Below are 57,248 nucleotides of genomic sequence, written 5' to 3'. Positions count from 1 at the left end.
CAGGTAATAGGCGTAAGGCGCATCCTTGTTACCCGGATGGATCGACAGGAAACGCTGCGCCGAAGATACCGACTTGTTGTAATCGCTGGCGACGTAATAGCTGAATGCAGACATCAGCTGGGCACGGCGGGCCCACGGCGAATAGGGATGCTGACGTTCAACCTCGTCAAACAGCGCAGCCGCCAACTGAGGCTGGCCGCGATCGAGCCGCGAGCGCGCTTCAGCGTAAAGCGTTTCCACGTCGCGCGCGACGTAAGCTGTATCTTCCGGGCCGCCCCCGCCGCGGCTTGCACAGCCAGCAGTCAGGAGGGTCGCACCCAAAAGGGCACCGAGGGCGAGTTTGCGAGAGAAACGCGAGTTGGTCGTCATGGCGACGAGCCTATAACCACCCCCCCGCTGAACGCCAAGTGAAGTTCTCAAGGCATCCACGAGATTAACGCCGCGATGGTGTACGCGGATTAACCCGCCTTTTTTCCGGAATATAAACCGAACCGGGCCGAGGTTAGCGACTGAAAGCCACCATCACACGGGAGCGTTGCTCAATGCGCGTTATAAGAAGCATCGTGAAAGACCAGGCGGGAGCGACTGCGATCGAATACGGTCTGATCACCGCTCTGATCGCTGTGGCCGCCATTACAGCATTGCAGTCGCTGGGTCCGGAATTGTCGACTACTTTCAACACGGTAGATACCGCGATGGCGAGCGGCAACGCCGCGGTCTGAACTGTCCGGCCTTACCCTTCGCTCATCGACGAAGGGGCATCCCAAAGGACATGCCGGGTATCGAGCATTACAAGATTGTTGTGGCGTATGATTTCGCCCTTGGTGCGATAACCCAGCAATTGCTCGGCTTCGGTCTCCGGATTGTTGATCATCACGCGCAGTTCTTCAGATGTAAAATCGGAAAGTCCGCGCGCGCGCTCGACCCCGTTGCTATCGTAAATGTGCAGCACGTCGCCCCGGGTGAAGTCGCCATCGGCAGAAATGACATCAACACGGCGGATCGGCCGATTAACCTCGGCCAATTCAGTGGCCACGGTTTCCGAAACAACCAGGCTGCCAGCCATTTGCAGGCGATTGGTGATCCAGCTGTCCCAACCTGACATCGGTTCCGGATTCGGAAAGAATTTGGTCGCTCGGCCGGTGCCTTCGAGGACGCGCGAAAGCGGCCTGTCCGCCTCACCTTGCGCAATCCACGTGGTGACCCCCGCCTCCTGGGCCATATTGGCAGCCTGAAGCTTGGTTTCCATTCCGCCCGTCCCAAGAGTGCTCTTGCCCTTGGTTGCATCCATGTAATCATTCACATCATGCACCTCGGGGACAAACTTGGCCTCGGGATCATCCGGATTGCGATCATAAAGGCCGTCTACACCGGTAAGAATGATGAAGTCGCTTGCGCCGACCATCTGAGCAACCTTGGCAGCCAGACGGTCGTTATCGCCGACCCGGATTTCTTCCGTCGTGATGGTATCGTTTTCATTGACGATCGGCATGATGCCAGAACTCAGCAGCCGGTGGACAGTGTTGCGCGTGTTGAGGAAACGGCGATGATCTTCGAAATCCCCCAAAGTGAGCAACACTTGGGCGATATCGAACCCGAATTCATGTCCGACCTGCTTGTATGCATTGAGGAGCAAGGGCATTCCGCATGCAGCAGCCGCCTGCTTGTCGGATACGCCTGCGCTCTGGGGAGTTTCACCGATTATACGCAGGCCCAGTGCCACCGAGCCGGAGGAACAGACGATTACGTTCCAGTCTTGCGATCGCAGATGGGCGATGTCCTCCATAAGACGCTGGAGGAAGCCGTAGCGCGGTGTTAGCAAATCCTGATTTGCGAGCAGCGCGGACCCGATTTTAACAACAATGGTCTTTGGTTTGGTCATAGTCGAAATATTATTCAGCCTTGAAATTTTCAGAAAGACATATAGATGGTAATGGTGCACTGCACAATAGGGAATACGAAATTTATCGTATAGCTCCTAAAATATACCAACTCACGGCTATCATCCATTGCGGATGATTAACTACAACTAGTTGTTACAAGAACTGTTTACTTATTAAATGCACCGAGACGTGCGGAAATGGCAAAAGACTATTATTAATTCTGTTCTTATTGTCGGATGCGGAAAAATGGGCTCCGCTCTATTGGAACAATGGTCCAAGGGGCCGGAGGCGATCACCGTTATCGATCCGGGTCAGAACAGCGTTCCTGGCGGTGCCAGCCTCCTCGCTGATCGCGGGGCACTGGGTGAAGAGCGCTTCGATTGCATCATAGTCGCGGTGAAGCCGCAAATGATCGACGATGTCATGCCCGCTTACAAACAGCACCTGAGCGATGACGGCTATGTCATTTCGATTGCAGCTGGTTACACCTCGGCGCGATTGGCGCAGGTCCTCCATGGCGCACCGGTTATCCGCGTGATGCCGAACCTGCCCGCCGCCATCGGACGCGGTGTAAGCGGGATCTGTCCGGCGCCGGACGTAAGCAGCGCTCATCTCCAGCACGCTCAGGACTTCATGGCGCGTGCCGGGACCACAGTAACAGTGCAAACCGAAGAAGAGCTGGACCATGTGACCGCAGTGGCCGGATCCGGCCCGGGTTATGTCTTCGAGATCGCCCGTGCCTATGTCGAAGTCGCCATGGAGCATGGGTTTTCGGAAGAGCAAGCGCGGGAAATGGTGCTTGGCACGATGGGCGGTGCAATCGAGATGGCAAGCGCGCAAGGCGCACCTCCGCTTGAAGAACTGCGCAACTCCGTCACCAGCAAGGGTGGCACGACAGCGGCAGGTCTCGATGCGCTGAACGGCGACGGCGGACTGACCGAACGGCTGCGCGCGACCTTGCAAGCCTGTTTCGACCGGGCGGTCGAGCTTCGCTGATTGAACAGCGCCTCCCGCCCGCCACATTGAACTGATAAAGAGATACTATGACCGACCAGACACTCGACCCGCAGATCCATATCCACGAACTTGGCGAACGCGCCCGCAAGGCCGCACGCGGACTGGTTTCCGCCAGCACCGACGCCAAGAACACTGCCCTGCGCGAAGCAGCGAGGGCGCTTCGTGAAGCAGCCCCAGCCCTGCTTGAAGCGAATGACAGGGACGTGGCCAGCGTTGCGGGCAAGAAGCCCGAGAGCTTCATCGACCGCCTGCGCCTGACCAATGACCGCATCGAAGCCATGGCCTGCGCACTTGAAGAAATTGCCGAACTGCCCGATCCCGTGGGCCGTAATCTGGCGACTTTCGACCGTCCGAATGGCCTGAAGATCGAACGCGTTGCCGTGCCCATCGGCGTGGTCGGGATGATTTACGAAAGCAGGCCAAATGTTGGCGCCGATGCATCGGCCCTCTGCCTCAAAAGCGGGAATGCGATTATCCTGCGGGGCGGCAGCGAGAGCCGCCATTCAACCCGGGTCATCGTGGAAGCGATGCAGAGCGGCCTCGTTGCAGCAGGCCTGCCCAGGGACGCAGTTCAAACAGTGCAAACGACTGATCGTGCCGCTGTTGCAGCCTTGCTCAAGGCGGACGAGTTCGTCGACCTGGTCATCCCGCGCGGCGGACGCGGCCTGGTTGAACTGGTGCGCGATCAGGCAAGCGTGCCAACGCTGCTGCACCTCGACGGCAATTGCCACAGCTATGTCCATGAGGCTGCCGACATCGACAAGGCGGTCGAGGTCATTCACAATGCCAAGCTGCGCCGGACCGGTGTCTGCGGCGCAACCGAAAGTATTGTGATCGACCGGGCCGTTGCGGACCAGTTCGTGCCAAAAATTGCTGACGCGATGGGTGCCGATTGCGAACTGCGCGGCGATGCCGAAGCCGTGGCTCTCGATAACCGGATCAAGCTTGCCAACGAAGACGACTGGAACACTGAATATCTCGGTCCCATCGCCAGCATCAAGATTGTCGATGGTCTCGATGACGGGATCGCCTGGGTCGAGAAGCATTCCAGCCATCACACAGACGCCATCCTGACGGAAGATGATACCGCCGCTCGCAAATTCCTGCTCGCAGTCGACAGCGCGGTCGTAATGCACAATGCGTCCACCCAGTTCTCCGACGGCGGCGAGTTCGGCATGGGTGCGGAAATCGGCATCGCAACAGGCAAGATGCACGCCCGCGGTCCGGTCGGGCTGGAGCAGTTGTGCAGCTTCAAATACCTGGTTCACGGGGATGGCCAAATCCGGCCGTAGAGGCCGCTACGAGGCGTTAACCACAATGTAAATTCCCTAGCGTATCCCGCTCATTACAGCTTTGAGTGGGAGTGCGAATGTCTGATCAGGCCAGGGGAAAGAGCGCGTCAATCCACGTTGAGGAGCGGCTTGAAGTCTTCGGCTGCACCCCTGATGCGCTGCGCCTGCTCGAACAGATCTGGACCGAGGTCGAACCCCGCCTCGATTGGGTGATGGAGGTCGTCGAGCCGCGGCTGCTGAAAGCCATCGTCGCTGGACAGGTATCTGCAGGTTGCGATGTGGCAGCCACGGTTAGTGCATTTCATGAGTGCATGATCGTTCACCTTGGCAGGCCAATTGACAACAACTGGATGCGCGTTGCTGCAAGTGTCGGCAGCTGGATCACCGAAAACGATGCTCAGCCATATGTCGTAATTGCAATGATGCAGGATTGCTTCGCACGCGCAGCCGGCATTGCGAGCGAGAAAGCTGCAGACAGCGCAGAGCGCGCCAGTCGCCTCGCGATACTTGGTGCCGTCAATCACATGGCTTGTGAGCTGGCTGTCGCACGGGTCAACCGCATCTCGATGCACCGCGAAGCCGAACGGCGCGAGAAGATCGCGCAACAATTCCGCTCCACAATCGCGGAGCTCGTATCCGAAACCACGAAGCGCAGTAGCGCAATCAGCCTGATGGCCGGCCGGGCCAAGGATTCTACTCGCCAGCTGGTAGTAGATGCAGCAGAAATCGCCTCGGCAGCTGAACAATCCGCGCAGGTCATGAACAACGCCGCGAAGGAATCCGCTACGCTGGTGCACAGCATCGACACCACCCGCCAGTCGGTCAGCGAGATCAGCCGTGTCTCGACCGACGCCGCGCGCGAAGCGGACAGCGCCAGCGCAGTCATTGCCGCCCTCAGCCAGCACACCTCCGAGATTGAGACAGTTGTGAAAATGATCCGCGATCTGGCGGACCTCACCCGCATGCTCGCCCTTAACGCCACGATCGAGGCGGCTCACGCAGGCGCTGCAGGGCGCGGGTTCGCGGTTGTCGCCGAGGAGGTTAAAGCGCTCGCCCGCCAGACCGAGAAAGCTACCGACGAAATCGTGCGCCAGGTTGCCGGTATCCAGTCATCGGGCAGTCGCACCGTCGATGCCAACATCGCGATCGCGCAGAGCATCGGCCAAGTGTCATCTTCCACCGCCAATTTCGAAATCACGATGGAAGATCAGTCGGGCCAGGTGACCACTATTGCCAGCATGATCGACGAAACCGCGATGACTGCCCGCGCCATGGCAGACACCGTGTCCTCGATCCGCAGTTCGGCCGAGCAGGTCGACAGTCAGGCCAACAACGTCGAAGACGCCTTCTCGAGCGTGAACGAGCAGCTGCTGAAGCTCGATGCAGCGGTGAACGATTTCCTCAAGGACATCGCAGCCTAGGCCTCCCGCCCGGGCTCCTGCCGACCCGCCCCGGTTTCCTACTCCGCCCGTTTCTGCTCCATCCTCGCTGATGGACGACACACCCCGCACACCTTCGCCCCGCACCACCCTGCCCGCCTTTACCCCGGTTCCCCGGCTCAAGGATCGTAGCAACGGCTGGAAACCCCATGTCCAGCGCGCCTTTATCGAGGCGCTGGCGGATACCGGCAGCGTGACTTCTGCCTGCCGCATGGTCCGCCGCAGCACGCACGGCGCCTATCTCCTGCGCCGCCAGCCCGGGGCGGACAGCTTCCGCAAGGCATGGGAAGCCGCGCTCGATCTCGGCATGCAGCGGGTCGAGGACGTGGCGATGGACCGCGCGCTGAACGGGGTGGAGGTGCCCGTGTATTCCTATGGCCAGCTGGTCGGCACGCGCACCTCCTATAACGACCGCCTGCTCATGTTCATGCTGAGAAACCGCGCCTCCGATCGCTTTGCCGAAGGGCGGGCCAAGTGCATGAACGCGATCGGCAAGATGGAGGTCGAGCGGCTGAAGAAAGGCTGGCTGGAAGAAGCGCGCAAGGAATGGGAGGCCGAACGCCGCGCCACCGCCGGCGAGCGTGAGGATGCCACCTATGCCTCCATCGACGCCAAGCTGACCGCGATGCGCAAACGCCAGCTGGACCACATGAGCCCCCGCACCCGCGCCGCCTACGCCGAATACCGCCGCCTCGCCGATCTGGACAGGGAGGAGGAATACAAATGGTGGGAAGACCCGGCCCACCCGCTGAACGCCAAGTCCTCGCCCCGCGCGCAGGAGGAGGAGGACGAGTCCAGGCTCCTACCCCCGCCCGGCTGGCGCAAGGGCCCGCTGCCGAAACTGGATGAGCCGCAGGAGAACCCGAAGTGGCGGGACCTCAAGGATGAGGGGTGGGATTAGGTATAAGGTTTGAAAACGTCTTGTTATTCCTCGCACTTAATTCGATAGATCGAGCATGAGACTGGGATGGGACGAAATCGCGCGGCGCGCCAAAGCCTTCAGCGAAGAATGGGATGACGCCCACTACGAAAAGGGCGAGACTCAGAGCTTTTACAATGACTTTTTCGAAGTCTTCGGCATCAAACGACGTCAGGTTGCGGTCTACGAACAGCGCGTAAAGCTGATCGAAAACAAACAGGGCTTCATCGACCTGTTCTGGCCCCGCACACTTCTGATTGAACAGAAAAGCGCCGGACTGAGACTGGATCGAGCACAAGGCCAAGCGCTCGATTACCTGAACGGTGTCCACCCAACCGAACAACCCCGTTGGATACTGACCTGCGATTTCCAGCGTTGGAACCTCCTCGATCTGGAAAGCGGCAAGGAGCTTAGGTTCCGGCTGGCCGACCTGCATAAGCACGTTACCGCCTTCGATTTCATGCTCGGCAGGAAGGTCAGTTTTGAGCGTCAGGAAACGGTCACCATTAAGGCGGCCGAACTCATGGGCCGCATCCACGATGCGCTAGAAGACAATAATTACACCGGCCACGATCTGGAACGCTTCCTCGTGCGGCTGCTGTTCTGCATGTTCGCCGACGACACCGGCATCTTCCAGCCGAAGGACATCTTCCTCCAACTGATCGAGAACGACACGCTACCTGACGGCAGCAATGTCGGGCGCGTCATCAACGAATTGTTCGAAGTGCTCGACACTCCCGAAGACCAGCGGCAAGCTAATCTCTCGGGCGAGCTTTCGGCCTTTCCCTATGTCAATGGGCGGCTCTTCCGGGAGAACCTGCGCACCCCGATTTTCGATGCCAAGATGCGCGAGGATTTGCTCGATGCCTGCCGTCACGACTGGTCAGCGGTCAGCCCGGCCATTTTCGGCAGTCTTTTCCAGAGCGTCATGGACGCGAAGGAACGCCGGGCGAAAGGCGCGCACTACACCAGCGAAGAGAATATCCTGAAGGTCATCGGCCCGCTGTTCCTCGACGATCTTCGCGAGGAACTGGAAGCGCTGAAGGCACGCAAGACGGCCAAGGAAAAGCTGCTGCTGGAATTTCAGGCGCGGCTGTCTCGTATGCGCTTCCTCGATCCGGCTTGCGGCTGCGGCAACTTCCTCGTCATCGCCTATCGCGAGGTGCGGCGGCTGGAACTGGAATGTCTCCAGGAACTCTATGGCAATCAGCGAATAGATGCGGAGCTGATGACCCGCGTCACGGTCGACCAGTTCTTCGGCATCGAATACGAGGAATTTCCGGCGATGATCGCCGAGGTCGCCATGTGGATGGCCGACCATATCGCGAATAACGAAATCAACGAAGCTTTCCGCCTCAACTACGCCCGCATCCCGCTGTCCGGCGGCGCGACGATCTGCCATGGCGACGCGCTTGAGTTGGACTGGAACGATGTGCTTCCGGCAGAGAAATGCAGCTTCGTGATGGGGAACCCGCCTTTTGTGGGACAAAGCTATCAGTCCAAGGCGCAGCGCGCACAAATGGCGCGCATCATTGATGCGCCCAATGGGCGAGCCGGATCGCTGGACTATGTGGCGGCTTGGTTCTTGAAAGCGGGCGCGTACCTTCAAGAGAATAACCGCATCCGCATTTCTTTCGTTTCCACCAACTCTATAACGCAGGGCGAACAGGTAGCACAGCTATGGCCGGTCCTGTTCGACCGCTATGGGTTGGAAATCGCGTTCGCGCACCGGACCTTCAACTGGTTCAGCGAGGCGCGCGGTAAAGCGCATGTGCATGTGGTGATCGTTGGCCTAACGCACAGAAATTTCGAGCCAAAGGAAAAACGGCTCTTCAGTTATCCGGATATCAAGGCCGACCCTGTCGAAAGTCGGCATTCGGCGCTGACGACGTATTTGTTTGATGCGAAGGGTGCGTCGGATCGACATCTTGTAGTCAAAGATACGCGTAAGCCGCTGTCGGCCCCAAAAGCTATGAGAATGGGAAGCAAGATTGTCGATGGTGGACACCTCATTTTTAACAACAATGAGAAAGCCGATTTTCTCGCCAATGAGCCAGCAGCGGCAACATACTTAGTCCCCTTGGTCGGGTCTCGCGAATATATACATAATTCAAATCGCTGGATTTTGTCGTTGTCTTCGGCTTCCCCTGCCGAAATTCGCAGGATGTCATCCGTAGTCGAGCGGTTGCGTCGCGTCAGCGAATTTAGGGCAACGAGTAAAAAAGCAGCTACAAAAAAGTTGGCAAAATTTCCAACGGAGTTCGAAGTTTCTACGATTCCGAAGGACAAGTTTCTAGTATTTCCAGAGGTCAGCTCCGAGCGAAGGGATTACGTTCCGATTGGTTGGCTCGATGCTCCCACACTTCCTTCCAACCTCGTGCAAACTTTCGAAGACGCGACACTCTACGATTTCGCTATTCTTACCAGCCGGACCAATATGGCTTGGCTCAGTCATGTGGGAGGCCGCCTCGAAAGCCGATACCGCTACTCAATCGGCCTCGTTTACAACACCTTCCCCTGGCCCGAAGCCTCGCCTGCCCAGCGCGAAAGAATCGAAGAGCTTGCCCAAGCCGTACTCGACGCGCGCGAGGAGCATCCAACCTCCAGCCTTGCCGATCTCTACGATCCCGACACCATGCCCGCCAATCTGCGTAAGGCGCATGCCGCGCTCGATACAGCGGTCGACCGGCTCTATCGCCGCGCACCCTTCGAAAGCGACCGCGACCGGGTGGAGCACCTGTTCGGCCTCTACGAGAAATTGGTGAACCCTCTCTCCGACGCGCCAAAGCAAAACAAGCGCACTGCGCGCAAGCGCGCTAGCAGAAAGGGCTAGGTTCAGCCCTTCTTCCGCTTCTTCCGCGCAGCATACTTCGCATCGCGCGCAGCCTTGAGTTCTGCTTCGGTCGGCTCCGGAATGGCGTCGGCTTCGGCTTTCGCCTTGGCGGCGGCCAGTTTCTCTTCCTTCGCCTTGGCGATGGCTTCGCGGCGCGCGGCGCTCTTTTCGGCGGCGGCGGCTTCCTTGGCGGCCAGTGCGGCCTTGCGCTTCTCGGCCAGTTCCGGATCGACGGGTGCCTTGGCCTTGGCGGCCATTTTCTTCAGGGCTTTCTCGCGGGCCTTTTCGGCAAGTGCGGTGCGTTCCTGAAATGTGGGTTGCTTGAAAGAAGCCATGTTTACTCAATTCGTTTCTGGTTGGCCGGATCCGGTCCGGCTGGAATGGTATGGCGGGGCGGCGGGCGCCCCGAAAATAGCAAGCGGAAGCAGGCGGTTTATTCGTCGCCCATCCGCAGTGCAGCGATGAACGCTTCCTGCGGAATGCTGACGTTGCCGTACTCGCGCATTTTGGCCTTACCCTTTTTCTGCTTTTCCAGCAGCTTTTTCTTGCGGCTGATGTCGCCGCCGTAACATTTGGCGGTCACATCCTTGCGCATGGCGGCGATGGTTTCGCGGGCGATAACCTTGCCCCCGATGGCCGCTTGGATCGGCACCTTGAACAGATGGCGCGGGATCAGGTCCTTCAGCCGTTCGCACATGCCGCGTCCACGCGCCTCGGCCACATCACGGTGGACGATCATGGACAGCGCATCGACCGGTTCGTTGTTCACCAGGATGCTCATCTTCACCAGATCGCCCTGACGCAGCCCGATCTGTTCGTAGTCGAAGCTGGCATAGCCGCGGCTGATGGATTTGAGGCGGTCGTAGAAATCGAACACCACTTCGTTCAGCGGCAGCTCGTAAGTCACCTGTGCGCGGCCGCCGACATAGGTCAGGTCCACCTGGATACCGCGCCGGTCCTGGCACAGTTTCAGGATGGAGCCGAGGTATTCGTCGGGCGTGTAGATGACTGCCTTGATCCACGGTTCGTCGATCTGTTCGATCCGGCTGGGATCGGGATAATCGGCGGGGTTGTGCAGCATCATTTCCTGCGCCGGATCGGTCCGCGATTTGTTGAGCTGGATGCGGTAGACCACCGACGGTGCGGTGGTGATCAGGTCCAGATCATATTCGCGGGTCAGGCGTTCCTGGATGATCTCGAGGTGCAGCAGGCCGAGGAAGCCTGCGCGAAAGCCGAAGCCGAGCGCGGCGCTGCTTTCCGTTTCGAAGGTAAAGCTGGCGTCATTTAGGCGCAGCTTGCCGATGCTGTCGCGCAGTTTTTCGAAGTCTGCCGCGTCGACCGGGAACAGGCCGCAGAAGACCACCGGCTGGACTTCCTTGTAGCCCGGCAGCGCCTTTTCCGCCCCGCCCTTGAGCGTGGTGATTGTGTCGCCGACCTTGGCCTGTTCGACTTCCTTGATCTGCGCGGTGATGAAGCCGATCTCGCCCGGGCCGAGTTCCGGCAGCTCGACACGCTTCGGCGTGAAACAGCCCACGCGGTCGATCAAATGCTGGGTGCCGCCCTGCATGAATTTGACGTTGAGGCCCTTCTTGATGACCCCGTCGATCACCCGGACGAGGATGACCACGCCGAGGTAGGGATCGTACCAGCTGTCGACCAGCATGGCTTTCAGCGGCGCGTCGCGCTCACCCTTGGGCGGTGGGATGCGTTTGACCAGCGCTTCGAGCGTGTCTTCAATGCCGATGCCGGATTTGGCGGAGGTGAGGACGGCGTCCGACGCATCGAGGCCGATGATATCCTCGATCTCCTTGCGGACCATGTCGGGTTCTGCGGCGGGAAGGTCGATCTTGTTGATGACAGGGACGATTTCGTGATCGTGCTCGATCGACTGGTAGACATTGGCGAGGGTCTGCGCCTCTACGCCCTGGGCAGCGTCAACGACCAGCAGCGCGCCTTCGCACGCGGCGAGGCTGCGGCTGACTTCGTAGGCGAAGTCGACATGGCCAGGCGTGTCCATGAGGTTAAGCTCATAGGTTTCGCCGTCCTTGGCGGTGTAATTGAGGCGCACGGTCTGCGCCTTGATGGTGATGCCGCGCTCTTTCTCGATGTCCATGTTATCAAGGACTTGCTCGGACATCTCACGCTCGGTCAGCCCGCCGCATTGCTGGATCAGCCGGTCAGCAAGCGTGGACTTGCCGTGGTCAATATGCGCGATAATGGAAAAGTTGCGGATCTTGGAAAGGTCAGTCATTGCAAAGCGCCTTTAGCGCCGCAAAACTGCCGTGTCAGCCGTAATCGCGTCTCCGCCGAAACGCGGGATTAGTTCTGCCCCGGCGCGTTCTTGGAAAGCTTGAACTTGGCGTAGCTTGCAGGCGCTCCGGACTGTGCATTTGCCATCGCATGTTTGCCCGCCGGCAAGGCTTCCAGCGGCGCACCGGCAGCTGCGAGTTCGTAGGGGCTGACGCGGTGGCGGGTGCAAAGGCCCCCTGCCCCATCGTCCACAAGCTCCTGTTCGAATTCAAGGCCTTGGGTGTCGCCCATCGTGCGGCGAACCGTGCAAACCGCCAATTGTCCGCCGCCAAAATCGAGGACGAACATTGTTCCGACCGGCACGTCCTCGATGCCCTCGATCATCGCCCCCGAACGGGACAGGTTGCGAAGCGTGACATCGTAGTAGTGATCTTCGTGGATCAATCCGATGCGGCGGAATACCGTGCGGCGGTTGGCGCGCTGATTGCCCTGATCGGTAGGCTCGAGGATCCAGTCACCATTGGCGATTTCCTCCAGGACCCTTTCCTGCGGCATCGCATCCGAGAAAACGAAGCCCTGTACCTGGTTCACCTTGAGATGACGCAGCTCTTCCATCAGCGGCATGGCGTGCACGCCAGAAGCCGCTGTTTCCATGCCAAGAGCATGGGCGAGCGCGACTACCGCGCGGACCAGTTCCATGTCGCCGAGGTCGTTGCCCATGACCGGCTCAAAGAAATTCGCGCCAATTTTGAGGGTGTTGAACGGCGCTCGGCGCAAATACGCGAGCGAAGATTTTCCTGTTCCGAATTGATCCAGAGTCAGTCGGACGCCCAGCTTGAACAGGTGGCTCAGCGTTACATCCACCTTGGACGCGTCGCCCAAGAGAACGGATTCATTGAGTTCTATCTCGAGCCGGGATGGGTCCAGACCGGTCTCTCCGAGAATTTTCTCCACCATCTCGGAAAACCCGTTGGCTTCGAATTGGACCGGAGAAATGTTGAGCGAAAGCCGCAGCGAATCGTGCCATTGAACCGCGTCTTCACATGCTTTGCGCAAAGCCCATTCGCCGATGGGAATGATCAAGCGGCTGCCTTCAGCAATGGGCAGGAAGGTATCGGGCGACACGCGGCCACGATCTTCATCTTGCCAGGAATACTTTGCTTCCAGGCCAACCACCTTGTTGCTGCCAAGTTCTACGATTGGCTGGTATTCAAGAGCGAAGTCGCCCGCCTCGATGGCAGCGGCGAGATCTTCTTCCATCCGCTTGCGCAGGTTCGCTTCGTGTTCGAGATCAGCGCCGTAGAAACGAAACTGGCCGCGGCCACCATTCTTCGATGCATAAAGCGCAAGGTCGGCGGCACGGGTCAGTTCGTCACGCTGCACGCCATCATAAGGTGCGATTGCAATGCCGACAGAACAACCGATCGTGCAGCGACCTTCTTCAACCGAGTAGGGCTGCGACAACATCTGGATGATCTTCTTGGCAATCTCGCCGAGTTCGCCGCGATCGTCGAGGTCGGGAATGAGGACCTGGAATTCGTCGCCGCCTAGCCGGCCGATTTCACCGCGTCCCGCGACCGCGCTACCAAGACGGTCCGCAACCTGCTGCAGCAGCTGGTCACCGGCGGCGTGGCCCAAGGTATCGTTCACCTGCTTGAAGCGGTCGAGGTCGAGCATCATCAATGCAGCAGAGCGCTTTGCAGCGCAGAACGTATGGAGCGTGGAATCGATGCGCTGTTCCATGCGGTGGCGATTGGCGAGGCCTGTCAAGGAATCGAACTTGGCGAGCCGGTTTGCTTCTTCCTCTGCGCGGAAGTCGTCGGTGATATCGACAACACTGCCACGAAAGCCAGTGAACTCGGTCTGCTCGTCATAGAGCGCCCTGCCCGACAGGCTGAGCACGGCATCGTTACGCGGGTCTTTTGCCTGAACCGACAGATTCGAAAAAGATTTGCGAGTGTTCAGCTTCAGGCCGAGCGAGCGCCCGTCTGCTTCGCCCTCTATCGGGATCAGTATTTTTTGAAAAGCGGTGCCTATTACCTCGTCCATCGCAATGCCCAACCGAAGTGCGATCGGAGGCGACAGGTAAGCGATATTGCCCTGTTTATCGGTCGCCCAGAAACCCAGCGCTCCGCTCTGCTCGATCTCGTCGACGATGCGCAGCTTGTCTTCAGCGCCGAAATTGGTCAGTCCCGAGAGACCGCCAGCGTCCTTGCGCGATGAAAACAGGTTCGAAAAGGGCATGGCCCCCATGGCGGGTAGACCTCAACAAGATTGAATTGGTAGGCTGATATCTAGGATAAAATGGTTATTTTTAGCCTAACGCCATCAGGGTGCTGCGCCTTATCCAGCTTTTCTGCGATGCGAATTTTTGCTGATATCGACTTCCATGAACTGCTTCCGCGTGCCGTTGGCCGCGTTTTCTGCCATCAGGATTGCGTACGGATCTTCGGGAAGGCTCGCGAGAGGCGCGTTAGACGCTGACGCAATTTCGTACGGGGACACGCGGTGCCTGGTGCACAGGCCATCGGAGCCGTCACTTATCAGCGGCATTTCGAATTCGAGCCCCTGGGTGAACTCGTCGGAACGCCTCACAGTCGCAACAGCGAGCTGACCGCCACCGAGATCTAATACCACGTTGGTTCCGATCGGCACATTGAGGAGGCCTTCCACCCGTGCGCCCGTCTTGGAAAGGTCGCGCATCACTACATGGTAGCGATGATCTTCATGGATCATACCCACCCGGCGATAAACGCTCTTGCGTTCGGCACGGAAGCGCTCGGGTCCGCGAGCTTCATAAGTCAACTGCTTGGTCTCAAGCCGTTCGAGCAGCTCATCGTGAGGAATTGCCGGCGAGAATATGAACCCCTGGATGTGGCTCGCGCCCCGCTCCTTCACCAGGTTCAATTCGTCTTTCGTTTCGACACCTTCAGCGACCGTTTCCATCTTCAGCGATTCCGCGAGGCTGACGATTGCCGACATAATCGCAGGGTTGTTGTTGCCCTTTTCAGTCGCGCCCTGGACGAATGCACGGTCGATCTTGATCTTGTCGAACGGCGCTTTCTGGAGGTAGCTCAGCGAAGAGTATCCGGTACCGAAATCGTCCAGTGCCAGCCGGACGCCAATCCGTTTGAGTTCTTCGAATATCTGCTGGGTTCGCGCTGCATCGCCGACGAAAACGCTTTCGGTAATCTCGAGCTCGAGCCGGGCCGCTGGCATGCCAGTATCCTGCAGCGCTTCCTTGACCCTCCGCGGAAAGTCGTCGTGCGCGAACTGGATGGCCGAAACGTTGACAGCCACGCGGAGTTCAAAGGGCCAGGTCGATGCTTCGCGGCAAACCTCGCGCAGCGCCCAATCACCTAGTTCGATAATCATGCCGATCTCTTCGGCGACCGGTATGAACTGCGACGGGGGAATGAAGCCTCGCTCCGGGTGTTCCCACCGGATCAATGCCTCGAGGCATTTGAGATTATGATCCTTGGCGCTGACTATCGGCTGATAGTACATGCGCAATTCGCCCTCTTCCATCGCCCTGCGCAGATCCGTCTCGATCTGATTGCGGGTTTGTGCCCCGTCACGCATGTCCACGTTGTAGAAGCGGTAGCAGCCCTTGCCCTTGTTCTTCGCCCCATACAGCGCAAGGTCAGCAGCCTTGATCAGTTCTTCAGGTTCGACCCCGTCAAAGGGCGAGACCGCAATACCTACCGACGTTCCGATGGTTACCCGGGCATCGTTCACCTGATATGGCTGCGAAATCATCTTGATAAGGCGATCAGCGAGTTCGCCCAGTTCGGCGCGGTCGTCGATATCCTGCAGCATGATCTGGAATTCATCGCCGCCCAAGCGGCCGATTTCGCCCTTGTTGCCGACAATGCGTTCGATCCGGTTTGCAACCTGCTTCAGCAAGTCGTCGCCGGCAGGGTGACCGTGCGTGTCGTTCACCTGCTTGAAGCGATCCAGATCCAGCATGAACAACGCACAGCTTCTCTGCGATGCGTGAAAGGCTTTGAGCGTAGATGCCAGCCGCTTGGACATCCGGTGACGGTTTGCCAACCCGGTCAGCGAATCGTACTGGGCCATCCGTTCCGCATCTAGCTGGGATGCGCGCGTGGACGTTATGTCCTTCGCGCTGCCGCGATAACCTGTGAAATTTCTCTCTTCATCATACTGCGGAATGCCCGTCAGTTCCCAGTAGAACTGCGGATCATTGCCGCCATTGGCGATACTCACGGGATGATGGGTGATCGAGTTGCGCGCACTCAGGACAAATTTGAGCGGACGCCCCTCGCGAATATGCTCTTCGTCTTGCAGGAAAAAATCCGCGAGCTGCTGTCCGAAGACTTCGGCTTCGGTGAGACCCAGCTTTTCCAAAGCAGCAGGAGACAGGTAGATAATACGGTTTGCTTCGTCGCTCGCCCAAAACCAACCCAGACCGGCGTTCTCGAAGCTGTCGAGCAATTCAAGGCGCGAAACAGACCGCGGCGTAGCGACATCATTCGCCGATTTCGGCGGTGAGCCCCTCTTCCGGGCTCCAGATTTGCCTTTTGACCGCTTGGTGAAGAATCCACTCATGCCTGTTTCCGAATAATTGTCAGTCATATTCGCCAAATCAGCGAGCACGCGTCTCTAGCCGGAAATCGTTACTCAATGCATAACCATAGCAAGCCGCACAGGCGCGCCGGTAGCGGGAGCTTGCCTCGCGGCGAGAGGGGAGGCATGGTCATCCCTCGGAGAGGCGGGGGAGAATACCGCATATGCGTCATATCGCGATTATCGGGTCTGGACCTGCAGGCTATTACACTGCCGAAGCGGCCGGAAAACAATGGGGCGAGGATGCCCGTGTTGACGTGTTCGACAAGCTTCCCGTTCCATATGGCCTGATCAGAACAGGTGTCGCACCGGATCATCAGTCTATCAAAGGTGTCGCCCGACGATATGAGAAGACTGCGCTTAGCGACAACGTTCGGTTTGTCGGCAATGTCGATGTTGGCAAAGACGTGACAGTCGCGGAATTGCAGGAGCTCTACGACGCTGTCATTTTCGCCACCGGTGCCCCGGAGGACCGGACGCTGGGTATCGAGGGTGAGAACCTGCCCAATGTTCTGGGCAGCGCCGCATTCGTGGGTTGGTACAATGGCCACCCCGAGTTCGCGAATATCGATCCCGACCTCCAGGGACGCAACGCGGTTGTTATCGGAATGGGCAATGTTGCACTCGATGTCGCCCGCATTCTTTCGAAAACAGAGGATGAGCTCGCCGGGTCCGACATCGTCGAACACGCATTGTCTGCCTTGCGAGGCTCCAAGCTCGACACGATCACGATCGTGGGCCGGCGTGGACCGCACCAGATCATGATGACGCCCAAGGAACTGGGCGAGCTCATGCATCTGGAACGGGCAAGCCCCCGGGTAGACAAATCCGATCTGCCGCCGGTCGATGATGATGCGATCCTCGAGCCCGGCCAGCGAAAATCGGTCGGTCTCCTGCGTGACTTTGCTGCCATTCCCGAGAATATCCACGGCGAGAAAGCCATCGGGATCGAGATCGATTTTTTCGCCAACCCCACGCGGTTCATCGAGGAAGATGGAAAATTGCGCGCCGTCGAAGTCGAACGAACCAAAATCGAAAAAGGCCGCGCCATCGGCACTGGCGAGACCTACGAGATTCCAGCGACCCTCGTGGTCACCTGCATCGGATACCGCTCCTCACCGGTCGAAGGCGTCCCTTTTGACGAACGCCAAGGCCGCTTCGCCAATGACGATGGACGCATTCTCCCCGGACTGTACTGTGTCGGCTGGGCCAAGCGTGGCCCGACTGGCACCATTGGCACCAATCGCCCCGATGGATACGGCGTTATCGAAAAGGTCGCGCAAGACATTGGACAAGGGTCACGCAAGAAAGGCCGCGACGGCTTTGATGAGCTTGCCGCGAAACGCCATCTCGACATCGTGACTTTCCGCGACTGGCAAAAGATTGATGAAGCCGAGGCGGCAGCGGCAAGAGAGGGCGCACCGCGAGAAAAATTCGTCGATATTGCAAGCATGATTGCGGCCCGACAATAGACGGAACACTGGCGCCCTTCCCTGCGTTGAAATACTGAAAAAAGTTAAGAACCAAGAGGATCCGAACAATATGGCACAGCTCGAAGACGAAGCCGCACAATCCACCAGCGCACTCGGCCCGCTCATTGGTCTCACGCGCGAGGATATTTTCGGTGCGGTTGCCGTCATGCTGCGCGAGACGGCATCAGACCCCAAGCGACTGATGCAGCATAGCCAAGCAGTGGGTCAGGACATGATCAAGATCATGACCGGCAAGAGCGATATCACTCCCGATCCCAAGGACAAACGGTTCAAGGATCCGGCATGGCAGTACAATCCGTTCATGCGCGCCGGGATGCAGTACTATCTTGCGGTCCAGAAAGGCGCTTCGCGCTGGCTGGAAGACCTGGAGCTGGACGAGCTTGAGAAGGATCGCGCGCGGTTCATCTCCAACATCATCATCGATGGTTTGGCGCCAACAAATACGCTGATTGGCAATCCCACCGCGCAGAAGATGGCAATCGATTCCGGCGGCCTGAGCCTGATCAAGGGCCTCAAGAACGCCTATGAAGACATGGTCCATAACAAGGGCATGGTGAGTCAGGTCGACAAGAAGCCATTCAAACTCGGCGAGAATATCGCCACGTCGAAGGGCTCGGTCGTTTTGCGGACCGAAATGATGGAATTGGTGCAATACGCCCCGACGACTGACGAAGTGTACGAGATCCCGCAGCTCACCATCCCCCCGCAGATCAACAAGATGTATATCAATGACCTCACGCCTGAAAAATCGGTGGTGAAGTACCAGCTGGATAACGGAATCCAGACTTTCGTGATCAGCTGGAAGAACCCGACCAAGGAACAGGGCCACTGGGATATGGCCGACTATGTGCATTCCTGCCGCGAGGCCATGGAGGCGGTCAGCAAGATCACCGGTTCCAAAAAGGTCAATGTATCGGCCGGTTGCTCGGGCGGGCAGACCGCATCCATGCTCGCCAGCAAAATGGCGTCGGACAAGGACGATCTGCTCGGCGCGTTGACCTTGATGGTTTGTGTGCTGCACCCGAAGCAGAATGATATCGAAGCCGGTTCGCTGGTGAGCGAAAACGGACTTTCGCTCGCCAAGCGCAGGGCTGCGAAAAAAGGTGTCATCAAGGGCGATGACCTGGCGCGCGGCTTCGCCTGGCTGCGTCCGAATGATCTGATCTGGAACTACGTCATCAATAACTACCTGCTTGGTCAGGATCCGCCCGCTTTTGACGTCCTGTTCTGGAATGCCGATGCGACCAACCTGTCAGCTTCGCTGATGGGCGATTTCCTGACCGTTTTCGAAACGCTTGCCTTCACCAAGAAGGGTGAGGTCGAGATGGTCGACCACAAGATCGACCTTTCAAAGGTCACCAGCGACCTGTTTATCCTTGGCGGCGTCACCGATCACATCACTCCATGGAAGGCGACATATCGCTCTACCCGCCTGTTTGGCTCCAAGAATGTGACCTACGTTTTGTCACATTCGGGCCACATGCAGGCCATTTTGAACCCCCCGGGCAACCCAAAAGCCCGGTATTACATCCAGAAAGATGACAAAAAGAAGCTGCCGGAAACCGCTGACGAGTGGCTCAAGGGAACTGAAGAAGTTTCAGGCTCTTGGTGGCCATATTGGATGGAATGGGTGCAGGCGCGCGGCGGCAAGAAGAAGAAAGCTCCCGCAAAACTGGGGAACAAAGACTATAAACCGCTGGACCCCGCCCCCGGTCTCTACGTTATGGAGGAGTGCTGACACACTTGTCAGCAAGCAGCAGGATAATCGTGTGACCGCATCGAAGAACGAACCAATGACCGCCACGGTCGAATTGATCGAGGCTGGCGGTCGCACGCTGCGTGTTGCACACTGGCGGCTGGGTGAGAAAAGCGATTACCCGCCGATCCTGTTTTTCAACGGGATCGGAGCGAACATAGAAGCCGTCGCACCGCTGGCAGAAATGCTGACGGAGCGGGCGTTCGTGATGTTCGATATGCCGGGCACAGGTGAAAGCCCGGATCCGGTGATGCCGTACAATCCGTTCACGATGTGCTGGACTGCTACGCAAATTCTCGACCAGCTGGGCGTCGGCACTGTCGACGTCATGGGAGTGAGCTGGGGCGGCGCGATGGCGCAGCATTTCGCCTTGCAGCATCCAAGGCGTACCCGCCGCGTGGTGCTCGCCGCGACCACTGCAGGCATGTTGATGGTCCCAGGAAATCCGGCTGCCCTTTCGAAAATGGCTGACCCGCGCCGCTATATCGATGCGAAATTCATGAACGAGCATTTCGCCACGCTCTATGGCGGCGTCGATCAGGATGGTTCAGCACACCAAAAAGACAGCCATATCGGCCGCCTCAAACCCCCTTCCCCTCGCGGTTATGTCTACCAGCTCCTCGCGATGCTCGGTTGGACCAGCCTGCCTGCGTTGCCATTCCTGAATAAGGAAGTGCTGATCATGATGGGAGACGATGACCAGATCGTACCGCTCATCAACGGCCGTATCCTGGCTTCGGTCATTCGCAACGCGCGTCTCGAAGTCATGAAAGGCGGAGGCCATCTGTTTCTCCTCACCCATGCCGACGAGAGCGTAGACGCCCTCCGCACGTTCTTGGATGGACCAGACACAGAAAGCGAAACGCGACGGGCCGCCTGACGCGTTGTCTGCGGGCCATCGGACAGGAGATAACGACCGATGGAAACCGCTCAAGCCGACCCGAATTTCCGCCCTCTCGCCGCCCGACCCCACTCGGGTGAAGGCGGTGCGTTGGGCAAAACCGGCTTTGCATGGGCTGTCTTCGAGTGGGCTCGTAATCCCTATTACCTGTTGATCGTCATCTACATTTTCGCGCCCTATTTCGCGCGCGACATCATCGGGGCGGATCTCATTGCAAGCGGTGAACTTGGCCATCTTGGTCAGGACGAAGCGCGCAACGCCGCAAACGCCCAAGGGCAGGCGACAATCGCATCGGTCACGAAGTGGGCCGGGATTATCGCGGCACTGACCGCACCCTTTCTCGGGGCCGCACTCGACCGGGGCGGACGGCTTAAACCGCTACTGGCTATTTTCCTGGTGTCGATCACTACTTGCTCGGCGCTTCTTTGGTTTGCCCAGCCCGGGGGCCAAGGCTTGCCGGCGAGCGCCGTCATGGCGCTGCTGGTGATTGCCTATGTCAGTTTTACCTATTCCGAGGTCACACATAACTCGATGTTGAGCGTGGCCGGCACCAAAGACCGCCTCTCCATGATTTCAGGCCTCGGGCTGGGCCTTGGCAATCTGGCTGCCACGCTGATCTTCCTCGCGCTGGTGTTGTTGTTCGTTTTGCCTGAGATGATCGGTTGGCCATTTGCCGAACCTCAATTTGGCATCGACACCTCCGAGTTTGAGCATGTCAGGATAGCTGGTCCGATCTGCGCGGTATGGCTGGCGGCATTCTCCATTCCGTTTTTCCTGCACGCCAACGATCCTGGCATACCAGGCGCCAGTTGGAGACGGGCTGTAGTTGACGGTGCGCGAAGTGTCGTAAAGACCCTGCGCGAGGCGGCTCAATACCGCGAACTCATGAAATATCTGCTCGCCCGAATGTTCTATGCCGACGGGATGGCAGCCCTACTCGCACTGGGCGCAGTCTATGTCGCGCTGTTCCTCGAGTGGGGTTTCCTAGAAATGCTCTGCTACGCGATATTTGCCAGCGCATGGGCGTTTCTGGGCGGTATTTTCGGCGGCTGGCTCGATCACAAGGTCGGCGTGAAAAACGCCCTGATCATTGAAATTGTCGGCATGGTAGCCGCCATGCTCGTGCAATGGAGCCTGACACAGGAAAGCCTGTTCTTCGGCATGATAGATAACTTTCAAGTGTGGGACGGACTGGTGTTCCAGACCTTGTCGGACCTGACTTACCTTGGCCTGATCAGCGTCGTGGCCGTCACTGTGACGGCAAGCATATCCTCCAGCAGAACCATGCTGGTCACCCTCGCACCGCCGGGGCGCAGCGGCGAGTTCTTTGGTCTGTTTGCCATTGCCGGAACGATCACGGTCTGGATGGGGCCGCTACTGGTCCAGTATTTCACCCTGTGGTTCAATGACCAGCGGATCGGGATGGCTTCGATCACAATCCTGTTCGCGATCGGATTCGGCTTCCTCTTATCCGTCCGAATGCCTGCCGAGGCACGATAACGCAAAAAATTGGACTCATCGGTTGCAATGTGGAACCTTCTTTAACGGAAGAGAGGAATCCACAGACATGCCCGCATTCGACCTGATCATTCGCAACGGAACCATCGTAGATGGAACCGGCGCTGAGCGCTTCATTGGAGACATCGCAGTCAAGGACGGCCTGATCGCCCAAGTGGGTAAGGTGACCGGTGACAGCGCAGAAGAAATTGATGCAGCGGGAATGCTGGTGGCACCGGGCTTTGTGGACATTCATACCCACTATGACGGACAGGCCACCTGGGATCAGGAAATGGCCCCATCGAGCTGGCACGGCGTGACCACGGTCGTAATGGGCAATTGCGGCGTAGGTTTTGCCCCGGCTCGGCCAGACAAGCACGAATGGCTGATCGGCCTCATGGAAGGTGTCGAAGATATTCCAGGCACTGCGTTGGCCGAAGGCATGAGCTGGGATTGGGAAACCTTCCCAGAATATCTCGATGCTTTGGAGAAAATGCCGCGGGCCGTGGATGTTGGCACGCACGTGCCCCACGGGTCCGTCCGTGCCTATGTCCTCGGTGATCGTGAGCGGCCGGGCGCAGTTCCGACCGCTGACGATATCGCGAAGATGTCCGCAATTGTCGAAGAAGGTGTCCGTGCGGGAGCCCTGGGTTTCTCCACCTCGCGCACCGTCCTCCACCGCGATGTCGAGGGCGAAGTCGTGCCAGGGACAACAGCAACTGCAGAGGAACTTGTCGAAATCGGCCGCGCAATGGGCCGCGCGGGTCACGGCGTGTTCGAAATGGCCAGTGACATGATGCGCGAGTGGGACGAGTTTGGCTGGATGGGCAAACTCAGCCGCGAGACGGGTCTGCCCGTGACCTTCGCGGCACTTCAGTCAATCGCAAAGGAAATGCCGCTCGACGAACAGATCGCAAGCATGCGAGCCGAGAACGACAACGGCGCCAACATCGTCGCCCAGATCGCCCTACGCGGTAACGGCATCGTCATGGCATGGCAGGGCACGGTTCATCCGTTCAGATTGAAACCGAGCTGGAAAGAGATCGAAGACCTTCCTTGGGAAGAGCAGAAAGCGAAGCTGCTCGATCCTGATTTCAAGGCACGCATTTTGACCGAGCAGCATGATTTTTCAGACGTCAATCCTGACATAATGGGTTTGATAAGGGTCGTTTGCGGCGGCTGGAACATGCAATTCGAAATGGACCCGGAGTTCAATTACGAGCCCACCGCTGAAGAGAGCATTCTCGAGCGTGCAAAGGCGGGCGGCGTGACGGGCGATGAATACGTATATGACCTGCTGTGCAGCGATGATTGCAAGGGGTTCATCTACCTGCCCATCCTGAATTACGCAGATGGCAATCTGGATTTCCTGCGCGATCTGCAGCACTCTGACGACACCGTGAATTCGCTCTCTGACGGCGGCGCGCATTGCGGCACCATCTGCGACGCGGCCTCACCGACCTTCATGCTCCAGCACTGGGTCCGTGATCGTCAGCGGGGAACGATCGGATTGGAAAACGCCATCAAGCGGCAGTGCGCCGATACAGCGCGTCTCTATGGGCTTGAGGATCGCGGTGTGCTGGCACCCGGGTTTCTTGCCGACATCAACATTATCGACATGGACCGGCTGAAACTTGGCAAGCCTTGGTTGGCATTCGATCTGCCTGCGGGCGGGAAGCGATTGCTTCAGAAAGCAGACGGCTATGTCGCGACAATCAAGAACGGCACAATCACCTTTCGCGACGGCGAGTGGACCGGCGCTGCGCCCGGCGGTCTGATCAGGGGGCCTCAGCGCGCCGAATTGGCGGAAGCTGCAGAATGAAGGCTATCCGCACAGGCTCTGCGCCCTCCACCCTCGACGCACTCGAACTGGTAGACATCGATGACGCATCCGCTCCCGCGGCAGGCGAGATCACTGTCGATCTCAAGGCGAGTTCACTCAACTATCACGACTATGCTGTCGTCAAAGGCATGATCCCTAGCGCGCAGGGGCGTATTCCCATGTCCGACGGCGCAGGCGTGGTGACATCGGTCGCAAGCGATGTGACCGAGTTCGCTGTTGGCGACCATGTCGTGAGTACATTTTTTCCCGACTGGCTCGATGGCGAGCCACCACAAGCCGCTTTCACCCGCGTTCCGGGTGATGGCATCGATGGGTATGCGCGCGAACGGATCACCGCCCCGTCGCATTGGTTCACGCGCGCACCAGCCGGGTTCAGTCATGCGGAGGCGGCCACGCTAACCTGCGCCGGCCTCACAGCCTGGCGGGCACTATTCGTCGACTACAAACTGAAGCCGGGGGACACGGTGCTTGTGCAGGGTACGGGCGGAGTTTCCATCTTCGCGCTCCAGTTCGCCAAAGCCGCGGGCGCCAAGGTCATCGCCACCAGCTCATCGAACGAAAAGCTGGAACGGGTGAAAGCGATGGGCGCAGACCACTTGATCAACTACAAAGAGGTCGAAGCATGGGGCCCCAAGGCGCTTGAGCTCACCTGGGGACGAGGAGTTGATTGCGTCGTGGAAATTGGCGGCGCTGGAACTCTCGACCAGTCGATGTTGGCAACCCGTGTCGGAGGCCATGTGTCGCTAATTGGCGTCTTGGCCGGATTTGCGGGACCAGTGCAGACGGCCTTGCTTTTCAGCAAGAACCTGACCGTCCAGGGCCTGACCGTGGGCAGCCGCAAGATGCAGCAGGACATGATTGCCGCGATCGAAGCCAATGCGATCAAGCCAATCATCAGCGATACCTTCGCGTTGGCAGAACTGGCCGACGCATTCCGGCATCAGGAAAGCGGCGGCCACTTCGGCAAGATTGCGGTCGACATTTAGCGCAACGGTTACGGCTCGATCACGATACCTTTTGCAGGATCGACCTTGCCGCCGATCATCTCGAGGAAAACTTCGCGGGCCTTGCCAAGACCCTGGAAACGCTCGATCTCGATGTTCCCGCCAGCATCGGCGAGGAAGTTACGCCAACTTGACGCCATCTGCTTGCCAGCTTCTTCCGGTCCGACCGATTTGAACAGCGCAACCGCATGGTCGGGCGCAAAGAACATCGTCGGATTTGGACCCGGTATGCCAGCCGTGCCGCCGCCGCGTTCATCGACATGGGTTACCCCGACCAGGCACGAATACTTAAGGGCATCACCCATCTTTTCGTGAATGGATCGCAGCAGGTCGGAATTGCCGGCGAAGTCGACTGTGACGCTGTCTGTAATCGGCAATTGGTCGACATCATCATAGGAGAGCACTTGGTCATAAAGACCGCTGTCCTCCACGAACTTCACATTGCCAGCCGACGTCAGCCCGATTCGGCGAACCTGGGGCGAGCGGTGCTTGCAAACGCTGGCGAGCCCCAGCGCGGTCTTGGAGGATGCGCTGGTCAGGATGACCTGGGCTGCGCCAAACCAATTTTCCGAACGCATGAAATATTCGATGAGGAAGCCTGTCTTGAACAGAGGACCAAAGATCATCCGCTCCCCTTCCCGGTCCGGATCGTGTTCCGGGTCGTTCGCCAAGCGGCTGTATTGGTTGTAGATCGGGCTCATCGGTTGGCGATGTTCGGCTATATCCATGAAGCCAGAGGGCGAAACCTTGCCCGGGACGACATCGAGATGGCTGGCCATCGGGAGATAGCCATAGACGCGTTCGCCCACGGCGAAGTCGGGATTGTTGCTTTCGGCTACCCGCGCGTGACCCCACATCGGGACGATGCCTTCGCCTTCGGGCGCAGGAAAGAAGTTCCAGTATCCGAACCCATCGCCAACCACCGCATAGGTTACGTTGTTGGCTGTGACCGAGAAACTCTCGATGGCCAGGCGCACCGCGCCATCGGCAAGCGGCCCAGCCTCACGCTCGACCAATTTCGCATTGGTGAGTTCGGATTTCTGGACTTGAACCTGCTGCATGATTTGTCTCCTTCTCAGAAGAGACGCTAGCGGCAGGACGTGCGCTTGGCGAGCGGTTACACCCGCATCGGCATCAGGACATAGAGCGCCGCGCTATCGTCGTTCAACCGGATCAATGTTGGCGCACCTGCATCGGCGAGATGGATATCCACGCTGTCACTGTCGATCTGGCCGAGGATGTCCTTGAGATATCCGGCGTTGAAACCGATCTCGAATTCTTCCGAATTATACTCAGCGGGAAGCTCTTCGGTTGCCGTGCCATTGTCGGGCGAAGTGACCGTCAGCGTCACCTTGTCCTTTTCGAGCCCCATCTTGACCGCACGGGTCTTTTCGGTGGCAATCGTCGCGACGCGGTCGACGCCTTCGTGGAACGTGCGCGGATCAATCCTGAGCAGCTTGTCGTTCCCTGTCGGAATGACGCGGGAATAATCCGGGAAGGTACCGTCGATGAGCTTGCTGGTCAGTACGACCCCGCCGTCACCGCCAAGAGCGAAGCGGATCTTGCTGGCTGAAAGGTCGATCTGGACATTGCTGTCCATTTTCTCGTCCAGCAGTTTGCGAAGCTCTGCCACGGCTTTGCGCGGCACGATCACGTCCGGCATTCCTTCGGCGCCCTCAGGGCGGGGAAGCGTGAAACGAGCGAGCCGGTGGCCGTCGGTTGCAGCCGCCCTCAATACCGGTTGGTCTTCATCCGAAACATGGAAGAAGATGCCGTTGAGATAATAGCGGGTTTCCTCAGTCGAGATTGCAAAGCGCGTCCGGTCGATAATCTCTGCCAATGTCTTGGCAGGAAGTTCGAAGCTGGTCGGAAGATCGCCTTCGACGATTACCGGGAAATCATCCCGCGGAAGGGTCGGGAGCGAAAAGCGGCTGCGGCCTGCCTTGATTGCCATGCGGTTTTCCGCCGCTTCGAGGCTGACCTGGCTGCCTTCTGGCAATTTGCGCGCAATATCGAACAGCAGGTGAGCCGACACCGTGATGGAACCAGGCGATTCGACGCTGGCGGCATCCATATGCTCGACCACTTGAAGGTCGAGGTCGGTCGCCATGACCTTGAGACCGTCACCCTCGGCCTCGATCAGCACATTCGAAAGGATGGGGATCGTGTTGCGGCGCTCAACGACCGATTGCACGTGGGAGAGACAGCGCAGCAGCGTAGCGCGTTCGATGGTGGCCTTCATGGGTCCTACTTTCGTCCCTGTTAGGCGGTGCAAGGGTCGGAATCGCCCCGACGCGCCGGAATACGGATAACGACCTTAGCGAGGCGATATATGGGAGCAAGGCTCCAGCAGGCTGCTACCCCGCTCCCACGCCGATTCCTTGGGGATAACAGGGGGATTTACCCCATCATCGCCATGCCGCCGTTCACGTGCAGCGTTTGCCCGGTGACATACGTTGCCTCGTCGGAAGCGAGATATGCCACGGCGGCGCCGATTTCGTCGCCCTCGCCCATCCGACCCATCGGGATGCGGCTGTTGATCGCGGCTTTCTGGTCATCATTCAGCGCATCGGTCATCGCAGTGCGGATGAAGCCGGGAGCCACGCAGTTCACGGTGATATTCCGGCTGGCCAGTTCCTGCGCGAGGCTCTTGCTCATGCCAGTCAGGCCTGCCTTGGCAGCGACGTAGTTCATCTGGCCCGGATTGCCGGTGTGGCCGACCACGCTGGTGATCGAGATAATCCGGCCGCCCTTCGCCTTCATCATTGGACGCGCGCTGGCGCGCATGAGGCGGAAACTCGCTTCGAGGTTAATGCGGATCACCTCGTCCCATTCCTCGTCCTTCATGCGCATGGCGAGATTATCGCGAGTAATACCGGCGTTGTTGACCAGGATATTCATGCTGCCAAGCGTGTCGACGGTCGCGGGGATCAATTCTTCGACCTGCGTGGTGTCCGACAGATTGCACGTGATCTCGACGTGATCTCCGCCGACTTCCTCGATCAGCTGTTCCCGGAATGCGCGCAGCTTGTCGCCATTCGAACCCGATAGGGCGAGGCGCGCACCTTGCCTTGCAAGAGCATAGGCGATGGACGAACCGATGCCGCCGCTGGCGCCGGTAACAAGTGCGGTCTTACCTTCTAGGCTGAACATCATGCGTTCTCCTTGGCGAAATTTTCGAGATCTTCCATGGTGATGAGGCTGACCGTGGCCGCCTCCTTGTCGATGCGTCCAACCATCGGGCCGAGCACTTTTCCGCCAAGCTCCACAAACCGTTCGACACCCGCTTCGCGCATCGCGAGAACGCTTTCGCGCCATCTCACACGGCCGGTTACCTGCTCGATCAGGAGCGTTTGTTCTTCTGCCGGGTCGGTGACACGCGACGCCGTTACGTTGGCGAAGATCGGCACCGCGAACGCAGAAGGCGATGTTTCTTCCAGCGCCTTTTTCATGCGCTGGGCCGCGGGTTCCATTAGCGAACAATGGAATGGCGCTGACACGGGGAGCTTGATGCCCCGCTTGATACCGTGTTCCTTGGCCAGTTCGATGGCACGGTCGATCGCTTCGACATGACCTGAAATCACGACCTGCGTGGGATCGTTGTCATTGGCGACATCGCAAACCTGACCTTGTGCTGCTGCCTTTGCCAGAGCAGTCGCCTTTTCGATGTCAGCCCCCAGAAGGGCAGCCATGGATCCGACACCCACTGGCACGGCGTCCTGCATGGCAGAACCGCGGAGGCGCAAGAGCCTGGCGGTTTCAGCAAGGCCGAACGCACCGGCAGCACAAAGCGCGCTATATTCACCCAGCGAATGGCCAGCAACACAGTCAGCTGTGTCCGCGAGCACTATGCCGAATTCTTTCTCCAGAACGCGCAGCGTGGCGATGGAGTTTGCCATGATGGCAGGTTGTGCATTGGAGGTGAGCGTGAGCTCGCTTTCCGGTCCGTCCCTCATGATCGAGAACAGCTTCTGGTTCAGGGCATCGTCCACTTCCTGGAACACCTCGCGCGCATGGGCGCTGGCTTCGGATAATTCCGCGCCCATACCTACCTTCTGGCTTCCCTGACCGGGAAAGATGAATGCCGTCATGTTTCTCTCCTGTTGGGGCGGCGCTTAGGCGCGCAAGCCCCTAGCCTCAAGGCCGAAAGGTACGATCCTGTTGGCAGATGAATGACCAACCTGGGCACGGCCGAGGTAAGGGATGCCGCTACGGCTGCACCAATCCTGCGCAATCTCCTCGGCATTGGAGCCGAACGGACGGTCATTAACGGGAATGGCGGTGATTTCGCCAAGCCTCAGGCCCGCAATATCGCCAAGCTGCGACGTGACGTGGAATAGCAAGCGGTCGATAGCGTACTCGTATTCACCGACTTCTTCGATCATCACTTCATGGCCGGATAGGTCTGGCATGAGCGGCGTGCCGACCAACATCGCGAGGGTATAAAGGTTGAACGCGACTGCGGGCTTCTTCCCCAGGGAAGGTTCCAGGCCGCTTTCATCGCCGGCGAAATACGACAGAGTGCGGCGGACGGCGTCCTTTCCCCTTTCGCGCTTGATATCGACCGGCATTGGCGCATGCACACTCTGGCCGATGCCGGCGCGATACAGGGCACCAAGCAGCGTCCCGCAGTCGGAATAGCCGAAGTAGGATTTCTCCCGCGCGGCATCCGAAACGTGATCGATGAATGCCTGGGCAATTCGATTCGACCCATATCCGCCCTTGGCGAACCACACGGCATCGATGGAGGGATCGTTTGCGCAATTCAGCAGGGCGGCAAGACGTATCTCGTCTGGGCCAGCAAAGTGACCTTCTTCAACGAAACACTGTTCGTGGAAGTGAAGATCAATCTCGGGATATTCCGCTTTTGCCAAGGCTGCGACAGCCTCGGCATATTTGCGCTTGAGGGGCGTTGCGGGGGCGCAAATGGCGACTTTTCGGATCGGACGGTGCACACTTGCGGTCATGCCCGCTTGTCTTGACGGCTGCAACTGCATAGCGAAGCAGTAATGAGTGACTTCCCCAGCCCTGATGAGCTTTTCGCGCGCCCCTTTTTCTTCGTCGGCATCGGCGGATCAGGAATGCTCCCTCTTGCCCAGATCCTGAAGGGGCGTGGTTGCACCGTGGCAGGCTCCGACCGCAGTTTCGATCAGGGCCGCACGCCGGAAAAGTTCGCGGCGCTTGAGAGCCAGGGATTTGAACTTCACCCCCAGGACGGGAGCGGGATCGTCTCAGGCGACCAGATCGTGGTCGCCTCTGCAGCGATTGAAGATAGCGTGCCCGAGATCCAGCAGGCGAATGACTTGGGTTGCCTGCGCGTCACGCGTGCCGAGCTGAACTCGATCCTGTTCAACACCAGCGGTGCCGGACTGGCAGTCGCGGGGACAAGCGGCAAATCTACCGTGACCGGCATGCTCGGCTGGATCCTCGAGGCAACCGGACGCGCGCCCACCATCATGAACGGTGCGGTGATGAAGAACTTCGTATCACCGCAGCGCCCTTTCGCGAGCGCCGTAGTGGGATCGCAAAGTCTCTACGTCAGTGAGGTCGACGAAAGTGACGGATCAATTGCGCTGTATGGTCCGGCGGTGGGTATCCTCCTGAACGTATCGCTCGACCACAAGAGCATGGCCGAGCTGAGGCAGCTGTTCGGCGACTATCTCTCTCGCAGCCGGATTTCCGTGATCAATGCCGATGATGAAGAGGCGCTGGCCCTTCTTCCGCGGGCAAAGGAAGTTATCACATTCGGGATCGATCAGGAGAAGGCGCAGATAGGCATTGTGCCCGGCAGCATTGCCGAGGGCCCCGTCAGGCAGGCCGCCATGGTGGTGGATCGCCACGATGGCGGTCAGTATGCTCTGCGTCTAAACATGCCCGGCAGGCATAACCTCTCAAACGCACTCGCCGCTATTGCAGGCGCCGCCGCAGCAGGCGTTCCGATTGCAGAAGCGGTCGATGCGCTCGCCGGTTTCGAAGGCTTGGCGCGGCGTTTCGACATTGTCGGCGTCACCCATGCGGCCATCACGGTGATTGATGATTTTGGCCATAACCCCGAAAAATGCGCTGCGACACTGCGAACGCTGCGCGCCCACCCGGGCCGGGTCATCGCATTCTTCCAGCCCCACGGTTACGGCCCGTTACGCCAGATGGGAGCCGAGCTGGCGCAGACTTTCGCCGACGTACTCGACGCCGAAGACCGGGTGATCCTTTCAGATCCCGTCTACTACGGCGGAACCGTCGACCGCAGCGAAGGCAGCGAACGTATCGTCAGGTTGATCACCGAAGCAGGCGGCCAGGCAGATCACATCCCATCCCGCAAGGATATCGAAGATCAGCTCGTCAGCGCAGCGCGCCCCGGCGACAGGATAGTCATCATGGGCGCGCGCGACGACACGCTAAGCGAGTTTGCCAGGCGCGTTTTCAAAAGGTTGTCCTGATAAATCAGTGCGCTTCCGCACCTTCGCCTATGCCATGCCCCATCTTGACTACCTTGTGCAGGACGAAGACGACGACGAAGCCTAAAACCAAGCCTGCGAGCGCCGAGATCGCTGCGTAAGTCGCCCATCCCAGAAGTCCTGACAGGCCGCCAGTTACAGCCTCGACTGCATGCTGCACTCCGTGCGCCCAGTCCGAGGGTCCGTGAATGCCAAGTTCGTGGAGGCCGTGCAGGATAATGCCGCCGCCAACCCACAACATGGCAATCGTTCCGATAAACGACAGTGCCTTGAGCAGGTAGGGGACCGATTGCACAAGGAAGCGGCCGAATGTCTGTGCTGTTTGTGAGCTTCGCTCGGCCAGGTGGAGGCCAATATCATCCATTTTCACGATGATCGCTACAGCGCCGTATACGAACAATGTCACGGCGATACCAACGATGGCAAGAACCCCAGCGCGAACGATGAAATCTTCCGACGCGACTTCGTTCAGCGTGATGGCCATGATCTCGGCTGACAAGATTAAATCCGTGCGAATGGCACCGGCAACGCGCTGTTTTTCAAACGCGACGGGATCGACGATCTCGTCTTCCAGGGTCTTGCCGTGCTTTTCGCCGCCCAGCTTTTCCATGACCTTCTCGGCGCCTTCGTATGACAGGTATGCGCCGCCTGCCATCAGGATGAATATGATCGCCGAGGGAAGCAGCCAGCTTAACAGCAGGGCACCCGGAAGCAGGATCAGGAGCTTGTTCTTGAGGCTGCCCTTGGTGATCTGCCAGATGATCGGCAGCTCGCGTGCTGGGCTCAGGCCGGTCACATAGCTCGGAGTGACCGCAGCATCGTCGATCACGACGCCTGCAGTCTTGGTGCCCGCCCTGCTTGCCGCAACCGTGATGTCGTCGACAGAAGCCGCCGCGGTCCGGGCAATGATCGAAACGTCGTCTAAAAGTGCTACAAGTCCGCCGGGCACGCATTATCTCCTGTTTGACATTGCCAACGGCCCCCTGCCTCGCACGTTCCGACGCTGCAAGAGGAGAGATTGGCTTGCATTCACACCGAATCCGGCTATGTGCGCGCATCCCTTACATCCGTGCAGAGCTCGGCAGGGATAAGAAGAAAGCCGGAGGGGCCCCGCAATCCCGCGGATCAGCCAGCGATCGGCCGACAGTGAAAGGACAAGAGCATGGCTCATTACGAGCATGTTTTCTTGGCGCGACAGGACCTGAGCCAGGCTCAGGTTGATCAGCTCGCCGCCAACGCGACAGAAATCGTCGAAAATAACGAAGGCAAGGTCACCAAGACCGAAACCTGGGGTCTCAAGAACCTCGCTTACAAGATTGACCGCAACCGCAAGGCGCATTTCGTAATGCTCAACATCGAGGGCCCCGGCTCCGTTGTTGCAGAACTCGAACGCCAGACACGCATCAACGAAGACGTCATCCGCTACATGACCATCAAGGTCGACGAGCACGAAGAAGGTCCTTCGGTTATGATGCGCAAGAACGAGCGCGATACCAAGAAGCGCCGTGAACGCGAGGAGCGTAACTGATGGCCCGTCCGTTTTTCCGCCGCCGCAAGTCCTGCCCGTTCGCCGCAAAGAACGCGCCGCAGATCGACTACAAGGACGTTCGTCTCCTGCAGGGCTTCATGTCCGAGCGAGGCAAGATCGTTCCCAGCCGCATCACCGCAGTCAGTGCCAAGAAGCAGCGCGAACTCGCCAAGGCGATCAAGCGCGCGCGTCACATCGGCCTGCTGCCGTACATCGTGAAGTAAGGAGAAGACATCATGGATATTATTCTCCTTCAGCGCATCGAAAAGCTCGGCACGATCGGTGACGTTGTCACCGTAAAAGACGGCTATGCGCGTAACTTCCTTCTTCCGCAGAAGAAGGCCCTTCGTGCCAACTCGGCAAACAAGAAGGTCTTCGAAGCCAACCGCGAGCGTCTTGAAAAAGAAAACGCAGAACGTCGCGGCGAAGCTGAAAAGGCTGGCGAAAAGGTCGATGGTGCCGAGGTCGTATTGATCCGTGCCGCATCTAACGCCGGTCAGCTCTACGGTTCGGTCAACGTTCGCGATATCGTGAACGGCCTTGCCGAAAAGGGTCACGAGATCGACAAGAAGCAGGTCATCATGGGTAACCCGATCAAGACGATCGGCATGCATGACGTGCGCATCGACCTTCACCCCGAGGTTTCCGTCACCGTGAAGGCAAACGTTGCCCGTTCGGACGACGAAGCTGAACTGCAGAGCCAGGGCGTCGACGTTCTTGCGCAGATGTTCGAAGACGAACAGCGCGAGATCGAAGAGCAGTCCGAAGCCAACCGCATCGACACGGGCCTCGAGCCGGGTGAAATCCCCGCCGACATGCTCGAAGATGGCGTCCGCACCGAAGAAGGCGCCAGCGAAAGCGAATCCCTCATCGAAGCGACGAAGCCGGAAGGCGACGAAGGCTAAGCCTTTTCGAAACCAAGCATTCAGGGCGCGGCGACTTCGGTCCCCGCGCCCTTTTTGTAACAACTGCATTCGTGTGGCAGAAGGTGTCACGAAAACAACAAAGAGCCAGGAGATAATCCAGCCATGGAAACGATCGACCAGATCCTCGACAAGCTCGAATCCGTCTACGATGCGGCGATCAACCGCCTTCGCGAAGACGTGATCGCTTTCGGCAAGACGCGCGAATTGCCTGCGCCCGAACGCCGCAATGATGGCAGCTATGCCTATCCGGAATTGCGTTTGCTGTTTCGCGGCGGCGTAATGCCGGAAGGCTCCAGCCGTGCATTTGGTCGGCTCAACATGCCGGGAATGTATTCCACGACTGTCACGCGGCCGAACCTGTTTCGCAGCTATTTGCGCGAACAGCTCGAACTGATCGGTTCGAATTATGAAATCGAGATCGAAGTGGGCTCTTCACGGCAGGAAATTCCTTTCCCTTACGTGCTCGATGGCGAAGCTGGCGCAGTACTTGCCGGGATCGATCCGAACGAAATCGCGCGCCACTTCCCTTCGACCGATCTCGCCGATATCGGCGACGAGCTGGCTGACGGGATCGAACTCGACAATCCCGAAGATCCCATCCCACTGTCACTGTTTGACGGCCTTCGCACGGACTTCAGCCTTGCCCGCCTCGCCCATTATACAGGGACCGATCCGCAACATTTTCAGCGGTTCATCCTGTTCACGAACTATCACCGTTATGTCGACGAATTCGTAGACTGGGCTGGATCGCAGCTGGGCAAGAACGGTTACAAAGCTCTCGCTGGTGCTGGCGGAATGTTGCTAACCGAAGCGACCGAAAACGCGCGCGACCAGCTTTCAGACACCGCTTGGCGGCGCCACCAGATGCCGGCTTATCACCTAGTTGGCGAGAACGGCGGAGGCATCACGCTGGTCAACATTGGTGTTGGACCGTCCAACGCGAAGACCATCTGTGATCACCTTGCAGTGCTGCGTCCCGAAGCCTGGCTGATGATCGGCCACTGCGGCGGCCTGCGCCCTAGCCAGAAGATTGGCGACTACGTCCTCGCCCATGCGTATCTGCGCGACGATCATGTGCTTGATCCGGTCCTGCCGCCAGAGATCCCCCTTCCCGCTATTGCAGAGGTCCAGCAGGCGTTGGCAGCAGCAGCAGAAGAAGTGTCGGGCGAACATGGCAGCGATCTGAAAAAGCGGATGCGCACCGGCACCGTCGTCACCACCGACGACCGCAATTGGGAGCTGCGCTACACCAGTTCGGCCCGCCGTCTCAGTCTGAGCCGTGCAGTCGGGATCGACATGGAAAGCGCAACGATTTCGGCGCAGGGTTACCGCTTCCGCGTTCCTTACGGCACTCTGCTTTGCGTGTCTGACAAGCCGCTTCATGGTGAAATCAAGCTGCCCGGTCAGGCGAACAAGTTTTACGAAGAAGCCATCGCGGCCCACCTCCAGATCGGCGTGACCGCGTGCCGCTTGCTTCGCGAAGAGGGTCCAAGGCTCCACAGCCGCAAGCTGCGCGCCTTTAATGAACCGCCGTTTAGATAAGCCTCAAACCTGAGGGCGCTGAAAGCTAACCCTTACCCTTGGTCTTGGTTTTGCCAGGCTTCGCGTTTGCTTCGATGAACTCAATGATCTGACCCGCAATATCCTTGCCGGTTGCATTCTCGATGCCTTCGAGACCGGGGGAGCTGTTCACTTCCATGATCACCGGGCCGTGATTGCTGCGGAGCAAGTCCACGCCGCAAACATTGAGGCCCATGGCTTTTGCTGCACGAACTGCGGTCGAACGTTCTTCAGGCGTAATTTTGATCAGCTGCGCACTGCCGCCGCGGTGGAGATTGCTGCGGAATTCGCCTTCTGCGCCCTGACGCTTCATCGCTGCGACGACCTTGCCGCCCACTACTAGGCAGCGGATATCCGATCCGCCCGCTTCCTTGATAAATTCCTGCACCATGATGTTGACGTTCGCACCGCGAAACGCCTCGATGATTGATGCTCCGCCCTTCAGCGTTTCGGCGAGTACCACGCCGATCCCTTGTGTCCCTTCGAGCAGCTTGATGACCACTGGCGGCCCATTGACGGCCTTAATGATGGCTTCGGCCTGCTTGGGATCATTCGCATAGGCTGTGAGAGGCAGTCCCAGCCCGTATTTCGCCATGATCTGGGTGGAGCGCAGCTTGTCCCGGCTACGTCCGATCGCCACGCTTTCGTTGAGGGGCCATGTGCCGCTCATTTCAAACTGGCGCAGGACCGCGAGGCCATAATTCGTGATCGAGGCGCCAATACGCGGGATGACTGCATCGAATTGGCCAAGAGTTTCACCGTTGTACATCACCGTGGGGCGGTGGCTTGCAATATTGACCGTGCACCGTGTGGTGTTGAGGATCACGAGTTCGTGCCCACGCTCTTCCGCCGCCGCTTTCAGCCGCTTGTGAGAATAGAGGTTCGGATTGCGAGCAAGCATTGCGATTTTCATGGCTTGTGACCTTTCTTGGTCTTTGTTTCGGGCTTTTGAAGCCAGGAATGTCCGGAATCGACGACAAATCGGCGGCGCAGTGAGGAGCGTCCAATAAGCATCGGAAACTTCATGTCGGAGCGGTCCGCAAGGCTGATTTCGGCGCGGAATTCGACATCGCCGATCCGTAGCGGCGTCTTGATGACATAGCGGTCCTGTTTTTCGCCGTTTGAACTTGTGATGCCCCTCACGTCAACATGCACCGCCTCGCAGACTTGCCGAACGTGAGGCTCCTCGAAATCGACGGCGAAACGCACGAACTTTTCGCCGTCGCGTTCGAATTCGTCGAGAACAACAGCATGCAAGGATGATGTGCGCGCCCCTGTATCGATCTTGGCAGGAATACTGTGCAGCCCGAGGTCGGGTAGCTGGACCAGCTCGCGCCAGCCCACGATCGGCAAAACTTTCTTCGTCTTCATTCGATTATCGCCAGCCCGTCACCGCCTCCCGCTCCTGGCAGGCGGCGTAGAACCTTGCCGCTAGCGAAATCAACCTCTGCGATGGTGTTCGCGCGCGTTTCTGCCGCATAAATCCGTTCTCCGTCGGGCGACCAGAGGATCGTGACTTGTGTCCGGTCCTCGGCCTCATCCCGGCTGGATACTGGGATGGTGCGGATTGCTTCGGCAGATTTGAGATCAATCACAGTCAAACCGGCATCTGCCAGGTCGCTGGTGACCGCGAAATCGCCTTGCGGGCGAATGGCGATGCGAAGCGGGAAATCGCCGGTTGCGACTTCATGTCTGATCGCGAGGGTCATAGGGTCGAGCGCAAATGCCTTGTCTGACCCGCGCGCCGAAACCCAAAGTGTCTCGCCATCGGGGCTGAGCGCGATGCCTTCCGGCTCCTCGCCCACCTCGACAGACTGCGGCGCGCGGCGCGTCTTGAGATCCACCAAGGTCACAGTTTTGGAGCCCAGGTCGGTGGTCCAGGCATGCCGACCATCGGGCGAGACAGCCAGCATGTGGCTGCCCTGCTTTCCGGTCCCATATTCGAACGTGTTGGCATCACCGAGCGGGTTGGCGATCCAGAAGATCGACTGACGCCCTTCTGCTGTGGCGTATAAATCGCCATTGGCGTGCCAGACGATCCCGTGCGGACGGGCATTCGCACCCAAATCGATACTGGCTACTTTTGACAGATCCGAAGTCAGGAAGATGTCCACACTCGTCCCGCCATAGCAAGCGAGTGCCACATGTTTGTCGTCTGGCGACGTAGCCAATTCATGAGGATTGGCGCAGCTTGCCACAGACGCAACCTGCTCCCCGGTCGCAAGATCGACCTTGGCCAGCGTGTTGCCGAATTTTCCGGCCACGAAGAGCGCGCCTGCAGCATCTGCCGGGGCAGACGCAATCGGAGCCTCCTCGGTTACCGGCGAGCAGGCAGCGATCGACAGGCCAAGGAGGACCGAAATGCGCATGATTACCACCCCTGCGGTTTACCTTCGTTCTGCTCTTCAAGCCACGCCATCAGCGGTGCGAAATATTCGATCATCGCTGTCCCGCTCATCTGGCGCTCGCCGGTGAACGCTTCGAGTGCGTCGGGCCAAGGCTTGCTTGCACCCATTTTAAGCATCGCATCGAGGTTCTGACCGACTTCCTCGTTGCCGTAGAACGAACAGCGATGCAACGGCCCTTCCCAGCCCGCCTGATCACAGGCAGCCTTGTAGAACTGGAACTGCAGGATCCGCGCAAGGAAGTAGCGGGTGTAAGGCACATTGCCAGGGATGTGATATTTCGCTCCGGCATCAAACTTGCTCTCATCGCGGGCGACTGGCGGAGTGATACCCTGATATTGCAATCGCAGGTCATTCCATCCCGCATTCAGCCCATCGGCCGGGATCGATCCGTCGAACAGGCCCCAGCGATACCGGTCCACCATCAGTCCGAAGGGAAGGAACGCGACCTTGTCCATCGCTTGGCGAAGCAGGAGGCCGATGTCCTTGTCCGCGCTCGGCACATCGGACTTGTCGAGCATGTCGATCTGCACGAGATACTCGGGCGTTATCGAGAGAGCGATCATGTCGCCGATCGCTTCGTGGAAGCCATCGTTTGCGCCGTTGAGGTGCAGATAATCCTGCTGGTTGTATGCGCGCTGGTAATAGTTGTGACCCAGCTCGTGATGGATGGTGATGAAGTCATCCGCATTCTGCTTGATGCACATCTTGATGCGCAGGTCGTCCACGTTGTCGACGTCCCATGCGCTTGCATGGCACACCACTTCGCGGTCCGCCGGCTTCACGAACTGGCTGCGTTCCCAGAAGGTGTCGGGCAGCTTCTCGAAGCCGAGAGAAGAGAAGAAGTCTTCGCCCACACGGACCATCTGGACTTCATCAAAGCCCTTCTGCTCGATCAGTTCGGTAAGGTCGTAACCGATGTCACCAGCACCTTCGGGTGCGACGAGCGGATAGATATTGCCCCATTCCTGGGCCCACATATTGCCAAGCAGATCGGCGCGGATCGGGCCCGTCGGGGCTTGAACGGCATCGCCGTATTTCTCGTTGAGCTGGCTGCGGACATAGGTGTGCAGCGCCATGTAGAGCGGCTTCACTTCCTGCCACATCCGCTCCGTCTCGGCGGCGAACTGGTCTGGGTCCATATCGTAGTTCGAACGCCACATGGCGCCGAGATCGTTGAAACCGAGGTCCTTGGAACCTTCGTTGGCAATCGCGATCATGCGCTGGTAATCACCGCGCATCGGGGCACCGACATTGTCGTGCCAGCTTACCCACATCTCTGCGAGTTCCTCAGGCGTCCGCTCGAGGTTGCCCATTTCGGCTTCGATGTCGGAACCGGATATTTCCTTGCCGTTCAAGGTTCCTTTGCCCTTGCCGTAGGCCGAGCCGAGGCGGGTCGAGATATCAGACAATTCGGTCGCCGCGCCGTCACGAACCGGCGCCGGCATCACGATGGAGTTGCGCAGCATATCCAGCTTGCGCTCAACCTCCGGATCGAGCCCGGCAACTCGGGCATATTCAGCAGCCTTGTTGGCGTATGCGACTGATTTCTGTGTCGCCTCGGCGCCGTATTTGGCCGCAAGCATATCGCTGTCATGGACGATATAGGTTGAATTCAGCCACAGCACGCGGCCATATTCGACCGAGAAATCGAACATGTCTTTCTCGACCATATCCACCCAGTCGGCAGCACCTTTCGGCGTCATGGGATAAGGATCGGCTTCTGCGATTGGCGCGAGCGGAGCGCTTTCGACCGGCTGAGCATTGGCAGTGGTGCAGGCAGCCAGCGAGATGGCAAGCGCAGACAATGCGACGGGGGCAAATTTCATGATGTCCTCTCCAAAGGTACTCTGACTTTTTCTGTTTCCGGATTGCACTTGCACAACCGCTTTATCAAGCGGTTCGGCGCGCCTTTCGACGAATGACAAGGCAGGCAATGACCCCGCAAAACGTGAACAGCCAACTTGCGATCTTCACGGGCCGAACCGAAGCAGCCAGCGAGGCGAGGCTGTCATCGCCCTGAAAGCGGGTCAGCTGAATGAACTGGCCGATCGTCTCTGCGTAATCGGTGATTAGGAAGGCCGCGGCTGCGATAGCTATCAAAACGCCCAAAATACTGACAGGCCGCATCGTGCTCCGGCGGAAATGGAGGCCGCCCAGCAGGCTACCCGCACCATAAATCCCGATGAATATCAGGTCGCCGATCATCGCAATAGCGGCCTGATTCCAAAGTCCGGCAGAGCGCCAGACATACTGGATACGGTCGACTTCCGCGGCGCTACCTGCAGCCTGATGGTCGAGGATGCCGCCCGGGACTTCGGACACGCCCAGTGGCAAGCCAAGCATAATCACAATCGCAAAAAGTATCAGGCCGCCAATCCAGAGCCCCAGGAATGCGCGGTACAGGCTCACTGCGCATCACCTAGCCAATCGGCCATTGCCTGGCCCAGATCAGGTTTGGTGACGCTGCCCATGTGAGTGCCAGGCACCTCCGCGAAGTCAGCGCCTGGAATACACTTTGCCAATGCTTCGGCCGAGCCATTGTCCCGGTCTTCGTCTCCGCACACCACCAGCGTGGGAATGGTGATATCGGCGAGCAAACCAAGTTCCAGATCGGGCATCGTGTCCAGAAGCAAGCGCGCTGCCACACGGTTCACACCTTGCGACTTGAGGAATTGCATCGAGAAATAGGCCGGATCACCGCGCGGGATCGCGTCAAATTCGTCGATCACTCGCTTGAAATACGCGGCGCGCTTCGCCCACTCGCCCAAACCGGCAGTGCCCATTCCTCCGACGATCAATCGCGACGGATGGACAACGCCATGCGCAACGGCGTGCAATGATGTCCTTGCGCCCAGCGAAAACCCGCCAAGGTCGTAATCCTCAAACCCGAGATGATCGACCAGCGCCGCCACATCGCGAACCAGCACATTCAGCGGATATTTCGCCGGATCTTCGGGGGCTTCGCTGTCTCCGTGGACGCGGAAGTCTAGCATGATGACCTCGTAACCCCGGGCCGCAATCGTCTCCGCATGACCGAACTTGATCCAGTTCATCTGCGCGCTCGAGAAGAGGCCGTGGAGCAGGACCAAGGGTCTCCCCTTCCCCATGCGGTGAATTGCGAGCCGGGTGCCATCAAAGCTGTCGAAAAATTCTGTCACAGTGTCCATCTCTAGGCGCCGGTTCCAATCATCGCTTGTGCTGATATCCGGCCTAAAGCTGGATGAGCCACTCTTACCGTCGCTGACCATATTCACCTGGCTTCCAAACCCTGCAATTCCATGCGCCACCGCGCCATTTCGATCCGATCCTGCCCGAAGAAAGGTTCGTTTTCGAATACCAGCGTCGGGACACCCCAATGGCCAGCGGCTTCGAGAGCGTCCTGATTGGCGGCAATCTCTGCGTCGAGCGCCTCTGCATCGCTATCAACTTCCGCCAGGATTTCTTCCACGCCAAGGCCCGCCGCTTCCAGAGCGCGGTCAAGATGGCCGCCTTCGTGCCAGTTTTCCTGACCGCCCCAGATCATCCGGCCGGCCTCGGCAGCGAAGATCAGGCCTGCTCCGCGCCGCGATGCTGCCTGGCCCATGCGCGTTACCCGTCGAATATTGGGTTGGTCCTCCGCAATCTTTCGCGTCGCCATGTCCTGAATGATGGGATCCGGCTTCGGCGGACCGAAGGGGATGTGATGAAAAGCCGCCACCCGCAGCATGTCGCGCATGGTATAGCCAAGCCAGTTCGGATGGTTGCGCTCGAAGAAATCGGGCTGGCGTATAGCAAGCGGATAGACCGGCCTCAGCGCAATGCTAAGGTCGTATTCCTCGGTCAACTGGCGGTAACGTCCGATTGCCAGATAACTATAAGGCGAACGGAAGCTGAAATAGAGTTCTGCTTGATGCGTCATTCCTGCCTTATACAGGTGAGACGCCTCAGCGGAAGAAGCAGCTCAAACCCGCTTGCAAGCCGGTAATCTTATCGTCCTCGGAAAACCCGCGGATCGTGCCGAAGTCTGCGGTGGTATATTCGAACTCTCCCGGCAGGGTGCTGTCGATTTCACGCACCTGACGTTCTGACTTGAGGCCTTCCATCGTCGATACGCCGGGCCTGATACCATCGCTAGTCACGACTTGGCCGCCTTCACGCAGGAACCAGCCGGCAAACTTGCCATCCTGATATGCGATACTGAGCGGTCCGAACTCGCTGAACTCCATCTCGCCTGCGCCGCATTCCTCGTTGCGGGAAGTGATGCCTGCCGACCCGAAAGCCGCCTCGACAGCGTCGTCTACCTCGCTGCGCGGCGAACCAAAGCGCAGCGGGGCTTGCTGATGCACTCCCAAGCCATCCGCGTTGACGACGATTACGACATCGTCGAACCGCTCGATCAGCGGATTGGTGTTTGGTGCCTCGCCGCCTTCGAGGTCGACCGTCGTCACGTCCTCGGTCGGCTCGCTGGAGCAAGCGAGGAGGAGAAACGGCAGGGCGATAAGCGAGGCTGTGCGGATCATCCCTTCTTAAGACACTCGCGGCCCAGGAGTTCCGCGATCTGCACCGCATTCAAGGCGGCACCCTTGCGAAGGTTGTCCGAAACGCACCACAGGGTCAGCCCGTTCTCAACCGTCGGGTCTTCCCGAACGCGGCTGATGTAGGTGGCACTGTCTCCAGCCGCTTCGACCGGGGTGATGTAGCCTTCGTCCTCGCGCTTATCGATGAGCATGATGCCCGGTGCTTCGCGCAGGATTTCCTGCGCCTGTTCGGCGGTCAATTCGTTCTCGAATTCGATATTCACGCTTTCGGAATGGCCCACGAACACGGGCACGCGCACACAGGTGGCGGTCAGCTTGATCTTCGGGTCGAGGATCTTCTTGGTCTCGACCACCATCTTCCACTCTTCCTTGGTCGATCCGTCGTCGAGGAAGACATCGATATGCGGGATGACGTTGAAAGCGATCTGCTTGGTGAACTTGGATGGTACGGCAGGGTCACCGACGAAGATGTTGCGGCTCTGTTCAAACAGTTCGTCCATGCCCGCCTTGCCCGCGCCCGAAACCGACTGGTAAGTCGAAACGACCACGCGCTTGATCGTCGCTGCATCGTGCAGCGGTTTAAGGGCGACAACGAGCTGTGCGGTCGAGCAGTTGGGATTGGCGATGATTTTGCGCTTGGAATAGCCGTGGATCGCCTCGGGGTTAACTTCCGGCACGATCAGCGGCACATCCGGATCCATGCGGTAGAGCGAGCTGTTGTCGATCACAACGCAGCCGGCAGCGGCTGCCTTCGGCGCATACTCCTTGGCCGGACCGCTACCTGCGGCGAACAAGGCAATATCCCAGCCAGTCCAATCGAAATGCTCGATATTCTTGCACTTGAGCATTTTGCCGGTGTCGCCAAACTCCACCTCCGACCCGTGCGAACGGCTGGAAGCGACAGCAGCGATTTCGTCGATGGGAAACTCGCGTTCCGCCAACACCATCATCATTTCACGTCCGACACTTCCGGTCGCGCCGACTACGGCAACACGATAACCCAAATCACATCTCCAAATTTGTGTGTGGGGTGCAAATGGGCCTAGGACAGGCCCGGCGCAAGCAATTTGGAGTTGAGGCGCCGCAAGGGGGAATACAATGGATCTGGCAGACTGGCGCGCCAAGGCCGAACGTTTTGAATTTCAGGGACTTTCGATTGCCTTCTGGCGCGGCGGGACGGGTCGTCCGCTCTTGCTGGTTCACGGTTTCCCAACCAGCGCGTGGGACTGGCAGCCGATATGGGAAACGCTGGGCCAAACGCACAGTCTCGTTGCCTGCGACATGATCGGCTTCGGCCTGTCGGACAAGCCGCCCGGCGGTTACTCGATCCACCGGCAGACAGACCTCCAAGAGGCGCTGCTGGCCCACCTTGGCATCGCGGAATATGACGCCCTCGTGCACGATTACGGAGTGTCCGTGGGACAGGAAATGCTTGCACGCCAGGCCGAGGGCAGCGGTGCAGCAGGATTGCAGCAGATGGTTTTCCTCAACGGGGGTATCTTTCCCAACCAGCACCGTCCTCGGCCTCTCCAGAAGCTGGGCGTATCGCCGCTCGGCTTTCTCGTCGGGTGGCTGATGAACAGGAAGCGTTTCGGCGCAGGCTTTGCGGAGGTTTTCGGACCTGATACTCAGCCCTCCGAAGCTGAGCTCGACGATTTCTGGAGCCTTATTTCAGAGCAGGACGGGCACCGAAAATTCCACAAGCTGCTCCATTACATGACCGACCGCCAGAAACATGAAGCGCGGTGGGTCGGTGCGCTTGCTCATGCCGAAAGCCGGATTGGCCTTATCAACGGCGCTCTCGATCCGGTGTCAGGCAAACACGCATTCGACGAATGGCGACGAGTATTACCGAACGCTCGCTCGCACCTTTTGCCTGGCGTTGGCCACTATCCGCAGGTCGAAGCACCTGCAGAAGTTGCAGCCAAGACGCTGGAGTGGCTCGGCTGAATGCTACTCCGGAGGCGTCACGCCGTGATGCTCTAGAAAGCGAAACACGGTGTTGTAGCGGTGCGGAGAAATCTGCTCGCCCGAGACACGGTGAGTGTAGCCGGGGTACAGCATCATCTCGAACGGCACATTGGCTTCCTGCATGGCCGAGATGACCTCGGTTGCGTTCTCGAACACCACATTGTCGTCTGCCATCCCATGGATCAGCAGCAGTGGATCGGTAATCTTCGTGGCCTCGGGGATTGCTGAAGCAGTCTCATAAGCCTGCGCGTCGGCCTGAGGCGTGCCCATATACCGCTCGGTATAGTGAGTGTCATAAAGCTCCCAGCGCGTGACCGGCGCGCCTGAAATGCCAGCCGCATACAGACCAGGATCGGCCTGGAGCTGCTTCAGCGTCATGTACCCTCCATAGGACCAGCCATCGATGGCGATCTTGTCAGCATCGATGAAATCGAACTGGGTGAGGAATTCCGCACCCGTCTTCTGGTCGCGCACCTCGACGCCGCCCATCGCACGGTAGATCGGCTGTTCGAACTTGACGCCGCGATTGGCCGACCCGCGGTTGTCGATGGCGAACCAGATGTAACCCTTGTCGACGATCGCCTGGCGCAGGGCACCGTTCCAGCCCTTGGTCACGATCTGCGGTCCCGGCCCGCTATAGTGGTAGTAATAGACGGGATACTTCTTGCCCGGCTCCAGCGGGGGTGTGAGCATTTCCCAATAGAGCAACGTGCCGTCTTCCGCGGGAAGGACACCATATTGCGTTTGCCGGTGGCTGGCCACGTAAGGGGCGTAAGGGTGTTCATCGTTCAGCTCGTTGCGTTCAATCCACGCAAGCCGGTTGCCCTGCGCGTCGGCAAGATAACTCTGCGGCGGGGTGTCATCGTTCGAACGCGAAATCAGGAGCGTTTGCGCCTTGCTGTCCATTGTGCCGGAATTCACATAGTCTAGATCGGTCAGGCGTTCGATCGAAGACGGTGATGCAAGGTCCAGCGCATAGATTTGCTGGGCAAGCACGTCGTCCTTGGTCGCCTGGAAGAACACTTTCCCAGCCGCCTGATCTACGCCAAGCAACTTGGTGACGACCCAGTCACCGCTAGTGAGCTGGATCCACTCGCCGTTCGCGAAACGATAGAGATGGCCAAAACCGTCGCGTTCGGACCACCAGATCAGGCTGCCATCGTCGAGCCACTTGTAGTCGTCCGAAAGGTTGATCCAGTAATCCTCGGCGGCTGCGCGTTCGGTGAAAACGACTTCGCTTGCGCCTGTGGCCGGGTCGACCTTGAGGAGATCGAGGACCGTCTGCTCGCGGTTCTGGCGCTGGACGTACAGCGCATTGCCTCCCGGTGCCCAGTCCACCCGGGCGAGATAGATGTCGGGATCACTGCCAAGATCGACCTTCACGCGGTTCTGACCGTCAGGGTCCATGACGAACAGCTCGACAACCGCGTTTGGGCTGCCCGCAACCGGATAACGTTGGTCATAAACCTTCGTGCCGGTCGCCCCGATGGCAGCGCGCGTGACAATACCGACGCCGCTTTCATCGAAACGCTGCACCGCCATGCGGTTTTCGTCCGGCGACCACCAATAACCTGTCAGGCGGCCCATTTCTTCTTGAGCCACGAACTCCGCCTCGCCCCAACGCACGGCCTCGCCTTCCTTGGGTGTTATCGGCGCATGGTCGCCAGTGACCGGGCCGACCCACAGCTGCCGATCCCGCACGAATGAGATGTAGTTGCCATGCGGACTAAGTGACTGATTGAGCTCACTTTCCTCTGTATCGGTAACGCGCACGACTTCGCCGCCAAGACTGGCTAGATAGAGATCGCCGTCAAGCGGTACGAGCAAGCCCTTGCCGTTGGAGGTCCATTCGTAACTGATGATGCCCTTCAGGCTCCCGACACGCGCGCGCTCGCGCTGCATCTTTTCATCTTCGGACAACTCGCGGCCCGAACCCAGCGCCTCGCTGTCCACCAGCATCGACCACTCGTCTTCCTCGCGGTCATAGGCCCACAGGTCGTAGCGCTCGCGGTCGTCTTCGCGGTTTCGTAGCAGCGTGAGATAGCGGCCGTCAGGCGACAACTTGGCCTGCCTCGGTGCGGGTCCATCCAGCGACGGAGAGGCAAAAACGCGTTCGAATGTGAGATCCATGGGCGCAGTCTCCTCGGAATTGCTGTGATTGTCCGCCAGTGCGGGCGCTGCCAGGCATGTGCCGAGCGCCAGTGCGGCGGCAAAAGTCAGATTGCGCAAGTGTCTCTCCCTCGTTGCGACGCCACGCTCTCGCAAGACCCGGTCTGGAAAGCAAGGTCTGCGGCATCGCCTGAAAGTTATGCCTAATTTGGAGTTAAGTGCGCTTCCTTAAATCCCCTTAACGCCTCTGCGCCAGAAGGGTCCTCGTCATCGGGAGCCGCTATCCGGCTCACTGGCTCCCGGAGGCATCTGAACGGGCCTTATGGCTCATCATGATCCCCACGTGACAAGGGCGGTGCTTTCAGGAGCGCCGCCCTTTCTTTTTACCTATTCCTATGCGGATACGCGGACGCAGAATCAAAAAGGGCGGCCCCGCGAGGCCGCCCTTCGAAATTCGCTTTGCTGCGAGACTTACGCCTTGGGGGCGTTGTCGCGGCGCTCGGCAATACGAGCGCGCTTACCGGTACGGCCACGCAGATAGTAGAGCTTCGCACGACGCACGATACCGCGGCGAACCACGGTAATGCTGTCCACGATCGGGCTGTAAAGCGGGAAAACACGTTCCACACCTTCGCCGAACGAAAGCTTACGGACGGTGAAGTTGCTGCCCATGCCGCGGTTGGAGCGGGCGATGACAACGCCTTCGAAATTCTGGATACGCTCGCGCTGGCCTTCCACAACCTTCACGCCGACACGAACGGTGTCGCCAGCCTGGAACTTGGGAATATCCTTGCCGAGGTTCTCGATAGCTTCCGCTTCGAGCTGCTGAATCAGGTTCATTGAACCATTTCCTTCAATCTTTTCGCCGCGCATCAGAGGCAGGCTGGTCCCGACCATCAGTATGACGATCCCAAAGGTCCGGCCTGCGTAACCGTGTGTCTTCCTCGCTCCTTGCCTTGCGCCAAGCAGCGATTTTCGCATGATCCCCCGATCGCAGCACTTCAGGGATCGTGCGCCCTTCCCATTCCTGAGGTCGGGTATATTGCGGATACTCGAGCAAGCCGTCCTCGAACGACTCTTCGGTCCCGCTAGAAGCCGCGCCCATTACTCCGGGAAGCAGGCGAATGCAAGCATCGAGAATCGCCAGCGCAGCCGGTTCTCCGCCCGACAGGACGATATCGGCCAGGCTGACCTCCTCTACCTGCGGATAGGCATCGAAGATCCGCTCGTCGAAGCCTTCAAAGCGGCCGCACAAGATAGTGACACCGGGGCCGCCGGAAATCTCCCGGATACGCTCCTGCGTGATCGGCTTGCCGCGCGGTGTCATGACAAGGATCGGAGCCTTGGGCTGCATGCGGATCGCATGGTCGAGAGCCGGACCAAGTACATCGGCTTTCAGCACCATCCCTGCCCCGCCGCCTGCGGGTGTATCGTCGACGGTACGGTGCTTGTCGGTCGCAAAGTCACGGATCTGGATCGTGTCGATCGACCACTTCTGCTCCTCCAGAGCGCGGCCGGCCAGTGACAGGCGCAGCGGTCCGGGAAACATCTCGGGATAGAGGGTGAGGATGGTAGCAGCGAAGGTCATGTTTCCGCGAACACCTCTGCATTAAGTGTTTTCAGTCGGCGCCGGTGATCCAACATTCCTAACGCAGCAATCACTATGCTGCTCGACACAAGCAAGAGAGCCATCGTTCGTTCAAGAACCAACCGCGGAAGCTCGAGCAACAGCGTCAGAAACGAACGATCAGGAGACCAAAGCAAATAAAGAACCACGAGCCAGAAGATCAGCGGAAAAACAATCGCGAAAACGAGCCTTACAAGAAGATGTAGTCTCGACGCGTAGATGTTCAAAAGCACGACCACCATCAATTCAGGCAGCACATAAGCCAATACAGGCAACAGCCAATCGATAGGGTTCGATGACAGAGATGCAGGATCCTCATGCGCGAGAGCTAGAGTTTCGAATCCCAGTACAAGGAGGACAAATACGAATGGCAGTCTCATGCCCAATTCACCCCATCCTTTGACCGCGTATCAACCCTAAGTTCGAAAACATCAGGGCGCGAGTAATGACCGTCAGTATCGAGGCTCGCCAACCCCTGACCGATCTCGCTGAGGTCTAGCTCCGCAAACAGCGTTTCCTCGCCCTCACCCGCCTGTGCGACAATCCTTGCATCGGGTGCAATGATCATTGAGCCGCCACGGTTGAGTGCATCGCCCTCGATCGTCTCGAACAGCTCCTTCGCCGCCGCAGCGTCGCCAGCACGCTCCAGCCCGTCGAACAGGTCGTCCTTCGCCTGCACCAGACCGGCCGCCAGCACGAAGCAGCGGCCCTCCATCGCATAGTGCCGCGAGGCGAGCGCGTATTCCTCGCGCACGGTCGGCCAGGCCGCGACATGCACGCTCTCGCCAAGGTTATGCATCGCCGCGCGCGCCAAGGGCATCCAGTGCTCCCAGCAGATCAGCGAGCCGACGCTGCCCCACTCGGCCTGGTGGACACCGAGCGTCGAACCATCACCGCGCATCCAAACCAGCCGTTCGCCATGTGTCGGAACCAGCTTGCGGTGGTCGAGGACCGGCAGGCCGGGCCGGAATGTCATCTGGTTGTTGTAGAGGCTCTGTCGCATACGCTCATGCGCGCCAATGGAGATAACAGCGCCGCTTTCGTCGCACAATTCCTGCAGGGGCAGCAGCCGCTCGTCGTTCGCCACAACGGCTTGTTCCAGCAGGATGCGATGCAGCGCCTTGGTGCCGGGATGATCCCACAAGGCCGCGCCCGGAGCCTCGTCCAGCCAGAGCGGATAGCCGCCCAAAAACGTTTCGCCGAATGCAACCAGCTTCGCCCCGCCCTCAACCGCCTCGCGCGCAAGGCGGACGGCTTTCTCGATCCCGTCGCCAATGGCGAGCGGGATGGGAGATGCCTGGACGATGGCGACCGAAAGCGTGCTCATGGAAAAAGCGGTTAGCGCGGCGGGCACCGCTTGGCCATCCCGTGCGTTCACACACCCATGACAGAAACACCTGACGATTGCATCATAGTGGGCGCTGGCCCCGCCGGCCTGACTGCCGCGATCTATCTTGCGCGCTATCACCTGAAAATCCGCCTGTTCGATTGCGGGACGAGCCGTGCAAGCTGGATCCCGACAAGCCACAATCACGCAGGCTTCCCCGACGGTATCAATGGTGAGGAACTGCTCGAACGCATGCGCGAGCAAGCCGCCAAATACGGCGCAATGCGCGAACCCAAGCGGGTGAGCGACCTGCGCAAGGACGGCGACTGTTTCACCGTGACCACGGACGATGCCGCCTTCCGCGCGCGAACGGTCCTGCTCGCCACAGGTGTGGTCAACAACCGGCCCGAAGGAATGAGCGACCAGTTCCACGACGAAGCGCTTTCACGCGGTTTGCTGAGATATTGTCCCGTGTGCGACGGCTATGAAGTCACCGACAAGCGAGTTGCCGTCATCGGATCAGGCGATCACGGCACCGCCGAAGCGCAGTTCATCCGCGGCTTCACCAGCGATGTGACATTGATTTCTCCGGAGGGTGACCACGACCTGTCGGACGGATGTTCAGCGCAGCTGGACGAGGCGGGAATAGTACGCGTGGCCGGTCCTTGCGGAGACTACAGCATCGATGGCGACAAAATTACCTTCGATACCGCTGAAGGCCGCATGAGCTTCGACAGCGCCTATCCCGCGCTGGGTTCGGTCATCCGCTCGGGCCTCGCCGAGAAATGCGGCGCCGAGCTTGGCGATGACGGGTGCATCGAAGTGAGCGACCACTACGAAACGAGCGTGCCTGAACTGTTCGCCGCAGGAGATGTGGTGGTTGGATTGGACCAGATCAGCGCCGCAATGGGCCAGGCAGGAATTGCTTCGACCACCATACGTAATCGGCTTGCCGAGAAGTCGCCGCTGAGACGCTAGGTAACGAAGTCGGAATTGATGGTCAGCTTTTCGCTATCCCATTCCGGCACCGCCTGCTTGGTCAGCGGAGCCATGAACTTCTTGCCGTCCGGCTTTTCAATTTCGATGATCTCGGTCGCGCCGAAATTTTCGACCGCGCAAATGCTGCCGATCGCTTCACCGGTTTCGGTGACCACTGGAAGCCCGAGCAAGTCAGAATAGTAGAACTCTCCCTCCTCCAGCGCCGGTAGCGCTTGCTGAGGGACAGTCAGAACCGTGCCGCGAAGGGCCTCGGCTTCGTTGCGGTTCGTGACTTCGGCGAAACGCGCAACCGCGCCGCCCTTGTTGTCGCTACGGATCTTGGAGAGCGTCAGGGCGCCCTCGTTGAAGCTTTTGTGCGGCTTCAGGGTTTCGACCCCCTCACCGAACAGCTTCAGACGGACTTCGCCCGTCACGCCGTGCGCACCGGTGACGGCTGCCAACGTGACGGGCTTGTCCTGCATGGAGACGATTACTCGCTCTTCGCTTCTTCAGCCGGTGCTTCTTCAGCTGCAGCTTCTTCAGCGGGAGCTTCTTCAGCAGTTGCTTCTTCAGTCGGAGCTTCAGCAGCGGTCTTGGCTTCTTCTTCAGCGGCCTTGGCAGCTTCTGCTGCTTCAGCTTCCTTGGTGGCCTTTTCTTCAGCGCGTTCCTTGGCGGCTTCGCCCGGCTCACCCTTCTTGGGGTTGTTGCGCGGTGCACGCTCAAGGATGCCGGCGGCATCGAAGAAACGCAGAACGCGGTCGCTCGGCTTGGCGCCAACGCTCAGCCAGTGACGTGCACGGTCTTCGTCGAGCTTCACGCGCTCGCCCGAATCCTTGGCCAGCATCGGGTTATAGGTGCCGATCTGCTCAAGGTACTTGCCGTCACGCGGGCTACGCGAATCCGACACAACAATGCGGTAATAAGGACGCTTTTTCGCACCACCGCGCGACAAACGAATTGCAACTGCCATTTTACTTCACCTTTCGAGTGTAAATATCTGAAATATTATTTTTTGTTCAACATATCGCGCAGGTCGGCCGGAAGCGTATCCGGATCGACTGTCGGCCCCTTGCCGCCGCCGGAGCCTAGCCCCGGAAGCCCGCCCATCGGTCCGGGTCCGCCCGGTCCGCCAAGACCCGGCATCGCAGCGCCCAAGCCGCCTTTGCCGAACAAGGCACCGAGGCCCTTGAGGCCGCCCATCTTCTTGATCTGCTTCATGGCCTTCGCCATTTCCTGGTGCATCTTGAGCACCTTGTTCACTTCCTGGACCTGAGTGCCCGAACCTGCCGCCACGCGCTTCTTGCGCTTGGCGTTGAGCAGCTTGGGCATCTTGCGCTCTTTCGGAGTCATCGAACCGATGATCGCGTCCATGTGGATCAGCACCTTGTCGTCCATGCCCGACTGCTGCATCGCCGCCTTGGCTTTCTTCATACCCGGCATCATACCGGCCAGAGCACCGAGGCCGCCCATGTTCTGCATCTGCTTCAGCTGCATGCGCAAATCGTCGAGGTCGAACTCGCCCTTCGCCATTTTCTTGGCGAGCGCTTCGGCCTCTTCTTCCTTGATCGCAGTCGCGGCCTTTTCGACCAGCGAGACAACGTCGCCCATGCCGAGAATGCGGCCGGCCACGCGGTTCGGATCGAATGCCTCGATGGCGTCGAGCTTTTCGCCAGTGCCGGCAAACTTGATCGGCTTGCCGGTGACATAACGCATCGACAGCGCTGCACCGCCGCGCGCATCGCCGTCCATCCGGGTCAGCACGACGCCAGTCAGCGGCACTTCGCCAGTGAAGCTCTGTGCGACGTTGACCGCGTCCTGTCCGGTCAGGCTATCGACGACCAGCAGAACTTCGGTGGGCGTCGAAACCGAGTTGATGGCCTTCATTTCCGCCATCAGAGCTTCGTCGACATGGAGCCGGCCCGCGGTATCGAGCAGCAGCACATCTGCCGCCTGAAGCTTGGCGCTTTCCATGGCGCGGCGGGCGATGTCGAGCGGTTGCTGGCCGGGCACGATTGGCAGGGTTGCCACATCGACCTGCTCGCCCAGGATTTTCAGCTGTTCCTGTGCGGCCGGACGGTTGACGTCCAGCGAGGCCATCATCGCCTTCTTACCATGCTTTTCGCGGAGCAATTTGCCCAGCTTTGCCGTCGTCGTCGTCTTACCCGAACCCTGCAGGCCGACCATCATAATGACGACCGGCGGCTTGGCGTTGAGATTCAGCCCTTCGACTTTTTCACCGCCGAGCATATCGACCAGCTCGTCATTGACGATCTTGACGACTTGCTGGCCCGGTGTGACCGATTTGAGGACTTCCGAGCCGATCGCCTTTTCGGTAACAGCATCAACGAAGCGGCGCACGACCGGCAGAGCGACATCGGCTTCGAGCAAGGCAATCCGCACTTCGCGCATGGCTTCGCGGACGTCGCCTTCATTGAGCGAGCCGCGACCCTTGAGGCGGTCGAATACATTGCCGAGCCGGTCGGACAGATTGTCAAACATGCCTGCTCCTTCCCCGCACATGCGGGATAAACGCGAAAAACGCCGGCGGACGAAAACTCGTCGGCCAGCGTGGGGTCAGACCCCTATGAAACCCAAACGTGTGCCCAGGTGTGGTGGAAGCAAGCCGCAGCCGTCGCCACGGCCTGCTACCATCAAATCCGGTAAATGGTGGAGCCTAGCGGGATCGAACCGCTGACCTCAACACTGCCAGTGTTGCGCTCTCCCAGCTGAGCTAAGGCCCCGAACCATTTTCAAACAACGCGCCTTTAACAACGCGTCGCCCTTGCGGGAGGCGCCCAATATAAGGGCCCTCACCGCAATGCAACAGATAAATCAGCTTTCGTCGGCGTTGTCGTCGTCGCCCTTGGACTTTGTTTCGACGCCGAGATCGTCGTCACCGCCAAGGTCGACTTCGTTATCGGGCGAATCGTCGTCCTCGTCGATATCTTCCAGCTCGTCATCGGCCAGATCGCTATCGGCTTCTGCCTTGTCGTCCTTCTTCTCTTCCTCGGCGAGGATGGGCTGCTTGGACTTGAGAACCGGTTCCGGCGACCACTCTTCACCGCATTCGATGCAGGTGACGGGTTCGTCCTTGGTAAGATCGTAGAAGCGAGTGCCGCAATTCGGGCAAGTGCGCTTGGTGCCCCATTCAGGTTTGACCATTTGTAATCCTTGGGTTTGCCGCCCCCGGCTTCGCGCCGGGTGGCCGTGAATTCGTAATTGTATTGATGGGATCCTGCAGGGCAGGAATCAACTGCGCGCGCGCCTTGCCAGAAGGTATGTGCGCTGTCAAAGCGCGCATCGCAAAGACTGCCTCTGGAATTGGAATTTCTGTGACCGCGCACCGCTTCATGCCATCAGGCCCGTTGACCGGACGTATCCGGGTGCCCGGCGACAAGTCAATCAGCCACCGATCGCTGATGTTCGGTGCGCTCGCGGTTGGCAAGACTACCATTCGGGGATTGCTCGAAGGTGAAGACGTGCTCGCCACGGGCCGCGCGCTCGCCCAGATGGGGGCGAAGATCAGCAAGGAAGCCGATGGGAGCTATAGCGTGAACGGCGTGGGCGTCGGCACCTTGCTTCAGCCGCAAGGCGCGTTGGATATGGGCAATTCCGGCACTTCGACAAGGTTGCTGATGGGCCTTTTGGCCAGCCACGCGATTACTGCTGCCTTCACCGGTGACGCCAGTCTCTCGAAGCGGCCGATGAGCCGGGTGATCGACCCGCTCTCCCTGATGGGCGCAGCATTCACACCCTCGCCCGGCGGCACACTTCCGCTCGTCATGGAAGGCATCCAGCCCGGTGTACCAATCACCTATCGGCTGCCAGTCGCAAGCGCACAGGTGAAGAGCGCGATCCTGCTGGCGGCGCTCAATACGCCGGGCACTACTACAGTAATCGAACCGGTGCCCACGCGGGACCACACCGAACGTATGCTGCACGGCTTTGGAGTCGATGTGCAGGTTGATGTCATCGACGGTGAACGGCACATTTCGATCACCGGACCTGCCGATCTCACGCCATGCGATATCGAAGTGCCGGGCGATCCATCGTCTGCCGCATTCTTCGCTGTTGCGGCGAGCATCGTGCCCGATAGCGACCTCGTGATCGAAAACGTCGGACTCAATCCCACCCGCGACGGCATCTTCAGGGTGCTGAAACAGATGGGCGCGAGCATCCAATATCTCGAAGAACGCGAAGTTGGAGGCGAGCCGGTTGCCGATCTCAGGGTACGCCACGCACCCCTCCAGGGTATTGAGGTCGATCCGGAAATCGCCCCAAGCATGATTGATGAATTTCCCGTGCTTTTTGTTGCAGCGTCCATGGCGACTGGCGCCACCGTGACCTCTGGTCTCGAAGAACTCCGCGTGAAGGAAAGCGACCGCTTGTCCGCAATGGCTTCGGCTTTGACGCAGGCCGGCGCGAAGATCAACGAGCGCGCTGACGGATTGCTGATCCACGGCTCCGGCGGAAAGCCTTTGGCGGGGGGAGGTCCAGTCACAACCCACCTCGATCACCGCATCGCCATGAGCATGGCGGTCGCAGGCCTGGCCAGCAAAGCAGGCGTCGAAGTGGATAGCACCGAGCCTATCGCGACCAGCTTTCCTAATTTCAGCGACCTGCTCGATGAGGCCGCGTCATGATGGATCTTGATTGGGCATCAATGGTCGGCTTTGTCGGCACCGCCTGTATTATCGGTGCATATGCCTATCTGACCTACGAGGATAATCCCAACCCCTTCATCCTCCACGGCACCAATTTGACCGGAGCGGCGCTGCTGACCGTTTCACTGGTCGTGCACACCAATTGGCCGAGCCTCGTTCTTGAAGGTTTCTGGGCAGCAATTGCCATCTGGGGGTTGGCCAAGGCCCTGCGCGGGCGCAGGAAGAACGGATGATTATCGCTGTCGACGGACCGACTGCCTCGGGCAAGGGCACCATTGCGAAAGCGTTGGCCGAGCATTTTGGCCTGCCGCATCTCGATACCGGACTGCTGTATCGCGCAGTCGGACGACAAGTTTTCCTCAATGGCGGAAATCCCGATGACAGCCGCGATGCACTTGCTGCGGTGAGCTTTCCTGACGAACTGCTCGACGATCCGCATTTGCGTGACGAAGAGACGGGCGGCCTGGCAAGCCGGGTTTCGGTCCACCCATCAGTGCGCGAGGCATTATTCGAACGCCAGCGTGCATTTGCCACGCAGCCGGGCGGCGCAGTTCTTGATGGCCGGGACATTGGCACGGTCATCGCGCCCGAGGCCGAGGCCAAACTGTTCGTTACCGCCAGCGTAGAAGCCCGCGCACGCCGCCGGTTTCTCGAAATGCGCGAACGCGGCGCAGGCGTAACCTTGCTGGAAATTCAGGACGATCTGCGCCGACGTGACGATCGTGATCGCAGCCGCTCGGTTGCCCCGCTGGTTCCCGCAGGAGATGCCTTCGTGATCGACACAAGCCATCTGGACCGGGACGAAGCAATCACCGCGGCGATCGAAGCCGTGAATACTGCGACCCCAGCCTAGGGCGCTACGCCGCATTTCCCTTGCTTTTAGGCGGCCATTCGCCTAGTCGCGCGCCCGTTCTCGCAATCTGTTGGATTGGAAGGACCTTCGCAGCCGCATCCGGCGCTGCGGAGACGACGGCCCTCTTGCCCCGTTGGCCCGGACAATAGTGTTCGGAGACGGGATAGACCCCGGGAAAACCGGTGGCCGGTAGCAAAACGTAAGTTAGGACTACTCACACATGGCAACCTCAGCCAACCCCACCCGCGACGATTTCGCGGCAATGCTCAACGAGCAGCTCGGTGGCGCCGACGACGGCGGCTTCGAAGGCCGCGTAGTTAAGGGCACCGTCACAGCCATCGAAAACGGCATGGCGCACATCGATGTCGGCCTGAAGAGCGAAGGCCGCGTCGACCTCAAAGAATTCATGCGCAACGAAGACGATCACGGCCTCAAAGTAGGTTCGGAAGTCGAAGTTTTCGTCGACCGCATCGAAAACGCTGATGGCGAAGCAATGCTCAGCCGCGACCGCGCACGCCGCGAAGCCGCCTGGGACAAGCTCGAAAGCGAATTCGGTGAAGGCAAGCGCGTCGACGGCCGTATCTTCGGCCGCGTCAAGGGCGGTTTCACTGTCGATCTCGACGGCGCCGTTGCATTCCTCCCCGGCAGCCAGGTCGACATCCGCCCCGTGCGCGATGTCACGCCGCTGATGGACATGCCGCAGCCGTTCCAGATCCTGAAGATGGATCGCCGCCGTGGTAACATCGTTGTTTCGCGTCGTGCGGTTCTCGAAGAGACCCGCGCGGAACAGCGCAGCGAACTGATCAACGACCTGGCCGAAAACCAGGTTATCGACGGCGTCGTGAAGAACATCACCGATTACGGTGCGTTCGTCGACCTCGGCGGTATCGACGGCCTGCTCCATGTCACCGACATGAGCTACAAGCGCGTCAACCACCCCAGCGAGATGATCGAAATCGGCCAGACCGTGACCGTTCAGATCATCCGCATCAACGAAGATACCCAGCGCATCAGCCTCGGCATGAAGCAGCTGGAATCGGATCCGTGGGATGGTGTCGCAGCCAAGTACCCCGTCGGCATGAAGATGACGGGCACCGTCACCAACATCACCGAATATGGCGCATTCGTCGAAATCGAGCCGGGCATCGAAGGCCTGGTCCACGTTTCGGAAATGAGCTGGACCAAGAAGAACGTTCACCCGGGCAAGATCGTCTCGACTTCGCAGGAAGTCGAAGTCATGGTCCTCGAAGTGGACAGCGAAAAGCGCCGCATTTCGCTTGGCCTCAAGCAGGCCCAGCGCAATCCGTGGGAAGAATTCGCAGATGCGAACCCCGTCGGTGCCAAGGTCCAGGGCGAAGTCAAGAACGCGACCGAATTCGGTCTGTTCATCGGCCTTCCGGGCGACGTCGACGGCATGGTCCACATGTCCGACATCGCATGGGGCATCTCGGGTGAAGACGCTCTCGCCCTTCACCGTAAGGGTGAAGAAGTCGAAGCAGTCGTTCTCGACGTCGACGTCGAGAAGGAACGCATCAGCCTCGGCATGAAGCAGCTCGAAAAGGGTGCTCCGACCGAAGCTGGCGCAGGCAGCTCGCTCCGCAAGAACCA

53 protein-coding genes and 1 tRNA gene (2 of these 54 cut by a window edge) are annotated in these 57,248 nt (G+C 59.1%); 23 read left to right on the top strand and 31 right to left on the bottom strand.

Going from position 1 to position 57,248, the window contains the following annotated elements; genetic code table 11:
* On the bottom strand, positions 1–369 hold the 5' portion of the coding sequence (locus K3166_RS05310) for an outer membrane protein assembly factor BamD (protein WP_221423627.1). The gene continues 435 nt to the left of window position 1, outside the view; 369 of the gene's 804 nt are visible here — the first part of the coding sequence; its start codon is at positions 367–369; its stop codon lies beyond the left edge, outside the window.
* 173 nt (positions 370–542) lie between these two features.
* Here K3166_RS05310 and K3166_RS05305 point away from each other — a divergent pair, with 173 nt between their 5' ends.
* On the top strand, positions 543–722 hold the full coding sequence (locus K3166_RS05305; protein WP_221423626.1) for a Flp family type IVb pilin: 180 nt from the start codon (positions 543–545) through the stop codon (positions 720–722).
* 11 nt (positions 723–733) lie between these two features.
* On the opposite strand, the gene proB is transcribed toward K3166_RS05305, so the two are convergent.
* Positions 734–1,882, bottom strand: coding sequence for a glutamate 5-kinase (proB, locus tag K3166_RS05300; RefSeq protein ID WP_221423625.1), 1,149 nt, complete (start codon positions 1,880–1,882; stop codon positions 734–736).
* A 178-nt stretch (positions 1,883–2,060) separates the two neighbouring features.
* On the opposite strand from proB, the gene K3166_RS05295 reads away from it, so the two are divergent.
* The 5 genes from K3166_RS05295 to K3166_RS05275 all read left to right on the top strand — a co-directional run bounded on the left by K3166_RS05295 (position 2,061) and on the right by K3166_RS05275 (position 9,383).
* Entirely contained in the window at positions 2,061–2,879 is an 819-nt protein-coding gene (locus tag K3166_RS05295; protein ID WP_221423624.1) for a pyrroline-5-carboxylate reductase family protein, read from the top strand.
* 47 nt (positions 2,880–2,926) lie between these two features.
* A complete protein-coding gene (locus tag K3166_RS05290) occupies positions 2,927–4,192 on the top strand; it encodes a glutamate-5-semialdehyde dehydrogenase (protein ID WP_221423623.1) in 1,266 nt (421 codons plus the stop codon).
* A gap of 77 nt (positions 4,193–4,269) precedes the next feature.
* Positions 4,270–5,613: a methyl-accepting chemotaxis protein gene (locus K3166_RS05285; protein ID WP_221423622.1), complete on the top strand. Its 1,344-nt coding sequence runs from the start codon at positions 4,270–4,272 to the stop codon at positions 5,611–5,613.
* Positions 5,614–5,683: 70 nt separating this feature from the next.
* Positions 5,684–6,532: a hypothetical protein gene (locus K3166_RS05280; protein WP_221423621.1), complete on the top strand. Its 849-nt coding sequence runs from the start codon at positions 5,684–5,686 to the stop codon at positions 6,530–6,532.
* Between the two features lie 55 nt (positions 6,533–6,587).
* Complete coding sequence (locus tag K3166_RS05275) at positions 6,588–9,383, top strand: class I SAM-dependent DNA methyltransferase (RefSeq protein WP_221423620.1); 2,796 nt, start codon at positions 6,588–6,590, stop codon at positions 9,381–9,383.
* A gap of 2 nt (positions 9,384–9,385) precedes the next feature.
* Here the strand turns inward: K3166_RS05275 and K3166_RS05270 are convergent, their stop codons facing one another.
* The 4 genes from K3166_RS05270 to K3166_RS05255 all read right to left on the bottom strand — a co-directional run bounded on the left by K3166_RS05270 (position 9,386) and on the right by K3166_RS05255 (position 16,205).
* Positions 9,386–9,718, bottom strand: a complete 333-nt coding sequence (locus K3166_RS05270; RefSeq protein WP_221423619.1) for a DUF6481 family protein — start codon at positions 9,716–9,718, stop codon at positions 9,386–9,388.
* Between the two features lie 98 nt (positions 9,719–9,816).
* Positions 9,817–11,634, bottom strand: a complete 1,818-nt coding sequence (gene lepA / locus K3166_RS05265; protein WP_221423618.1) for a translation elongation factor 4 — start codon at positions 11,632–11,634, stop codon at positions 9,817–9,819.
* 68 nt (positions 11,635–11,702) lie between these two features.
* A complete protein-coding gene (locus K3166_RS05260; protein ID WP_221423617.1) occupies positions 11,703–13,886 on the bottom strand; it encodes an EAL domain-containing protein in 2,184 nt (727 codons plus the stop codon).
* 90 nt (positions 13,887–13,976) lie between these two features.
* Positions 13,977–16,205: an EAL domain-containing protein gene (locus K3166_RS05255; protein ID WP_221423616.1), complete on the bottom strand. Its 2,229-nt coding sequence runs from the start codon at positions 16,203–16,205 to the stop codon at positions 13,977–13,979.
* 182 nt (positions 16,206–16,387) lie between these two features.
* Between K3166_RS05255 and K3166_RS05250 the strand changes: the two genes are divergently transcribed.
* From K3166_RS05250 to K3166_RS05225, 6 genes are all read left to right on the top strand, one after another.
* Positions 16,388–17,695, top strand: a complete 1,308-nt coding sequence (locus K3166_RS05250; RefSeq protein ID WP_221423615.1) for an FAD-dependent oxidoreductase — start codon at positions 16,388–16,390, stop codon at positions 17,693–17,695.
* Between the two features lie 70 nt (positions 17,696–17,765).
* A complete protein-coding gene (locus K3166_RS05245) occupies positions 17,766–19,454 on the top strand; it encodes a PHA/PHB synthase family protein (RefSeq protein WP_221423614.1) in 1,689 nt (562 codons plus the stop codon).
* Between the two features lie 31 nt (positions 19,455–19,485).
* Complete coding sequence (locus K3166_RS05240; protein ID WP_247714745.1) at positions 19,486–20,352, top strand: alpha/beta fold hydrolase; 867 nt, start codon at positions 19,486–19,488, stop codon at positions 20,350–20,352.
* A gap of 39 nt (positions 20,353–20,391) precedes the next feature.
* Complete coding sequence (locus K3166_RS05235) at positions 20,392–21,873, top strand: MFS transporter (protein WP_221423613.1); 1,482 nt, start codon at positions 20,392–20,394, stop codon at positions 21,871–21,873.
* Positions 21,874–21,940: 67 nt separating this feature from the next.
* The gene (locus K3166_RS05230) at positions 21,941–23,692 is read left to right on the top strand and encodes an N-acyl-D-amino-acid deacylase family protein (RefSeq protein ID WP_221423612.1); all 1,752 of its coding nucleotides are present in this window, start codon (positions 21,941–21,943) and stop codon (positions 23,690–23,692) included.
* Positions 23,689–24,699 carry a zinc-dependent alcohol dehydrogenase family protein gene (locus K3166_RS05225; RefSeq protein ID WP_221423611.1) on the top strand — a complete coding sequence of 337 codons (1,011 nt, stop codon included), beginning with the start codon at positions 23,689–23,691 and terminating at the stop codon, positions 24,697–24,699. The genes K3166_RS05230 and K3166_RS05225 overlap by 4 nt, the downstream gene beginning before the upstream one ends.
* Positions 24,700–24,707: 8 nt before the next feature.
* Here K3166_RS05225 and K3166_RS05220 read toward each other — a convergent pair whose 3' ends face one another.
* The 5 genes from K3166_RS05220 to K3166_RS05200 form a co-directional block, all read right to left on the bottom strand.
* Positions 24,708–25,778: a DUF2855 family protein gene (locus K3166_RS05220; protein WP_221423610.1), complete on the bottom strand. Its 1,071-nt coding sequence runs from the start codon at positions 25,776–25,778 to the stop codon at positions 24,708–24,710.
* 56 nt (positions 25,779–25,834) lie between these two features.
* On the bottom strand, positions 25,835–26,959 hold the full coding sequence (gene dnaN / locus K3166_RS05215; RefSeq protein ID WP_221423609.1) for a DNA polymerase III subunit beta: 1,125 nt from the start codon (positions 26,957–26,959) through the stop codon (positions 25,835–25,837).
* Between the two features lie 158 nt (positions 26,960–27,117).
* A complete protein-coding gene (gene fabG / locus K3166_RS05210; RefSeq protein ID WP_221423976.1) occupies positions 27,118–27,870 on the bottom strand; it encodes a 3-oxoacyl-[acyl-carrier-protein] reductase in 753 nt (250 codons plus the stop codon).
* Positions 27,870–28,808 (bottom strand): ACP S-malonyltransferase, encoded by a 939-nt coding sequence (gene fabD / locus K3166_RS05205; RefSeq protein WP_221423608.1) that lies wholly within the window; start codon positions 28,806–28,808, stop codon positions 27,870–27,872. Before fabD ends, fabG begins: the two co-directional genes overlap by 1 nt.
* A 24-nt stretch (positions 28,809–28,832) precedes the next feature.
* Positions 28,833–29,684, bottom strand: a complete 852-nt coding sequence (locus K3166_RS05200; RefSeq protein WP_247714744.1) for an LD-carboxypeptidase — start codon at positions 29,682–29,684, stop codon at positions 28,833–28,835.
* Positions 29,685–29,726: 42 nt separating this feature from the next.
* Between K3166_RS05200 and K3166_RS05195 the strand changes: the two genes are divergently transcribed.
* Positions 29,727–31,154 carry a glutamate ligase domain-containing protein gene (locus K3166_RS05195; protein ID WP_221423607.1) on the top strand — a complete coding sequence of 476 codons (1,428 nt, stop codon included), beginning with the start codon at positions 29,727–29,729 and terminating at the stop codon, positions 31,152–31,154.
* Between the two features lie 4 nt (positions 31,155–31,158).
* On the opposite strand, the gene K3166_RS05190 is transcribed toward K3166_RS05195, so the two are convergent.
* Positions 31,159–32,121, bottom strand: coding sequence for a DUF808 domain-containing protein (locus tag K3166_RS05190; RefSeq protein ID WP_221423606.1), 963 nt, complete (start codon positions 32,119–32,121; stop codon positions 31,159–31,161).
* A 213-nt stretch (positions 32,122–32,334) separates the two neighbouring features.
* Here K3166_RS05190 and rpsF point away from each other — a divergent pair, with 213 nt between their 5' ends.
* The 4 genes from rpsF to K3166_RS05170 all read left to right on the top strand — a co-directional run bounded on the left by rpsF (position 32,335) and on the right by K3166_RS05170 (position 35,168).
* Positions 32,335–32,700: a 30S ribosomal protein S6 gene (gene rpsF / locus K3166_RS05185; RefSeq protein ID WP_221423605.1), complete on the top strand. Its 366-nt coding sequence runs from the start codon at positions 32,335–32,337 to the stop codon at positions 32,698–32,700.
* A complete protein-coding gene (gene rpsR / locus K3166_RS05180; protein WP_221423604.1) occupies positions 32,700–32,924 on the top strand; it encodes a 30S ribosomal protein S18 in 225 nt (74 codons plus the stop codon). Before rpsF ends, rpsR begins: the two co-directional genes overlap by 1 nt.
* A 12-nt stretch (positions 32,925–32,936) precedes the next feature.
* Positions 32,937–33,605, top strand: a complete 669-nt coding sequence (gene rplI / locus K3166_RS05175; RefSeq protein WP_221423603.1) for a 50S ribosomal protein L9 — start codon at positions 32,937–32,939, stop codon at positions 33,603–33,605.
* Between the two features lie 123 nt (positions 33,606–33,728).
* Positions 33,729–35,168: an AMP nucleosidase gene (locus K3166_RS05170; RefSeq protein ID WP_221423602.1), complete on the top strand. Its 1,440-nt coding sequence runs from the start codon at positions 33,729–33,731 to the stop codon at positions 35,166–35,168.
* A gap of 25 nt (positions 35,169–35,193) precedes the next feature.
* Here K3166_RS05170 and rimK read toward each other — a convergent pair whose 3' ends face one another.
* The 9 genes from rimK to K3166_RS05125 form a co-directional block, all read right to left on the bottom strand.
* Positions 35,194–36,099 carry a 30S ribosomal protein S6--L-glutamate ligase gene (gene rimK, locus K3166_RS05165; RefSeq protein ID WP_221423601.1) on the bottom strand — a complete coding sequence of 302 codons (906 nt, stop codon included), beginning with the start codon at positions 36,097–36,099 and terminating at the stop codon, positions 35,194–35,196.
* Positions 36,096–36,557: an ATP-dependent zinc protease family protein gene (locus K3166_RS05160; protein WP_221423600.1), complete on the bottom strand. Its 462-nt coding sequence runs from the start codon at positions 36,555–36,557 to the stop codon at positions 36,096–36,098. The genes rimK and K3166_RS05160 overlap by 4 nt, the downstream gene beginning before the upstream one ends.
* Complete coding sequence (locus tag K3166_RS05155) at positions 36,554–37,555, bottom strand: YncE family protein (RefSeq protein ID WP_221423599.1); 1,002 nt, start codon at positions 37,553–37,555, stop codon at positions 36,554–36,556. The genes K3166_RS05160 and K3166_RS05155 overlap by 4 nt, the downstream gene beginning before the upstream one ends.
* A 2-nt stretch (positions 37,556–37,557) precedes the next feature.
* On the bottom strand, positions 37,558–39,420 hold the full coding sequence (locus K3166_RS05150; protein ID WP_221423598.1) for a M2 family metallopeptidase: 1,863 nt from the start codon (positions 39,418–39,420) through the stop codon (positions 37,558–37,560).
* A gap of 64 nt (positions 39,421–39,484) precedes the next feature.
* Positions 39,485–40,003 carry a hypothetical protein gene (locus K3166_RS05145; RefSeq protein ID WP_221423597.1) on the bottom strand — a complete coding sequence of 173 codons (519 nt, stop codon included), beginning with the start codon at positions 40,001–40,003 and terminating at the stop codon, positions 39,485–39,487.
* The gene (locus tag K3166_RS05140) at positions 40,000–40,761 is read right to left on the bottom strand and encodes an alpha/beta fold hydrolase (protein ID WP_221423596.1); all 762 of its coding nucleotides are present in this window, start codon (positions 40,759–40,761) and stop codon (positions 40,000–40,002) included. Before K3166_RS05140 ends, K3166_RS05145 begins: the two co-directional genes overlap by 4 nt.
* Positions 40,762–40,844: 83 nt before the next feature.
* Positions 40,845–41,492, bottom strand: coding sequence for a 2-hydroxychromene-2-carboxylate isomerase (locus K3166_RS05135; protein WP_221423595.1), 648 nt, complete (start codon positions 41,490–41,492; stop codon positions 40,845–40,847).
* A 25-nt stretch (positions 41,493–41,517) separates the two neighbouring features.
* A complete protein-coding gene (locus K3166_RS05130; RefSeq protein WP_221423594.1) occupies positions 41,518–42,093 on the bottom strand; it encodes a hypothetical protein in 576 nt (191 codons plus the stop codon).
* Positions 42,090–43,115, bottom strand: a complete 1,026-nt coding sequence (locus K3166_RS05125) for an aspartate-semialdehyde dehydrogenase (protein ID WP_221423593.1) — start codon at positions 43,113–43,115, stop codon at positions 42,090–42,092. Before K3166_RS05125 ends, K3166_RS05130 begins: the two co-directional genes overlap by 4 nt.
* Before the next feature lie 94 nt (positions 43,116–43,209).
* Here K3166_RS05125 and K3166_RS05120 point away from each other — a divergent pair, with 94 nt between their 5' ends.
* Positions 43,210–44,061: an alpha/beta fold hydrolase gene (locus tag K3166_RS05120; RefSeq protein ID WP_221423592.1), complete on the top strand. Its 852-nt coding sequence runs from the start codon at positions 43,210–43,212 to the stop codon at positions 44,059–44,061.
* Between the two features lie 3 nt (positions 44,062–44,064).
* Here K3166_RS05120 and K3166_RS05115 read toward each other — a convergent pair whose 3' ends face one another.
* The 5 genes from K3166_RS05115 to K3166_RS05095 all read right to left on the bottom strand — a co-directional run bounded on the left by K3166_RS05115 (position 44,065) and on the right by K3166_RS05095 (position 49,145).
* Positions 44,065–46,311 (bottom strand): S9 family peptidase, encoded by a 2,247-nt coding sequence (locus K3166_RS05115; RefSeq protein ID WP_221423591.1) that lies wholly within the window; start codon positions 46,309–46,311, stop codon positions 44,065–44,067.
* A 351-nt stretch (positions 46,312–46,662) separates the two neighbouring features.
* Positions 46,663–47,031: a 50S ribosomal protein L19 gene (rplS, locus tag K3166_RS05110; protein WP_221423590.1), complete on the bottom strand. Its 369-nt coding sequence runs from the start codon at positions 47,029–47,031 to the stop codon at positions 46,663–46,665.
* Between the two features lie 13 nt (positions 47,032–47,044).
* The gene (trmD, locus tag K3166_RS05105; RefSeq protein ID WP_221423589.1) at positions 47,045–47,779 is read right to left on the bottom strand and encodes a tRNA (guanosine(37)-N1)-methyltransferase TrmD; all 735 of its coding nucleotides are present in this window, start codon (positions 47,777–47,779) and stop codon (positions 47,045–47,047) included.
* Entirely contained in the window at positions 47,776–48,198 is a 423-nt protein-coding gene (locus K3166_RS05100) for a hypothetical protein (RefSeq protein WP_221423588.1), read from the bottom strand. Before K3166_RS05100 ends, trmD begins: the two co-directional genes overlap by 4 nt.
* Entirely contained in the window at positions 48,195–49,145 is a 951-nt protein-coding gene (locus K3166_RS05095; protein ID WP_221423587.1) for a carbon-nitrogen hydrolase family protein, read from the bottom strand. Before K3166_RS05095 ends, K3166_RS05100 begins: the two co-directional genes overlap by 4 nt.
* Positions 49,146–49,202: 57 nt before the next feature.
* On the opposite strand from K3166_RS05095, the gene K3166_RS05090 reads away from it, so the two are divergent.
* Complete coding sequence (locus tag K3166_RS05090; protein ID WP_221423586.1) at positions 49,203–50,123, top strand: NAD(P)/FAD-dependent oxidoreductase; 921 nt, start codon at positions 49,203–49,205, stop codon at positions 50,121–50,123.
* Here K3166_RS05090 and rimM read toward each other — a convergent pair.
* The 5 genes from rimM to K3166_RS05065 form a co-directional block, all read right to left on the bottom strand.
* The gene (gene rimM / locus K3166_RS05085) at positions 50,120–50,605 is read right to left on the bottom strand and encodes a ribosome maturation factor RimM (RefSeq protein WP_221423585.1); all 486 of its coding nucleotides are present in this window, start codon (positions 50,603–50,605) and stop codon (positions 50,120–50,122) included. The genes K3166_RS05090 and rimM overlap by 4 nt on opposite strands.
* Positions 50,606–50,613: 8 nt before the next feature.
* On the bottom strand, positions 50,614–51,093 hold the full coding sequence (gene rpsP / locus K3166_RS05080) for a 30S ribosomal protein S16 (RefSeq protein WP_221423584.1): 480 nt from the start codon (positions 51,091–51,093) through the stop codon (positions 50,614–50,616).
* A 35-nt stretch (positions 51,094–51,128) separates the two neighbouring features.
* Positions 51,129–52,622, bottom strand: coding sequence for a signal recognition particle protein (gene ffh / locus K3166_RS05075; protein ID WP_221423583.1), 1,494 nt, complete (start codon positions 52,620–52,622; stop codon positions 51,129–51,131).
* Between the two features lie 166 nt (positions 52,623–52,788).
* A tRNA-Ala gene (locus K3166_RS05070) sits at positions 52,789–52,864 on the bottom strand.
* A 91-nt stretch (positions 52,865–52,955) separates the two neighbouring features.
* A complete protein-coding gene (locus tag K3166_RS05065; protein ID WP_221423582.1) occupies positions 52,956–53,285 on the bottom strand; it encodes a TIGR02300 family protein in 330 nt (109 codons plus the stop codon).
* A gap of 116 nt (positions 53,286–53,401) precedes the next feature.
* Between K3166_RS05065 and aroA the strand changes: the two genes are divergently transcribed.
* The 4 genes from aroA to rpsA form a co-directional block, all read left to right on the top strand.
* Entirely contained in the window at positions 53,402–54,766 is a 1,365-nt protein-coding gene (aroA, locus tag K3166_RS05060) for a 3-phosphoshikimate 1-carboxyvinyltransferase (protein WP_221423581.1), read from the top strand.
* The gene (locus K3166_RS05055; RefSeq protein WP_425594579.1) at positions 54,766–55,020 is read left to right on the top strand and encodes a CBU_0592 family membrane protein; all 255 of its coding nucleotides are present in this window, start codon (positions 54,766–54,768) and stop codon (positions 55,018–55,020) included. The genes aroA and K3166_RS05055 overlap by 1 nt, the downstream gene beginning before the upstream one ends.
* Positions 55,017–55,640 (top strand): (d)CMP kinase, encoded by a 624-nt coding sequence (locus tag K3166_RS05050; RefSeq protein WP_221423579.1) that lies wholly within the window; start codon positions 55,017–55,019, stop codon positions 55,638–55,640. The genes K3166_RS05055 and K3166_RS05050 overlap by 4 nt, the downstream gene beginning before the upstream one ends.
* A 220-nt stretch (positions 55,641–55,860) precedes the next feature.
* Positions 55,861–57,248 carry the 5' portion of a 30S ribosomal protein S1 gene (gene rpsA, locus K3166_RS05045; RefSeq protein WP_221423578.1) on the top strand. 316 nt of this gene lie beyond the right edge of the window, so the window shows 1,388 of its 1,704 coding nt (coding positions 1–1,388); it begins with the start codon at positions 55,861–55,863; the stop codon falls past the right edge of the window.

The organism is Qipengyuania psychrotolerans, assembly GCF_019711355.1.
Lineage (GTDB): Bacteria > Pseudomonadota > Alphaproteobacteria > Sphingomonadales > Sphingomonadaceae > Qipengyuania > Qipengyuania psychrotolerans.
This window is presented reverse-complemented; position numbering and strand designations above follow the sequence as displayed.

Excerpts from the sequence above, each read along its gene's own strand:
- K3166_RS05275 (WP_221423620.1), top strand. The coding sequence starts at position 6,588 with ATGAGACTGGGATGGGACGAAATCGCGCGGCGCGCCAAAGCCTTCAGC.
- K3166_RS05295 (WP_221423624.1), top strand. The coding sequence starts at position 2,061 with ATGCACCGAGACGTGCGGAAATGGCAAAAGACTATTATTAATTCTGTT.
- K3166_RS05220 (WP_221423610.1), bottom strand. The coding sequence starts at position 25,778 with ATGCAGCAGGTTCAAGTCCAGAAATCCGAACTCACCAATGCGAAATTG.
- K3166_RS05280 (WP_221423621.1), top strand. The coding sequence starts at position 5,684 with ATGGACGACACACCCCGCACACCTTCGCCCCGCACCACCCTGCCCGCC.
- K3166_RS05255 (WP_221423616.1), bottom strand. The coding sequence starts at position 16,205 with ATGAGTGGATTCTTCACCAAGCGGTCAAAAGGCAAATCTGGAGCCCGG.
- trmD (WP_221423589.1), bottom strand. The coding sequence starts at position 47,779 with ATGACCTTCGCTGCTACCATCCTCACCCTCTATCCCGAGATGTTTCCC.
- K3166_RS05290 (WP_221423623.1), top strand. The coding sequence starts at position 2,927 with ATGACCGACCAGACACTCGACCCGCAGATCCATATCCACGAACTTGGC.
- K3166_RS05305 (WP_221423626.1), top strand. The coding sequence starts at position 543 with ATGCGCGTTATAAGAAGCATCGTGAAAGACCAGGCGGGAGCGACTGCG.
- aroA (WP_221423581.1), top strand. The coding sequence starts at position 53,402 with ATGTGCGCTGTCAAAGCGCGCATCGCAAAGACTGCCTCTGGAATTGGA.
- K3166_RS05170 (WP_221423602.1), top strand. The coding sequence starts at position 33,729 with ATGGAAACGATCGACCAGATCCTCGACAAGCTCGAATCCGTCTACGAT.
- K3166_RS05050 (WP_221423579.1), top strand. The coding sequence starts at position 55,017 with ATGATTATCGCTGTCGACGGACCGACTGCCTCGGGCAAGGGCACCATT.
- rimM (WP_221423585.1), bottom strand. The coding sequence starts at position 50,605 with ATGCAGGACAAGCCCGTCACGTTGGCAGCCGTCACCGGTGCGCACGGC.
- K3166_RS05155 (WP_221423599.1), bottom strand. The coding sequence starts at position 37,555 with ATGCGCATTTCGGTCCTCCTTGGCCTGTCGATCGCTGCCTGCTCGCCG.
- K3166_RS05150 (WP_221423598.1), bottom strand. The coding sequence starts at position 39,420 with ATGAAATTTGCCCCCGTCGCATTGTCTGCGCTTGCCATCTCGCTGGCT.
- proB (WP_221423625.1), bottom strand. The coding sequence starts at position 1,882 with ATGACCAAACCAAAGACCATTGTTGTTAAAATCGGGTCCGCGCTGCTC.
- rimK (WP_221423601.1), bottom strand. The coding sequence starts at position 36,099 with ATGAAAATCGCAATGCTTGCTCGCAATCCGAACCTCTATTCTCACAAG.
- K3166_RS05120 (WP_221423592.1), top strand. The coding sequence starts at position 43,210 with ATGGATCTGGCAGACTGGCGCGCCAAGGCCGAACGTTTTGAATTTCAG.
- fabG (WP_221423976.1), bottom strand. The coding sequence starts at position 27,870 with ATGTTCAGCCTAGAAGGTAAGACCGCACTTGTTACCGGCGCCAGCGGC.
- rpsP (WP_221423584.1), bottom strand. The coding sequence starts at position 51,093 with ATGGCAGTTGCAATTCGTTTGTCGCGCGGTGGTGCGAAAAAGCGTCCT.
- K3166_RS05100 (WP_221423588.1), bottom strand. The coding sequence starts at position 48,198 with ATGAGACTGCCATTCGTATTTGTCCTCCTTGTACTGGGATTCGAAACT.
- rplS (WP_221423590.1), bottom strand. The coding sequence starts at position 47,031 with ATGAACCTGATTCAGCAGCTCGAAGCGGAAGCTATCGAGAACCTCGGC.
- K3166_RS05250 (WP_221423615.1), top strand. The coding sequence starts at position 16,388 with ATGCGTCATATCGCGATTATCGGGTCTGGACCTGCAGGCTATTACACT.
- rplI (WP_221423603.1), top strand. The coding sequence starts at position 32,937 with ATGGATATTATTCTCCTTCAGCGCATCGAAAAGCTCGGCACGATCGGT.
- fabD (WP_221423608.1), bottom strand. The coding sequence starts at position 28,808 with ATGACGGCATTCATCTTTCCCGGTCAGGGAAGCCAGAAGGTAGGTATG.
- K3166_RS05235 (WP_221423613.1), top strand. The coding sequence starts at position 20,392 with ATGGAAACCGCTCAAGCCGACCCGAATTTCCGCCCTCTCGCCGCCCGA.
- K3166_RS05065 (WP_221423582.1), bottom strand. The coding sequence starts at position 53,285 with ATGGTCAAACCTGAATGGGGCACCAAGCGCACTTGCCCGAATTGCGGC.
- K3166_RS05225 (WP_221423611.1), top strand. The coding sequence starts at position 23,689 with ATGAAGGCTATCCGCACAGGCTCTGCGCCCTCCACCCTCGACGCACTC.
- K3166_RS05140 (WP_221423596.1), bottom strand. The coding sequence starts at position 40,761 with ATGGACACTGTGACAGAATTTTTCGACAGCTTTGATGGCACCCGGCTC.
- K3166_RS05130 (WP_221423594.1), bottom strand. The coding sequence starts at position 42,093 with ATGATCCGCACAGCCTCGCTTATCGCCCTGCCGTTTCTCCTCCTCGCT.
- K3166_RS05270 (WP_221423619.1), bottom strand. The coding sequence starts at position 9,718 with ATGGCTTCTTTCAAGCAACCCACATTTCAGGAACGCACCGCACTTGCC.
- K3166_RS05055 (WP_425594579.1), top strand. The coding sequence starts at position 54,766 with ATGGATCTTGATTGGGCATCAATGGTCGGCTTTGTCGGCACCGCCTGT.
- K3166_RS05260 (WP_221423617.1), bottom strand. The coding sequence starts at position 13,886 with ATGGGGGCCATGCCCTTTTCGAACCTGTTTTCATCGCGCAAGGACGCT.
- K3166_RS05195 (WP_221423607.1), top strand. The coding sequence starts at position 29,727 with ATGAGTGACTTCCCCAGCCCTGATGAGCTTTTCGCGCGCCCCTTTTTC.
- K3166_RS05135 (WP_221423595.1), bottom strand. The coding sequence starts at position 41,492 with ATGACGCATCAAGCAGAACTCTATTTCAGCTTCCGTTCGCCTTATAGT.
- rpsF (WP_221423605.1), top strand. The coding sequence starts at position 32,335 with ATGGCTCATTACGAGCATGTTTTCTTGGCGCGACAGGACCTGAGCCAG.
- lepA (WP_221423618.1), bottom strand. The coding sequence starts at position 11,634 with ATGACTGACCTTTCCAAGATCCGCAACTTTTCCATTATCGCGCATATT.
- K3166_RS05245 (WP_221423614.1), top strand. The coding sequence starts at position 17,766 with ATGGCACAGCTCGAAGACGAAGCCGCACAATCCACCAGCGCACTCGGC.
- rpsR (WP_221423604.1), top strand. The coding sequence starts at position 32,700 with ATGGCCCGTCCGTTTTTCCGCCGCCGCAAGTCCTGCCCGTTCGCCGCA.
- K3166_RS05230 (WP_221423612.1), top strand. The coding sequence starts at position 21,941 with ATGCCCGCATTCGACCTGATCATTCGCAACGGAACCATCGTAGATGGA.
- K3166_RS05160 (WP_221423600.1), bottom strand. The coding sequence starts at position 36,557 with ATGAAGACGAAGAAAGTTTTGCCGATCGTGGGCTGGCGCGAGCTGGTC.
- K3166_RS05095 (WP_221423587.1), bottom strand. The coding sequence starts at position 49,145 with ATGAGCACGCTTTCGGTCGCCATCGTCCAGGCATCTCCCATCCCGCTC.
- K3166_RS05090 (WP_221423586.1), top strand. The coding sequence starts at position 49,203 with ATGACAGAAACACCTGACGATTGCATCATAGTGGGCGCTGGCCCCGCC.
- K3166_RS05200 (WP_247714744.1), bottom strand. The coding sequence starts at position 29,684 with ATGACCGCAAGTGTGCACCGTCCGATCCGAAAAGTCGCCATTTGCGCC.
- K3166_RS05285 (WP_221423622.1), top strand. The coding sequence starts at position 4,270 with ATGTCTGATCAGGCCAGGGGAAAGAGCGCGTCAATCCACGTTGAGGAG.
- dnaN (WP_221423609.1), bottom strand. The coding sequence starts at position 26,959 with ATGAAGGCCACCATCGAACGCGCTACGCTGCTGCGCTGTCTCTCCCAC.
- ffh (WP_221423583.1), bottom strand. The coding sequence starts at position 52,622 with ATGTTTGACAATCTGTCCGACCGGCTCGGCAATGTATTCGACCGCCTC.